At 51.0% G+C, this 46,089-nt stretch carries 39 protein-coding genes; 17 read left to right on the forward strand and 22 right to left on the reverse strand.

The features are described from left to right. From BZG83_RS06105 to BZG83_RS06130, 6 genes are all read right to left on the reverse strand, one after another. Positions 1-2,265 (reverse strand): DEAD/DEAH box helicase family protein (locus BZG83_RS06105; protein WP_077479771.1); only part of this gene is annotated, 2,265 nt, incomplete at its 3' end. Between the two features lie 177 nt (positions 2,266-2,442). Further along, positions 2,443-3,300, reverse strand: coding sequence for an ABC transporter ATP-binding protein (locus tag BZG83_RS06110; protein WP_077455048.1), 858 nt, complete (start codon positions 3,298-3,300; stop codon positions 2,443-2,445). A gap of 15 nt (positions 3,301-3,315) precedes the next feature. Then, positions 3,316-4,182, reverse strand: a complete 867-nt coding sequence (locus BZG83_RS06115) for an ABC transporter ATP-binding protein (RefSeq protein ID WP_069588948.1) — start codon at positions 4,180-4,182, stop codon at positions 3,316-3,318. An 8-nt stretch (positions 4,183-4,190) separates the two neighbouring features. Further along, the gene (locus BZG83_RS06120) at positions 4,191-6,017 is read right to left on the reverse strand and encodes an extracellular solute-binding protein (protein WP_077479772.1); all 1,827 of its coding nucleotides are present in this window, start codon (positions 6,015-6,017) and stop codon (positions 4,191-4,193) included. A 46-nt stretch (positions 6,018-6,063) separates the two neighbouring features. After that, on the reverse strand, positions 6,064-7,107 hold the full coding sequence (locus BZG83_RS06125) for an ABC transporter permease (protein WP_077479773.1): 1,044 nt from the start codon (positions 7,105-7,107) through the stop codon (positions 6,064-6,066). 1 nt (position 7,108) lies between these two features. Beyond that, on the reverse strand, positions 7,109-8,134 hold the full coding sequence (locus tag BZG83_RS06130) for an ABC transporter permease (protein WP_077479774.1): 1,026 nt from the start codon (positions 8,132-8,134) through the stop codon (positions 7,109-7,111). Positions 8,135-8,953: 819 nt separating this feature from the next. On the opposite strand from BZG83_RS06130, the gene BZG83_RS06135 reads away from it, so the two are divergent. The 9 genes from BZG83_RS06135 (at position 8,954) to BZG83_RS06175 (ending at position 20,174) form a co-directional block, all read left to right on the forward strand. Then, positions 8,954-11,539 (forward strand): TonB-dependent receptor plug domain-containing protein, encoded by a 2,586-nt coding sequence (locus BZG83_RS06135; protein ID WP_077479775.1) that lies wholly within the window; start codon positions 8,954-8,956, stop codon positions 11,537-11,539. A 59-nt stretch (positions 11,540-11,598) separates the two neighbouring features. Continuing rightward, positions 11,599-12,360, forward strand: a complete 762-nt coding sequence (locus BZG83_RS06140; protein ID WP_077455043.1) for a DUF3450 domain-containing protein — start codon at positions 11,599-11,601, stop codon at positions 12,358-12,360. Positions 12,361-12,362: 2 nt separating this feature from the next. Continuing rightward, positions 12,363-13,715 carry a MotA/TolQ/ExbB proton channel family protein gene (locus tag BZG83_RS06145; protein ID WP_069589053.1) on the forward strand — a complete coding sequence of 451 codons (1,353 nt, stop codon included), beginning with the start codon at positions 12,363-12,365 and terminating at the stop codon, positions 13,713-13,715. A 9-nt stretch (positions 13,716-13,724) separates the two neighbouring features. Beyond that, on the forward strand, positions 13,725-14,255 hold the full coding sequence (locus tag BZG83_RS06150) for a MotA/TolQ/ExbB proton channel family protein (RefSeq protein ID WP_069588959.1): 531 nt from the start codon (positions 13,725-13,727) through the stop codon (positions 14,253-14,255). A 19-nt stretch (positions 14,256-14,274) separates the two neighbouring features. Next, positions 14,275-14,682, forward strand: coding sequence for an ExbD/TolR family protein (locus BZG83_RS06155; RefSeq protein ID WP_069588961.1), 408 nt, complete (start codon positions 14,275-14,277; stop codon positions 14,680-14,682). A 3-nt stretch (positions 14,683-14,685) separates the two neighbouring features. Then, positions 14,686-15,315, forward strand: coding sequence for an energy transducer TonB (locus BZG83_RS06160; protein WP_077479776.1), 630 nt, complete (start codon positions 14,686-14,688; stop codon positions 15,313-15,315). Between the two features lie 10 nt (positions 15,316-15,325). Beyond that, positions 15,326-16,540 carry a tetratricopeptide repeat protein gene (locus BZG83_RS06165; protein WP_077479777.1) on the forward strand — a complete coding sequence of 405 codons (1,215 nt, stop codon included), beginning with the start codon at positions 15,326-15,328 and terminating at the stop codon, positions 16,538-16,540. Positions 16,541-16,643: 103 nt separating this feature from the next. Then, positions 16,644-18,743 carry a prolyl oligopeptidase family serine peptidase gene (locus tag BZG83_RS06170; protein ID WP_077479778.1) on the forward strand — a complete coding sequence of 700 codons (2,100 nt, stop codon included), beginning with the start codon at positions 16,644-16,646 and terminating at the stop codon, positions 18,741-18,743. A gap of 114 nt (positions 18,744-18,857) precedes the next feature. Next, positions 18,858-20,174, forward strand: a complete 1,317-nt coding sequence (locus tag BZG83_RS06175) for an MATE family efflux transporter (protein WP_077479779.1) — start codon at positions 18,858-18,860, stop codon at positions 20,172-20,174. A 99-nt stretch (positions 20,175-20,273) separates the two neighbouring features. On the opposite strand, the gene BZG83_RS06180 is transcribed toward BZG83_RS06175, so the two are convergent. The 10 genes from BZG83_RS06180 to BZG83_RS06225 all read right to left on the reverse strand — a co-directional run bounded on the left by BZG83_RS06180 (position 20,274) and on the right by BZG83_RS06225 (position 31,697). Continuing rightward, positions 20,274-21,377 (reverse strand): glycerophosphodiester phosphodiesterase, encoded by a 1,104-nt coding sequence (locus tag BZG83_RS06180; protein WP_077479780.1) that lies wholly within the window; start codon positions 21,375-21,377, stop codon positions 20,274-20,276. A gap of 136 nt (positions 21,378-21,513) precedes the next feature. Continuing rightward, positions 21,514-22,431, reverse strand: coding sequence for a phytanoyl-CoA dioxygenase family protein (locus tag BZG83_RS06185; RefSeq protein WP_077479781.1), 918 nt, complete (start codon positions 22,429-22,431; stop codon positions 21,514-21,516). A 207-nt stretch (positions 22,432-22,638) separates the two neighbouring features. Continuing rightward, positions 22,639-23,514 carry an energy transducer TonB gene (locus BZG83_RS06190; RefSeq protein WP_077479782.1) on the reverse strand — a complete coding sequence of 292 codons (876 nt, stop codon included), beginning with the start codon at positions 23,512-23,514 and terminating at the stop codon, positions 22,639-22,641. Continuing rightward, a complete protein-coding gene (locus tag BZG83_RS06195; RefSeq protein WP_077479783.1) occupies positions 23,511-23,942 on the reverse strand; it encodes a biopolymer transporter ExbD in 432 nt (143 codons plus the stop codon). Before BZG83_RS06195 ends, BZG83_RS06190 begins: the two co-directional genes overlap by 4 nt. A 4-nt stretch (positions 23,943-23,946) precedes the next feature. Beyond that, positions 23,947-24,783, reverse strand: a complete 837-nt coding sequence (exbB, locus tag BZG83_RS06200) for a tonB-system energizer ExbB (protein ID WP_077479784.1) — start codon at positions 24,781-24,783, stop codon at positions 23,947-23,949. 87 nt (positions 24,784-24,870) lie between these two features. Further along, the gene (locus BZG83_RS06205; protein ID WP_077479785.1) at positions 24,871-26,325 is read right to left on the reverse strand and encodes a surface lipoprotein assembly modifier; all 1,455 of its coding nucleotides are present in this window, start codon (positions 26,323-26,325) and stop codon (positions 24,871-24,873) included. A gap of 58 nt (positions 26,326-26,383) precedes the next feature. Continuing rightward, the gene (locus BZG83_RS06210; RefSeq protein WP_077479786.1) at positions 26,384-27,112 is read right to left on the reverse strand and encodes a Slam-dependent surface lipoprotein; all 729 of its coding nucleotides are present in this window, start codon (positions 27,110-27,112) and stop codon (positions 26,384-26,386) included. A 93-nt stretch (positions 27,113-27,205) separates the two neighbouring features. Beyond that, on the reverse strand, positions 27,206-30,178 hold the full coding sequence (locus BZG83_RS06215) for a TonB-dependent receptor (RefSeq protein WP_131825058.1): 2,973 nt from the start codon (positions 30,176-30,178) through the stop codon (positions 27,206-27,208). A gap of 79 nt (positions 30,179-30,257) precedes the next feature. Further along, a complete protein-coding gene (locus BZG83_RS06220) occupies positions 30,258-31,184 on the reverse strand; it encodes a DUF4880 domain-containing protein (RefSeq protein WP_077479788.1) in 927 nt (308 codons plus the stop codon). Positions 31,185-31,187: 3 nt separating this feature from the next. Next, complete coding sequence (locus BZG83_RS06225) at positions 31,188-31,697, reverse strand: sigma-70 family RNA polymerase sigma factor (RefSeq protein WP_077479789.1); 510 nt, start codon at positions 31,695-31,697, stop codon at positions 31,188-31,190. 310 nt (positions 31,698-32,007) lie between these two features. Between BZG83_RS06225 and gmk the strand changes: the two genes are divergently transcribed. The 5 genes from gmk to recG all read left to right on the forward strand — a co-directional run bounded on the left by gmk (position 32,008) and on the right by recG (position 38,047). Next, a complete protein-coding gene (gmk, locus tag BZG83_RS06230) occupies positions 32,008-32,631 on the forward strand; it encodes a guanylate kinase (protein WP_077479790.1) in 624 nt (207 codons plus the stop codon). Between the two features lie 118 nt (positions 32,632-32,749). After that, a complete protein-coding gene (gene rpoZ / locus BZG83_RS06235; RefSeq protein WP_069588983.1) occupies positions 32,750-33,022 on the forward strand; it encodes a DNA-directed RNA polymerase subunit omega in 273 nt (90 codons plus the stop codon). A gap of 27 nt (positions 33,023-33,049) precedes the next feature. Further along, on the forward strand, positions 33,050-35,155 hold the full coding sequence (spoT, locus tag BZG83_RS06240; protein ID WP_077479791.1) for a bifunctional GTP diphosphokinase/guanosine-3',5'-bis pyrophosphate 3'-pyrophosphohydrolase: 2,106 nt from the start codon (positions 33,050-33,052) through the stop codon (positions 35,153-35,155). A gap of 93 nt (positions 35,156-35,248) precedes the next feature. Then, the gene (gene trmH, locus BZG83_RS06245) at positions 35,249-35,956 is read left to right on the forward strand and encodes a tRNA (guanosine(18)-2'-O)-methyltransferase TrmH (protein ID WP_077479792.1); all 708 of its coding nucleotides are present in this window, start codon (positions 35,249-35,251) and stop codon (positions 35,954-35,956) included. A gap of 12 nt (positions 35,957-35,968) precedes the next feature. Continuing rightward, a complete protein-coding gene (recG, locus tag BZG83_RS06250) occupies positions 35,969-38,047 on the forward strand; it encodes an ATP-dependent DNA helicase RecG (protein ID WP_077479793.1) in 2,079 nt (692 codons plus the stop codon). Here recG and BZG83_RS06255 read toward each other — a convergent pair. The 3 genes from BZG83_RS06255 to ompR all read right to left on the reverse strand — a co-directional run bounded on the left by BZG83_RS06255 (position 38,032) and on the right by ompR (position 40,575). Beyond that, the gene (locus BZG83_RS06255) at positions 38,032-38,427 is read right to left on the reverse strand and encodes a GntR family transcriptional regulator (protein ID WP_077479794.1); all 396 of its coding nucleotides are present in this window, start codon (positions 38,425-38,427) and stop codon (positions 38,032-38,034) included. The two genes, recG and BZG83_RS06255, sit on opposite strands and share 16 nt — an antisense overlap. A 93-nt stretch (positions 38,428-38,520) precedes the next feature. Continuing rightward, positions 38,521-39,855 carry a two-component system sensor histidine kinase EnvZ gene (envZ, locus tag BZG83_RS06260; protein ID WP_077479795.1) on the reverse strand — a complete coding sequence of 445 codons (1,335 nt, stop codon included), beginning with the start codon at positions 39,853-39,855 and terminating at the stop codon, positions 38,521-38,523. 3 nt (positions 39,856-39,858) lie between these two features. Beyond that, on the reverse strand, positions 39,859-40,575 hold the full coding sequence (gene ompR / locus BZG83_RS06265; protein ID WP_077479796.1) for an osmolarity response regulator transcription factor OmpR: 717 nt from the start codon (positions 40,573-40,575) through the stop codon (positions 39,859-39,861). A gap of 228 nt (positions 40,576-40,803) precedes the next feature. Here ompR and greB point away from each other — a divergent pair, with 228 nt between their 5' ends. Next, a complete protein-coding gene (gene greB, locus BZG83_RS06270; RefSeq protein ID WP_077479797.1) occupies positions 40,804-41,298 on the forward strand; it encodes a transcription elongation factor GreB in 495 nt (164 codons plus the stop codon). A gap of 75 nt (positions 41,299-41,373) precedes the next feature. Continuing rightward, positions 41,374-43,689, forward strand: coding sequence for a Tex family protein (locus BZG83_RS06275; protein ID WP_077479798.1), 2,316 nt, complete (start codon positions 41,374-41,376; stop codon positions 43,687-43,689). Between the two features lie 64 nt (positions 43,690-43,753). Here the strand turns inward: BZG83_RS06275 and BZG83_RS06280 are convergent, their stop codons facing one another. The 3 genes from BZG83_RS06280 to bioH form a co-directional block, all read right to left on the reverse strand. After that, positions 43,754-44,227 (reverse strand): ATP-dependent Lon protease, encoded by a 474-nt coding sequence (locus tag BZG83_RS06280; protein ID WP_077479799.1) that lies wholly within the window; start codon positions 44,225-44,227, stop codon positions 43,754-43,756. 64 nt (positions 44,228-44,291) lie between these two features. Further along, a complete protein-coding gene (locus tag BZG83_RS06285; protein WP_443216369.1) occupies positions 44,292-44,591 on the reverse strand; it encodes a hypothetical protein in 300 nt (99 codons plus the stop codon). 136 nt (positions 44,592-44,727) lie between these two features. Further along, a complete protein-coding gene (gene bioH / locus BZG83_RS06290) occupies positions 44,728-45,516 on the reverse strand; it encodes a pimeloyl-ACP methyl ester esterase BioH (protein WP_077455026.1) in 789 nt (262 codons plus the stop codon). Positions 45,517-45,556: 40 nt separating this feature from the next. Here bioH and BZG83_RS16660 point away from each other — a divergent pair. Beyond that, on the forward strand, positions 45,557-46,089 hold a 533-nt coding region (locus BZG83_RS16660; protein ID WP_131825059.1), incomplete at its 3' end, for a ComF family protein.

Genomic DNA, 46,089 nt, shown 5'->3' on the forward strand with positions numbered 1-46,089 from the left:
ATGCGGATACAAGGTTAGGAAGTTCGCTAGCGTCAGCGGCAGGTGGGTGTGGTGAGGATATTGCCGAACCATTGCCACTAAGCGCCTTAGCGTTAACGACGCTTTGCGGATGTTATCCAAGACCATTTCTTGGGTGCGCTTAGTAAGCTCAATACGACAACCCAAAGGCGCATGTGGGAAGCCTTGTTCAATCTCATGGTTAATCGCTCGAGCGCTCTTGCCCACCAGCGCACGAAACTTGTTTGCAAAGTCATACTCGGGACGCGAATGACCGACAAAGTCCAGGACGGTACAGCACTCTTTGCCTTCGGCTAGCCGTAAACCGCGGCCTAGCTGCTGAAGGAAAATGGTTAAACTCTCGGTGGGACGCAGAAACAATAAGGTATCCACTTCTGGGATATCGACCCCCTCGTTGAAAATATCAACCACACAAAGCACATTCACCTCACCGGCGCGCAGCGATTGCTGCTTTCGCTGGCGTTCATGCCGATTGTCGCTGGTCAACACATCCGCCTTAAGCCCTTGCAGTGAAAACTGTTGAGCCATGTATTGAGCGTGTTCTTTACTCACACAAAAAGCGAGCGCTTTCATACGGCTAAGATCCGTGATGATCTCGTTCATGCTGAGTAATATCTTATCCACCCGCGCTTGGTTGGACGTATAAAGGTTAGTCAGCTGTGCAATATCATAGCGGCCACGTTGCCAAGGAATGGTCCTCAGATCGGTATCATCATCAATACCAAAATATTGGAATGGGCAAAGATGACGACGATTAATCGCCTCTGGCAACCGAACCTCAGCCGCAATAACGCCACCAAAATCCGCGAGAATATCGCCGCCATCGTGACGCTCGGGTGTCGCCGTCAGACCCAGTAGTACTGACGGCGAAAAGTAGTGCAAAATCGCTCGATAACTGCTCGCAGCAATATGATGCACTTCATCAATCACAATGTAGTCATAGTAATCGGCCGTCAAGTTGAGCGTATCGAGCTGGTTGTTCAATGTTTGAATCGAGACAAACAGCTGACGGTAATGATCTGGCGTGTGACCACCGACCCACAGCTCGCCAAAGGTGCTGTTACGTAATACCCCTCGATAGGCCGCACGCGCTTGCTTAAGGATTTCTTCACGATGGGCCACAAATAAAAAGTTGGCATCAGGGTGTTTTTTCAAAAAACGGGCAAAATCAAACGCAGAGATCAGTGTCTTACCAGTGCCTGTTGCCGCCACCACTAAATTGCGAAAACGTTGATGCGTCTGGCGCTCAACCGTCAGCTGCTCCAAAATCTCCTTCTGGTGAGGGAAAGGAGAGAGGTCGAAGAAAAACGTAGCACCATCTTCTTCGCCACCCCGCTGCTGCCGAAGGGCTTGATTCAGTTTTTCGGTACTTTTTACATCTCCGTCAAATCGTTCAAATTCATTCGACGCCCAATACGTTTCAAAGGTGCTGAGTGATTTATTGATAATGTGGGGAATTTCTTGCGAGGTAATTTTTAGGTTCCACTCCAAACCATTCGTCAGAGCAGAATGAGAGAGGTTTGACGATCCGATATAACCGGTGTGATAGCCGGTCTCGCGCAGAAACAAATAGCTTTTTGCGTGAAGACGCTCGCGCTCAGTGTTGTAGCTTAACTTCACCTCGGTATTAGGTAGGCTGGCTAAATACTCCACCGCTTTCGCGTCTGTCGCGCCCATGTATGATGTGGTGATGACCTTTAACTCGCGACCACTGCGGGTAAAGGCTTCCAGCTCTTTACGGAAAATTCTTATCCCCGCCCACTTGATGAATGATACCAACCAATAGATTTTGTCCGCGGATAAAATCTCCCTTTTCAGCTCTGATTCCAATGAAAGACCCGCGTTACTGCCACAAAAAAGCTCACTTTGCGTTAAGCCGGTGAGTGGGAAAACATCTTGCACATAACGCGCTAAATCAGATGCTATCGGGTTTTCAAACTCATAAAGGGCCGTCAGGATTTTCCCCTGACTCGCGAGCAGATTATCGTCGATAATGTCTTTGTCGTGGATCTGGGTTTTCAGCCACAGCAAGAATTGGTTGGATAGCGAAATCTGCTGAGCTAGGCGATCGTCACTGGCGGGCACCGCGTCGAGCACATGATGTAAAACATGCGATAAAAAGCGAGACAACCAAACGGACGCCTCGTTGCTGGTAAGCTCTCGCTCACCAACATAGAATCGTTCTCGATCAATACGGCTCTCAATAAGCTGCGTTACCAGCTGCTCATAAATTCCGACCTGCTGCATTTTCCTTCCACTTGATGAGCCAGTTTCACCTTACAAACCACGGGTTGTAGGCGCTATGAAAGGATCACTTTTCTATACTTTTCAAACAATAGCAACAAAGAGTTAAGCCAGACTCTATCAACGGCTCGATGTGCCGACAGGCCAAACAACCACGCCCCTCATCAGAGGGGCGTGTACTTAACTCACCGCTTCAGGCTTTTTTTCGGCCACCGGTTGCTCGGCGCGGCGCTTGTGTTTGCGATATTTGGGGTGGGTGATTGGGATCGCGGAGAGTAGCTTTTGGGTGTACTCATGCTGGGGATGATGGTAGACGGTTTCAGTCGGCCCCTCTTCTACCACATGACCAAAGTACATCACTGCCACCTTATCGGAGATATGGCGAACCACCGATAAGTCGTGGGAGATAAAAATCATCGCCAAGTTCATCTCTTGCTGGAGTTTCAGCAACAGATTAAGAATCTGCGCCTGCACCGACACATCCAAGGCGGAGACGGATTCGTCACAAATAAGCAGTTTCGGTTTAAGGGCGATCGCTCGTGCAATACCAATTCGCTGGCGCTGACCGCCCGAAAACTCATGCGGATAGCGGTTAACCGCATCATGGGGTAAACCGACTTTGTCTAATAGCTCAAGTACCCACTGACGACGCTCTTTCGCGGTGCCAATATTGTGAATAATAAAGGGCTCTTCTAAGATCCCGCCGATGGTATGGCGCTGGTTTAGCGACTCGAGCGGGTCTTGAAAGACAATCTGCATGTCTTTGCGCAGTGGCCGCATCTGACGTGGCGATAAATGCGTGATGTCTTTACCTTCAAAGAAAATTTTCCCTTCAGTCGGCTCAAACAGCTTAAGCATGGTACGGCCAAGGGTGCTTTTGCCACATCCCGACTCACCGACCAGCCCCAGCGTTTCGCCTTGTGACACCGAGAGCGATACGCCATCGACGGCTTTAATGGTGTAGCCTTGACGAAGCAGGCCTTTGCCCGAGACAAAATACTGCTTCAGATTTTCTACTCTGAGGACTTCCTTGCTCATCTCGTTCTCCTGCAACTACGTGGATGATGGCGCAGCATCAAAGTCTTCCAACGGACGAATATCAATCATCTGCTTGGGTTGATGGTGACGCCCTGGCATTAATCCCAACAAACGCTTGGTATACGGATGGGCTGGGTGATCAAAGAGTGTGAAAATATCGGCCCGTTCGCGAATTTGGCCATCGTACATCACGGCAACATCGTCACATACCTCGGCGACTACCCCCAGATCATGGGTGATAAAAATTACCGCCATGCCGGTTTCTTCTTGCAGCTCGTTAATCAGATCCAAAATCGAGGCCTGCACCGTTACATCCAAGGCGGTGGTTGGCTCATCACAAATCAAGATATCGGGCTTGCAGGCCAGTGCCATCGCGATCATTACCCGCTGACGCATCCCGCCAGACAGGTTATGCGGATACTCGTTCAGCCGCTTTTCTGGCATCGGGATTTTCACCTTAGCCAGCATGTCGAGCGCACACGCCGCGCGGGCTTTTTTGTCGAGCTCTGGGCGGTGTAGCGTCAAGACTTCATTGATTTGTCGGCCAATGGTGTGCACAGGGTTTAACGCTGTCATCGGGTCTTGAAAGATAATCGAGATCCGATTGCCGCGCATTGCATAGCGCTCTTTGGCGGGCAGAGTGACCAAGTCGGTCCCGCGGTACAAGATTTCACCACCCGTTATTTGCCCATAGGGTTTTGGAAGTAATCCCATGATTGACATCGCGGTGACACTTTTGCCGCTACCCGACTCGCCTACCAAGCCGAGCGTGCGCCCGGCTTTGACCTCAAAGCTCACCCCGTGAAGTACCTCACGGGGGCCATCGTCAGTGGTAAAATTAACGGTCAAATCCTTAACCGATAGAATGACATCCTGCGTCATAATCGCCTCTACAGCTTGTATCTGTCATCAATGATGGTTGTAGGTTCAAAGGCTTTACCTTCGTCCATGGCTTCTTCGGTGGCTTCTTTCATCGCTTCATCAATCCAGTATGTGCCAAGACCAATCACCGACCCGTTACTTATCATGGTTTCTGTGCGCTTGGTCATCGCGTTATCTGGGATTTGTACATAACGCCAAAAACCTTGACGTACATACGGCACCATGTAACCCGGGGCAATCACGCTCGCCTCAGAAATCTTAGCGCGGATCTGGTGCGACAACTGATACTTCTTCTCCAGATCAAACTCCGTTTTGTAAGCCATAATTAACGCGTCCAACTCTGGAGCGCTGTAATTGGTATGGTTATTGGTTTGCGCTTTATTGGCATTATCCGAGTGGAAGTATTCCCAATAGGCAGGAACTTCGGAAGTGCCCATATTGAGAAAGGCAATTTGGTGCTTTTTCTCCAACACGTATTTAAACGCCGATGAGCCATCGACCAAGTTAATGGTAAATTCCAGACCCGCTTTTTTAGCTTGTTCTTTTAAGTAAGCAATACGCGGCGTGTGGTGTTGATAACCATAAGTGATGGCAAAGCTTAAACGCTCGCCTTTGTCGTTGATACGAATGCCATCTGGTCCCACCTGATTAAAGCCGGCTTTTTCGAAATAGCTGACCGCTTTTTTAGGATCGAACGCAGGCGGTGTTGCCCCGTCGTTGTCGTATTCACCATGACCAAAGCCCATCGCATGCGGTTTACGCGAGTAGTCACCACGGGTGATTTTTTTGATCATGCCATCAAAGTCAGTGGCATAGATGATGCCTTTGCGCACATTGATGTCATCCAGCAATGGCATGGCGGTATTTAGCCACAAGCCACCCGCGCCAACTGGGATCTCGTTATATCCCCAATACTTAGTGATGTAGCCCTTTCTATAGGGTTCAGATTGGGTTTTGTCGTGCCAGATATCGGGCAGAATCAAATCGAACACATCCAAATTGCCTTTTTCAAAGTGCTTCATGGCAATGTCATTATCTCGGATCACGCGCATTCGAATCTTATCGACGTTGTAGCGATGTTGATAATACGGGTTGGTATAACCCCACCAGTCATCCACATGCTCAAAGGTGACGCTACGGCCTTTTTGCACTCGTCCTAACGCATAAGGCCCCACTGTAGGCTCGGCCTTAAAGTTATAGCGGCGCACATAGTCATCAGCGATACCATCTTGGTTTTCATCTTTGCGTGGGTTGGCATAAAAATGCGCAGGACGTGGAACGAGACTGCCAAGGATATACAGCAAATCGTCATCGTTTTTCTCAATCGCGCTGCGCACGGCAATGGTGTGGGCATCTATTTTTTCGACACCACCAATCGTGTTGGTGTAATAGTCGTTATACCAAGGCGCAACAATATCTTTGGAGCGATAAAACTGCATCATAAAGACAAAGTCATCAGCGGTGACTGGCTTACCATCAGACCAGGTCGCGTCTGGATTAAGCTTAAAGTAGATGGTTTTATGATCATCGCCAAACGCCCACTCGTTGGCCAAATCCGGGATCCATTCCAAGGTGTCAGGGTGACGTTTCACCAATGAGGGCATTTCATCGAGGAAATAGCTACGCAGACCTGAGTTGGAGTCTGGGCCAACGGTGCGCAATGTCTGCGGAAAACTTAATAAATGGGTACGCAGTGTACCACCGCGTTTTGCCTCTGGTGAGCCAATTTTGGGGGCATCCCAGTTGGTTTGCCAATTGAGGTTTTCAGGCAACGAGGCTGCCCAACCGCTCAGGCTAAACATYGAGATTGAGGTCGCAAGGATCAGTTTTTTCATCGTGATKTCCYTATCGTGATTCAMACATTGCWCAYTGTGCTAATAATTARTCGTAACGGGTGAATTTTTTCGGRTCGAARGCAGCGCGYACCGCTTCACCAATRAAGGTCACCATCACCAATACCACCACCAGTGAGGTCACCACGGATGCAACAATCCATGGCGCATCCAAATTCGATTTGCCTTGCTGCAACAGCTCCCCCCAACTTGGCGTCGGTGGCATCAGCCCCAAGCCGAGATAATCCAGCGCCGTTAGTGCGGTAATATTGAGGGCGATGGTGAARGGCGCCAAAGTAACAATCATCACCATAGTGTTGGGTAAAATATGACGGAAAAGGATCCGGCTGGTCGACGCCCCCAGCGCCCTCGCGGCCATCACATAATCGCGCGCTGACTCTTTATAGGTCATGGTGCGCATATACCAAGTGATCGCCATCCAACCAAACAGTACGTTAATCCCTACAAAGAGGGCAAAGGTGGGCTGAAGAATCGAGACCAATATCATGATCACGTACAAAAACGGTACCATCGACCAGATTTCGATAAAGCGCTGGAAAAACAAGTCAAACTTGCCACCCCAAAAGCCCATTGCACAACCTACCGCAGTGCCAATCGCATACGAGGCGGCCATGGTCAGCAATGCAAAACCCATTGCGGTTCGAAAGCCATAGACAAGGCGGGCGAGAATATCGCGTCCGATCTCATCGGTGCCAAGATAGTGCTTGTTTTCGGCGCTTGGCGCAGTCGGTGGAAAATCGCCGCTAAAGTCTTGTTCAAGCGGGTTCCACGGCACTAGTGGCATCACCACATAATTGTCACCGCCCTGCGCGGCAAAGGCTTTGGCAAGTTGACGGTAGTTAGCTTCGCTAGTGCCCACTTGACCAAAATCGCTCGCCAAGTGCACATCACTCAATACGGGGAAATAATACTCGCCGTTGTATTTGACCATTAACGCTTTACTGTTAATAAAAAACTCGGCGAACAGCGATAAGACCAGCATCACGGCAAGGATGATAAACGACCAGTAACCGCGTTTAATTTGTTTAAAGCTGCGGATTTTCTTTTGAGTTAAAGGGCTAAACGTCAACATATCAAGATCCAAACTTCACGCGAGGGTCAACCATAGCAACACAGATATCTGAGATAATGTTGCCGGCCWGTAGTAAAAGCGCATTGATGGCGACAATGCCCATCACCACCGGATAGTCGCGCTCCATAATCGACTCATAGCCAAGTAAGCCAATGCCGTTAATATTGAAAATCACTTCAATCAAAAACGCGCCAGTCATAAAGAACAATAAAGAGTTACCAAAATGGCTGGCTATCGGAATTAAGCTGTTGCGCAGCGCGTGCTTGCGCACCGCCGAACGGAACGGCAACCCTTTGGCGATGGCTGTGCGAATATAATCGGCAGATAAGTTTTCCATCAGGTTGTTTTTCATCGTCATGGTCAGAGTGGCAAAATCACCAATCAGATAACAAATCAGCGGCAGAACCGCATGCCACATCACATCTTTGGCGCGCTCCCAAAAACTGGTCGCGTCGTAGTAAGCATCGCCAACAAAGCCCCCCATTGGGAACCACTCGAGGTGATAACTAAACAAGGTGATCAGCAATACCCCGACCACATAGCCGGGTAAGGCAAACCCGATAAAGATCAGCACAGAGGAAGAGGAGTCAAACACTGAACCGTGTTTGAGGGCTTTGTAATAACCGAGCGGAAGAGAGATAAAATAACTGATAAAGAAGGTCATCCCGCCGTAAAACAACGAGACAGGCAGACGCTCGGCGATCATGTCAGTGACCGGCTCGTAGTAGCGCGTCGACTCGCCCAAGTCGAAATTGGCGAGTTTGCCCAGCCAATCAACATAGGCTTCCAGCACGGGTTTATCGAGCCCATAAAAGGCGCGTAACTCGGCAATTTGGTCTTCCGATAACGCCGAGCTGTCACCAGCACGCTGCAGGCTAGAGCCACCATCGGCTTGTGCTTGCATTTGCGTCATCATCCGCTCGACCGGTCCCCCAGGCACAAGACGGGTGATACCAAAGATCAAAATAGTAATGCCAAGAAAAGTCGGCACCACCAACAACAACCGACGTAAAAAGTACGACAGCATAGTCCACTACTCCCTGTTAACTATGTTTCAGCTAACTGATGCTTGGGCAGGCGACATTGGCCTACCTTCTCACAAATGTTTTTATGCCATCCCGGGCGTAAAAACATTTATCCGTATGACACGCTTCAATTAAGTGGTCTATATTTATCTTGATTTGCCGACACAATCAACGATCTCCACTTGCACGGCGAGACTTTTTTTCTCTTTCGATACCAGCCACTTACAAAATAAAAAAAACAATATTCATTCACATGACAGTAAAATTACAGAATATGACAAAACTATCAATTGAGTGTTTACTCTAGAAATTTACGCAAAAAAATCGCATAAGTTTCCATAGACGCTATAAACACAATTGTCAAATTAATGTCATTTTTTGTTAACTCATGTCAGTTTGAAACTGAACTCACTGCTTTTTCGTTGAACCTGTGAACGCCACTACTACCGATGCACGCATTAGGTAGATTATGCGGCGACAGACCCTAGAATGTTAAATAGTTGTATATTCTTTAAATTCATTCATCTTCAGCATATCCACTCATCGCGCAACCAAGCACGCTCATCCCGCCCATAATGAAACAATTCTCCAACAAAAAACAAAAAGCCAGTCATATAGACATAGTTGATCGCCAAAAATCAAAATAAACCACCAAAATAAGCGGACAAAACCATGAAAGCGCAAATAGAGAGTGTCGCTGTCACTTGTTTGACGCCTAGACGAAACATTCGGTATATCTGGCTGTCATGCGCGCTCAGGGATAAGAGCTGTACTGAAGATACGCGCTGAAGAAGTAGTCAAATGACAGGGAGCAATCAAGGATGAAGACAAGAACAACGGCACTGTCTGTTGCCATTGGTCTCGCAGTGGGATCACTTACATTCGCCTCAACCGCTATCGCGGACGAGTCTCAAGAACAAGCGCAAGAACTACAGAAGCTGAAAGTGACGGGTTCGCGTATATCACGTGCTGAAGTGGAAGGGCCGAGTCCCATTACTGTAGTTAGCAGTGAGGATATCCAAGCCAAAGGCTTCAATAGCGCACAAGATATTCTCAACAGCTTAACTCAAAATACCGGCGGTAATCTGTCGCAAACGAACTCTTTTAGTTTTACCCCAGCCGCACAGTCAGTGAACCTACGTGGCCTTGGGGCATCGCGCACACTTATTTTGATTGACGGTCGTCGCCTACCTCAGTACCCACTGGCACAAAATGGCTCAACAAACTTCCAAGATATTGGTCAGATCCCCGTTGCTGCCATTGAACGTGTTGAGGTACTCACCGATTCGGGGTCAGCCGTTTATGGGTCAGACGCCATTGGTGGGGTAGTCAACTTCATCATGAAAAAAGGCTTTGACGGTGTTTCTGTTAAAGGTCGCCATGGCCAAACGACCAGCGGGGGTTATTCAGCAGATCGTCTCGATGTGGTCGCCGGTAAAGACCTCGATTCAAAACGTGTATTCTTCGTTGGCCAATTTGCTGGCAACGATATTCTCAAGCAAAAAGACAAAAGCTGGGCCGGCGACGATAACTCAGCACGCTCGGCCTTGAGTGCTTACTCGAGCTACGGAGCCAGCTTCGTCGATGCTAGCGACAATATCACCTTACCAAGTGAAAACTGTAAAGATTTTCTTGAAGGAGACGGCGTCGCGCGCGCGGATGGAAAATGTGGTTTTAACCGGGCGTCACGTCGGACCTTAAAACCAGAAAACCAGCAAGCGGATCTAATGCTTCGTGGTGAATTCGATATCACACCTGATTTGATGGCCACTGCGGAAGCACGGTTTAACCACAAAGAAACCAACTCCACGTTTGAGCCCGGCGCATTAAAAGTCGAAACCGATGCGACTCACAGCCGAGGAGAAGGTACCTATACTCGACGCATGGTCGAATTTGGCAACCGTGAAAGTAACACAGAATCACGCTCTTATGGTGTCACCGTCGGGCTCGATGGCTACGTAAGCGACTATAGCTGGGATGCTTACGCAAGCTACTCAGAGCAAAAAGTCGAGACCGATAATCCAGCCATTTTTGCCAGTATCGGCGATGCGGTGAAAAACGACGAAATCGACCTCCTTGCGCGTCTTTCTCCGGAGACCGTAGAAAAATATAAGGGAACGTCGACCAAAAACGCTCGTACTAAGCTGTATTCGGTGAACTCGTCATTGGGTGGCGATTTAATCGAACTTCCTGCGGGCATGTCGAGCTTCTCAGTATACGGCGAGTGGAATCGAACTGATTATCTCGAAACCATCGATGAAAATACCAAAAACAGCCGTTTTGAAGGCTTAGGCGGTTCATCCGGTGGTGGCGATCGCGATCAGATCGGGTTGGGCGTTGAAGCCTTAGTTCCTATCATTGAAAACCTTGAAATGACACTCGCGGGTCGCTATGACCACTATTTTGACGATTCGTCAACCGGCGGAGCTTTTACGCCAAAAGTCTCTCTAGCTTATCGTCCTACCGACACCCTGCTATTGCGTGGTAGTTACGGGCTTGGGTTCCGTGCACCCGACCTGAAACGTCTGTTCGGCGATGATACCAAGGCATTTGGTAGCGGTTTTGACCCTGTGTTATGTGAAAATGCAGGGGGCAATGGCCCACAGGATAAAGACTCTATCCCTGAGTGTGATACCCAATACTTCGATGTCACTTCTGGGCCAAACAAAGAGCTTGAAGAAGAAGAAAGCACCAATATTAACTTGGGCCTCGTATGGGAGCCTGTTGAAGATCTCGGTCTGACTCTAGACTGGTATCGCATCAAGATGGAAAACGTGGTCACAGCACCAAGCTATCAAGATGTAATCAATGAACCAAGTAAATATGCCGGTGCGGAAGTGAAGCGCAACAGTGATGGCGAGATCGATAATGTAATTTATGGGCCGGTCAACCAAGCGTCTGAATTGCGCTCAGGTATCGACCTGTCGGTATCYTATTCTTACGATACTCAAAATTACGGTACCTTCAGCCCTAAACTGTCGGTGACTAAGATCATTGACGCTGAATACCGTGAGAGCGATAGTGAACCACTCATCGATGAAACCGACTTCTTACCTGAGTATACAGCCACATTAAACCTCGGCTGGGTCATGGGCGATTACAGCGTCAATGTCTTTGGTAAATATCGCGATAGTATGTGTACAGGTTATGCCAATCAATACTACTTCGATACCTGCCAAGACGCTAAAGATGCAGGACAGCAAACCAAAGTATCGAGCATGACAACTTGGAACTTAACCGCAACTTACGCCTTCAATGATCAAGGTAAAGTCACTTTGGGTGCGATCAATATGTTTGATAAACAACCACCTGCGGATCCGCTGAGTGATACATCACCATTCTATGCCTATGACTATGACAGCCCTCTGGGACGTCAACTCTACGTTGAAGCCGAATATAACTTCTAACTCAAACCTGGCGCGGTTTCGCCGCGCCTTATTTCTCTGCAATTTAACAGGTAACGGATATGGTACGTAAGGGATTAAATAACGCCATTCTCAGTTCTCTGTTGCTGACCAGCTCGTTTGCGATGGCTACTTCTACTAATGACGTTGTGTCGGCGGTAGAAAGTAAAAATAACGCAGGACAAGCATCGCAACAAAAAATTGATCAATACAGCGAACAAACCGATGGCATGCTCGCGGAATATAAAGCGGTTTTACGCCAGCTTGACAGTATGCGTATTTATAATAACCAGCTTGATCGTATGGTGAGTTCGCAAAATAGTGAAGTGGCGTCACTGGAAAAGCAAATTAACCAGATTGATCAGACCGCGATGGAAATTGTTCCGCTGACACTCAAAATGATTGATTCGCTCGATCAATTCGTGCAACTCGATTTACCGTTTCAGCTCAACGAACGCGAAAAACGCATTGCCAGCCTTCGCGAAATGATGGATCGCGCCGATGTCACCACATCAGAAAAATTCCGTCGCGTGCTTGAAGCCTACCAAATCGAAGAAGGCTTCTCTCGTAACATTGAAGCCTACAAAGCCAGCATGGAACGTGACGGCGATGTCAAAACCTATGACTTTCTTCGTGTAGGGCGGACAGCGCTGTTCTATCAGTCACCTGATGGCGCAGAAACCGGTATGTGGAACAAGCAAACCAACCAATGGGAATCACTTCCTGAAGGTTATCGTGATGCGGTTGAGCAAGGTCTGCGTATCGCGAAGAAACAAGCACCACCTGCACTGATTGAGCTACCTGTCTTTACAGGGGAGAAGTAATGATGAAGGGAATCAAGTATCTTCTAACCGGTATCACTGCCCTATCTTTATCGTTAAGCAGTGTACATGCCAACACTTTGGATGAGCTTCTCAACCAAGTGAAGAACGACCGTGTGACCGAGTCACAGCAAAACCGAGAGCGTGAAGCGGCGTTTTTGGCAGATAAAGAAAACCAAGCGGCACTCCTCGCTGAAGCCAAACAGCAATTGGCTTTCGAGACCCAACGCGGCGAGCAACTTAAAGCCACATTCGATGCGAACGATCAGAAACTGGCGGAATTGGCAGATACCTTACGTCAGCGTTCTGGCTCACTAGGTGAAATGTTTGGCGTGGTTCGTCAATTCTCTGGTGAATTTAAAGGTATCTTCCATGCCTCGCAAAACGCTGTGCAATTCCCGAACCGTGATGCACTGCTGACCAAGCTTGCCGAGAGCAAAGAGCTACCCTCTATCAATGAGCTAGAGCAATTCTGGCAAACGGTGATGGAGCAGATGATCGTATCGGGCGATACCTCGACGGTTCCTGCAACTGTGGTGTATGGCGAGGGCAGCGAAGCGAGCGATGAAGTCACACTCATTGGTGAATTTAACGCGATTGCCAACGGTAAATACCTGACTTACGTCCCTGAGACCGGCAAATTTGAAGAACTTGCCCGCCAGCCAGCTAGCAATATTTTGTCGAACGTGTCTGCCTTTGAGTCAGCATCCAGTGCCTACGCGCCACTTTATCTTGATCCGTCACGTGGTGTGATCCTTTCCCTACTGGTGCAAAGCCCTAACGTACAAGAACGTATCGACCAAGGTGGTTTGGTAGGTTACATCATTCTTGTCATGGGTGCGGTTGGTGTCCTCATCGCGCTGTTGTGCTACCTGCGCCTATCCGTAATTGGCAGCAAGATGCGTAAACAGAAGAAGAGTGACGCAGTCTTGAAAGACAACCCACTGGGTGAAGTCATCCAAGCCTACAAAGAACACCAAGGCTCCAGCTTAGAAGACTTGGAAGCGAAACTGGATGAAATCATCATGCGCAATGCGCCTAAGATTGAACGCTTTATTGGCTCAATCAAGTTATTTGCATCGGTAGCACCGCTACTCGGCCTGCTCGGTACGGTCATGGGGATGATTGGCACCTTCCAGGCGATTACCTTGTTTGGTACCGGTGATCCCAAGCTAATGGCTGGTGGCATTTCAGAAGCCTTGGTTACTACCATGCTTGGCCTGGTCGTCGCGATTCCGTTGCTGTTCCTCTACACCTTCGTACACAGTAAAGGGCGTCGATTGGTACAAACCCTCGAGGAACAAAGCGCTGGCTTTATTGCACGATATCAGGAAAAGCTTCATACAGCGGAAAGCTAAGGAGATGTCATGCAATGGATACTCTCTGAGTTAGCGTCGATTCGACACTTTCTCGGCATGGGTGGCGATGTATTGGTCGCCATCTTTGTGCTCAGTGTCTTTCTGTGGTGTGCGCTGTTAGAGCGTTGGTTTTACTTTATTTTTGTAGCACCTCGTGCGGCAAAATCGGTAGTCAGCCAATGGCAACAGCGCCCAGAGCATCGCAGTTGGGCAGCGCGAATGATACGGCAAGAGCTGGTTTCAATCCGTGACATAGAAAATAAACGCGGGTTACCCATCGTCAAAGTGTTGATCGCAATGTGCCCTTTATTGGGCTTGTTAGGGACGGTTGTGGGTATGATCCATGTGTTCGATACATTAGCGGTGGTAGGCACAGGGAGTCCTCGGGCGATGGCTTCAGGTATTTCTAAAGCCACTATCCCGACGTTAGCGGGAATGGTCGCCTCCTTGTCCGGTTTGTTTTTCAGCACACGCTTGGATCACCTTGCCAAAACATCAACGCGTAAGCTTGAAGACAAGCTTAAGCATGTCACCTCGTAAAAGGATTTAAGGTAGCGACATGAAACGACGTTATAGCAATGAAGGGAATGATGAAGCGGCGATCGACATGACACCCATGTTGGATATCGTCTTCATTATGTTGATCTTTTTTATCGTCACCACTTCGTTCGTCAAAGAAGCGGGTATTGACGTCAATCGACCCAGTGCGAATACCGCACAGACCGTCAGTAAAGGCAACATCATGGTTGCCGTCGGTCCTGCGGGTGATGTCTGGGTTGATAAACGCCGTGTTGAAGTCGGTGCAGTGCGTGCCAATATTGAGCGCTTGCGTGCAGAAAGCCCAGAAGGCGCGGTCGTCATCCAAGCGGATCAAGAAGCAAGCGCGGGTGTTGTTGTTGACGTCATGGACCAAATCAAAATGGCCGGTGTGGATAGCATCTCGATTGCAGCGAAAAGCAAGGACTAGCGTATGCGTTATTTGGCGTCGATTGTGCTCGCATTATTCGTCTCGCTGGGTTTGTTTTGGGGCATGGATAAAATCGTCAACAAAGAGCGCCATGAGTTAACTGGCGACGAGACTCAGCGAATTATCGAGTTTGTGCGCATCAAACCTGATGAAAAGATCAAAGAAAGAAAGCGTGAGCTTCCAAAGCCTAAGCCACCGAAAAAGCCGCCACCACCACCGGAAATGAAGGTGACATCTACGGTGAAGCCACAGATGGATCAAGTGAAGCTTGATATGCCTAACCTGGACTTGCCGGTGAACATTTCGGGCGGTTCGGTGCTGGGTCACTACAGCCAAGGCGGTGGCGGGATGGCCGGTAATCAGGGACCAACTCCTTTGGCGACCTTCTTACCGCAAATGCCTCGCAAAGCGGCACGAGCAGGGTTAGAAAAAGGGATTGTGTTACTTGAGTTTACCGTCAATGAGCAAGGGGGCGTGGAAGACGTTCAAGTCCTTGAGGAAGACCCGCGCCGTATGGGACTCCGACGGGCCGCGCAAAAAACGGTGCAACAATGGCGGTTTAAGCCCAAGGTTGTAGACGGCAAACCCGTCAAAGCTCGGCTTTCTCAAGAAATAGAGTTTTCGATTAACTAGGACGGCCATCATGAAAAACTCATTAACACGGATGTTGGCTTTAGCGCTGTTTGCTTTGAGCCTTTCAAGCGTGTCCTATGGTGCCAATAACCCGGAGCTATCGGACCGGACGTATCGCACCGTCAATAAAGTGCAAAAGTACATCGCTAACGAAGCCTATCAAGATGCAAAGGCAGAGCTTGAGAGTGCACTCGATCGCAGTGGTAATAAGAAATATGACCAAGCCGTGCTGCTTCAGCAGCTTGGTTATATTTACTCAATTGAAGATAACTACCCGAAAGCGACCGAATACTTTGCACAAGCGCTAAAGATTGATGCTTTGCCTGTGGCTGTCGCACAGCAAGTCAGATACAGCCTGGCGCAGCTCTATATGGTACAGGAGAAATTTGCTAACACGATTTCGCTGATGAAGCAGTGGTTTCGTATTCAACTGAGTGAAGGCGAGGACAAGCCAGATGCCATGAGTTACATGACATTGGCAAGTGCCTATGTCCAACAAGAGCAGTTTAAGCAAGCGATCCCCGAGATAAAGCAGGCCATCGCCCTCAGCGATAAGCCGAGTGAGTCTTGGTATATGATGCTCATGTCTGCCTATTACCAAACCAATGATTTAGCAAACACCGCCAACGTCCTGACCACGTTGACCGAGCTATTCCCAGAGAAAAAACAGTATTGGAAGCAACTGTCGGGAATAGAAATGGAGCGCGGAAAGGATGGTAAAGCACTGGCAGCGCTTGAGTCCGCTTATAAGCTCGGCTTGCTCGATGAGGAAAAAGAAATCCTCAGGCTCACTGACTTTTTAGCCTATCAATCTATTCCTTTTCGCGCCGCCACGACATTGGCCAAGGAGATAGAAAAGGGCACGGTAGAAAAAACCAGTGAGCATTTGGACAAGCTCGGCCAGTATTGGCACCAAGCGAAAGAACTCACCAAAGCGATTAACAGTTATCGTGCAGCTTATACGTTGGACGCCGATCCGAAAACCAAACTCAAGATCGCTCGCTTAATGATCCAAGACCAACAGTACAAGAACATTATTGACTTTGCGTCGGATACACAGGGCGTTCCCTTCAATGTTGCTGCTGAACTGGAGTACTTAAAAGGGATGGCCTACTTCGAGTTGGAGAATAACGCTGCTGCACYTAAAGCCATGCAACAAGCGGCGAAGTCGAACGAACTTAAACCCATGGCTTCCCCTTGGATAGCGTTCTTAACGAATAGCTAACCATGGCAACAACACTGCTTTTCTTTTTTGCCGAGCCTCTTTGTTGCTCGGCTTTTTTACCCTCATGGATTGAGCACGACCCCTATTGAAAAGGAAAACAACAATGAAAACTCCCGCACTCAGTGCCGCGGCGTTAGCCATGACTCTAGGCACAGCACACGGCGCCGATCACACCGATCCCTTTTTATGGCTGGAAGAGGTTGAGAGCGAGCAAGCCCTTACTTGGGTAAAAAAACAGAATGCCTCAACAAACGACATTCTTACTCACCACCCAAGCTATCCGACCTTCTACCAAGATAGCCTTGATGTATTAAATGCCAGTGACCGTCTCGCCTATCCGTCTCGTCGTGGCGACTACTATTACAACTTTTGGCAGGATGATACCCATATCAAAGGTATCTATCGACGCACCACGCCCGACAGTTATGCCAAAGCAAAGCCTGAATGGGAAACCGTCATTGATGTCGATGCACTCGCCAAAGCAGAAGGTGAAGACTGGGTACTTAAGGGCGTCGATTGCTATGCACCTGCCTACCAACGCTGCATGGTGGCACTCTCGCGCGGTGGCGCCGACGCCACGGTTAAACGCGAGTTCGACCTCACGACCAAACAATTTATTGCCGATGGCTTTTCACTCAGCGAAGCCAAAAGCGACATTACCTGGTTGGATAATGATCACTTACTCGTGGCAACGGATTTTGGTGAAGGAACACTGACAGATTCAGGCTATCCACGCCTGGTCAAAAAATGGCAACGTGGTACCTCACTCAAAGACGCACCCACAGTTTATGAAGGGAGCCCTCGCTCCGTCTCCGTCGGTATGTTCACATTGCGAGATGCCCACTCAAGGGTGACACTTGTCCGTGAAGGCGAAACCTTTTATCGCCAACAAACATTCTGGCTCGACAAAAACACCCTGCGCCCCCTGACTCTGCCCGCTGACAGTGAGATCCTCGGCTACTTTGAAGGCGCTTTGTTCTTCCAGCTCAAGTCAGACTTGCACCAAGGCGACACCCATTTCCGACAGGGCAGCATCCTCTCCGCTGCGCTGACTGACCTAACGACAGAACAGCCACGCTATCAAGCATTTCTTGTCCCCGACACCAAAACCAGTATCGAGTCCGTTGACTTTACGGCACGCCATATCATTGTCAGCGAGCTAAATGACGTCAGTTCGCGTATTCGCGTGTTGCATAAAGACGCCAAAGGGGATTGGCAACAAAAGCCTGTCGAGCTCGAAAAAAACACCCATATGCGTGTATTCAACACCTCGCCAGAACATGATGACTTTTTCGTTGACGTGGCAAGCTTCTTGACGCCACCTTCTATCTACCGGGTAGACGCTCAGTCGCATGAGACGCGACGTCTAAAGTCAACGCCACCTAAGTTTGACGCTAATGATTTAGTCGTCGAGCAACACTTTGCGACCTCTAAAGATGGCACACAAGTCCCCTACTTTTTGGTGGCCTCTAAAGCCTTGAAACGCGATGGTAAAAATCCAACCTTGTTGTACGGATACGGTGGCTTTGAAGTGAGCTTAACGCCCCACTACAGCGCGTTACTTGGTAAAAACTGGCTAGAAAAAGGTGGGGTTTATGTCCTCGCCAACATTCGTGGTGGCGGAGAGTATGGCCCTGCTTGGCACCTTGCGGCACTCAAACATCAAAGACACAAAGCCTATCAAGATTTTGAGGCCGTCGCAGAAGATGTGATTGGCAAAAAAATCACCACACCTGCCCATCTTGGCATTCAAGGCGGTAGCAATGGTGGCCTGCTGGTCGGCGCTGCCGTAACACGTCGTCCAGAGCTCTATCAAGCCGTGGTTTGCCAGGTGCCATTGTTGGACATGAAACGTTTTAATAAGCTACTGGCAGGCGCCAGTTGGATGGCGGAATATGGCAACCCTGATACCGAAGCAGATTGGGCCTATCTTAAAACGTACTCGCCCTATCACAACCTCAGTCAGGATACCGCTTATCCTCGCGTGCTATTCACCACCTCAACCCGCGATGACAGAGTTCATCCTGCTCACGCACGTAAAATGGTGGCCAAAATGCAGGCGATGGGCCACGACGTACTTTACTATGAAAACATGGAAGGGGGTCATGCGGGCGCCTCAAACAACGCGACCCGTGCTGCCATGTATGCCAGAACCTATACCTATCTCGCAAGCCAGCTGGCTTTACGCACCGATAACGACTAATGCCCTTACGTGAAGAGGGTTGGTAATTTCCAGCAATCCTCTACAATTGGTTGGGTTATGCCGAGCATGCAAATGCTCGGCTTTTTTTCACCCTATTAACCCAAAGAGTGCCTGATGGAGTCTGTCTCTCGCGCGAAGCGCTTGTTTTCTACCACCCTGCCCATGCTATTCGGGGTGCTGTCACTGATGAGTTTTCAGTTAGTCGACAGTGCATTTATCGGCCAACTTGGGGTACTTCCCCTTGCTGCGCAAGGCTTTACCTTGCCCATTCAAATGATCATTATCGGGATTCAGGTCGGGTTAGGTATTGCCACGACCGCGGTCATTTCACGCGCGCTCGGCGCGGATAAATGCGATTACGCCAAGCAACTCGGCGGCTTAATCCTCCTGATAGGGACCCTCGGTGTCGCGGGTTTCGCCCTGCTTTTGTATGCGCTACGTCACCCGATATTAATGCTACTCGATGCCCCTCAGAGCGTGTTTCCGGTGATTGATAGTTATTGGATTATTTGGCTGGTCAGCGCTTGGGCGGGGGCGGTGCTGTATTTCTTTTACAGTATTGCGCGGGCCAACGGAAACACCTTGCTGCCCGGCTCCATGATGGTGGTCACTAGCCTGTTAAACTTGGTCCTCGATCCTGTGTTCATTTTCTGGCTCGATTGGGGCATAAATGGCGCCGCCGTCGCAACCCTGATCGCTTTTGGTAGCGGTGTGGTCATTGTCGCGCCACGGGTTATTCGCAAAGGTTGGATCTCGATGGCGTGGCACGATTTAGACATTGCCAAAAGCGTCAAATCCATCGGCCATATTATGGGGCCAGCAATGATAAGCCAGCTGCTACCGCCCGTTTCGTCCATGCTGGCAACCAAGCTACTCGCCGGCTTTGGTCCTGCGGCAGTTGCGGCATGGGCGGTGGGATCTCGCTTTGAATTTTTTGCGATTGTATCTGTGCTTGCATTAACCATGTCGATGCCACCTATGGTGGGTCGCCTACTGGGTAAAGGTGATCTCACCGAGATCCGTCATTTGGTGAAACTGGCCTGTCAGTTTGTCTTAGGCTTTCAATTGCTGATCGCTGTAGTGACCTGGTTTGCCGCCGATCCACTCGCCCAACTCATGACCAGCGATCAGCAAGTGACTGACATTTTGCATTGGCACCTGACCTTAGTGCCGTTTAGCTTAGGTGCTTTGGGCGTGTGCATGTTGATGGTCTCCATTACTAATGCATTAGGCCGTTCATACACCGCCTTGACCATCTCCGCCCTTCGTCTGTTCGCATTTTTCTTGCCATGCTTATGGTTGGGCGCGCAACTGGCTGAGTTATATGGCTTATTTGTGGGCGCTTTAGTCGGCAATATTCTCGCTGGCGCAGTGGCTTATGGTATGTATCGACGCGCAATGGCTAAGCTTATAACGCGCGAGTCCCTCTAAACTGACTCAACAGTCACCGCTATCATCGACTGGATACCACTAAAAAGCCCGCCACAACAGGGCGGGCTCACAAGCACAATGCGCTTAGCGCATGCGGGACTAATAACCCAGCTTGGCAAGTGTCGCTTGAATATCTTTGCCTTCACCGCCAGAGAGCGTTTTCACCGCAAGGTTAGGACGGTTGGTGAAAAAGCCATCCACACCACGGTCACGATAGCGCTCAAAGTCTACCGCTTGATCCACGGTGTAAACATGCATCAGCAAGTCTTTCTCATGGCTCATCTCTACCATCCAAGGTGCTGCAAGCTCCATGTAGCTAAACTGGCTTGACCATGCATCATCGTGCTGCGTTTGGATAGTGGATGGACCCACACCGATCGCGCCATGCTGTTTGGAATAATCCAACCATTCTGCGTAGCCTTCTTTCGAAGCCACTTCTTGGCGCGCATAGTATTGGGCGTAAGACTCATCGTCTGCTTTCGGCGCACTGTCCTTGGTGGGAATGTAGCCATCACCCGCCCAAAGCAGCAAGATTTTTGGCACGGTTGGCATCACACTTTGCAGCGTTTCAAGGCTCGATTTATTAAAAGTTTGTAGGATCACTTTGCCCTTGGCATCGTCATCTAGCCAGCCATGCTTGGTCAAATCGTCTTTCAAATCTTTCTCAATGCCTGGGAAGAACTCCGGCACCTTGGTCTCGATATACAGACCGGGCTGATGCGCACAGCCTTCAGCGATTTCACGCACTTGGTCTAAAGTAACAAGCTTCAAGCCACGGAAGCTTTCACGCGCGCGCTCTGGGTATGATTCATTAAACCAGCTACCCGCATCCAGTTTTTCCAGCTCTGCCCATGTAAAGGTATTGACCGGATCGTCGGCGCGCTCAGGGTAGACCGTCTCGATATTAGTATTACGCTTGAGGTTATCGTCATGCACAGCAATCAATTTGCCGTCTTTGGTGCGCTGCAGATCAAGCTCGAGGTAATCGGCACCCACTTCACACGCGAGCTGATACGCGGGCAGCGTGGAYTCGGGGGCGTTGTAGGAATCACCACGGTGGGCAATAACGGCGTGATCGGCAATGCCAAGCTTTTCGCTAAGCGCACTGTCACTGGCTTGAACTGAAGAAGAGAAAGATAAGGCACTGGCCACACTCAGTGCGGCAACGGTCAAGCTCAGGGTCGCTTTTGATGTTATATTCAACGGGTACTCCTTAATGTCGTTGAAATTGGCGAGATAATTAAACGCTTGTTCAATTATCGAGACAGCATAGCAAAAGCCTGATTTAAAGAGAAAACAAACTCAAAACGCCCACCGAAAAAGGTGGGCGTTAGCACGATTAAGAGGCCAGCGGCCAAAGTGACTCAACCGCCTGCAATGGGCGTTGGTCTGGGTTAGAGAGATAGTGCGGGCGTGGTGGTAAACCACTAAATGGCGTCACCGTTTTATTCTCCACACTGTTATAGACAAACATTAAAATCGAGCGTGGATCATTGGCGATATTATCAGGTGAACCGTGCATTAAGTTGCAGTCATGGAACACCAAGGTTCCAGCTTTACCCGTGACGGAGGCAACGCCATTATCATCGAGCAACGTCTCCATGGTCTCTGGTTTAGGCACGCCCAGCATTTGTTTTTTCAGCGACTGCTGATAGTTTTTCTCGCCGGTACTGCCTTCACAAGACACATAGTGATAATGCGAGCCAGGGATGACGTACAACGGCCCATTGTGCTCGGTGTTATCCGTGAGCATCAGCCAGACGGTAACCGCTCGCATCCGTGGCATTCCATCCTCAACGTGCCAAGTCTCGAAGTCAGAATGCCAAGGAAACGACTTACCTTTAAACGCTGGTTTAATATTGACGCGTGATTGCATCAAATACGCGTCCGAGCCCAAAATTTGTCGTACTTTATTGAGAATGCGCGGATCGCGCGAGAAGCGATCAATTAAGTCACTGTAGGCAAAAGGTTTAAAAATGGTGCGCAGCTCGTCGCTATCCGGCTCGGTATATAGCTCTTCATGGCCGGTCATATCATCACGTAGGCGGGTAATCTCGCGTTTAAGTGGTGCCACCATTTCCGGCATATAGTCATTCATCACCAAAAAGCCTTGGCGCTCAAACGTATCCAGCTCTTGCTGGCTTAAGCTATGCGGTACCTTGGGTTGCACACGGCCGTAAACAACCGGATCTAAGCGTGGGGAAAGCGTTTCTTTACCATTGACGCGTGAGGGATATACATCGGCTATCGCTGCCATTATTGACACCTCCTTCATGCCATTCTTTTTCTGGTGATATCTTCTCTCTTTTTGGGGCCCCAAACGGGCATTGAGTGGAATACAGTTCCATATCGGGGCGACTCGATAGAAATCAACCCCGAAGCGAATTGCGGGAGMAGCCTAACAGGTTAGCAAGCGAGAGTGAACCTTTGTCATCGTGTTCACGAAAAAGGTATCCCCTTATTTTTACAGTGAAAAACGAATCGGCACTGTGACGGTGATTGTCAGCCCTGGCAAGGCATCTGGCGGCGTCGGCAACGGGGACGCACGCTGTACCAGCGCCTTAGCCTCTTCATCCAAACTCTCAAATTGGCTCGAGGTTTGGAGTTTGACCGATTGCACCTCGCCTTGGCGATTGACGGTAAAGGTTACCCGAGGCGAGCCTTGCTGCTTAAGTCGCCGAGCAAATCGAGGATAGCGCTTATAGTGCGCCAAATGCGCGTGAACCCGTCGCTGCCAATTCAACTTGGCAACCTTCCCCTTTACGGTTAGCTGTCCTTGCGCTGGGCCAGTCACTTTTTCACTGTGTGTTGGCGCGTCAACATGTTTCGGCGCACTCGCCTCTTTCGCGACCGACGACGCACGTGACGTTTTGGGGCTTTCCTTTGGTTTAAGGCGAGGCTCAGTCGTTTGCACCTTGTGTGTCTCAACCGTTTTTTTTGTCTCTACCGCTTTAGGCGGCTTCTTGGCAGGGCGTGAGACAGACTGCGGCTGTTTTTGGACTTGCGCATTTTTTTTATCTTCAACCACAGGCGTCGCGTTTGGCGTCGGCATCACTTTTTCCGCCACCGTCTCAGATGCATCAGCAGGCTGACTGGCGCGTTGCGGTTTGCCCTCTTTCACATCGTGCTTTTCCACCTTTGGGGCAGACACTTCTGGTGCGATGACAGAAATAGCAATCGGCACCGCGGCGGGAGGCGGTGCGAGCGTGCGCGCTGGTGTCCAAAAGTACGCGATCGCCACGCCAAAATGGAGACTGACGCTCACTAGCGCCCCCACCAACCAGCCTTTTCGCGTGCGGTCTAACTCAAAGCCTTGAGGCAACCCAGCCAATACCGTCATGAGGAACTCGATGCTGACTGCGCAATACCCACCAGCCCGACTTGCTGATAACCCGCTTGACTAAGCGTATTAATCACTTCCAACAGTGACTGATAAGGCAAGGTTTTATCGGCCCGCAAATATAAACGGGTTTGTTTGTTCGCCACCCATAGAGGCAACTTCTGACTGGCTTCTTCAAGGGAAAACGCAGGATGCTCGTCAACTTGCAACATTTGTCCAGAGCCTACAGACAAATACACAGGCTGACTGGGCGAGGCATTCGGCTTCGCCGAAGAGGTGGGTAAATCCACCGGCACGCTGACGGTTGCAAGCGGGGCCGCAACCATAAAAATGATCAATAACACCAACATCACATCGATAAATGGTGTCACATTAATCTCATGGTTTTCTTGTAGTTCATGGTCTGACGAGGAAAATTGAAAGCTCATCTTTCTACCCTGCCTGTCGCCACGCAAGTTCAGTTTGCGCATTGCGCTCACTGTCGAGATCACGGCTCACCAGCACCAAAATAGCCACCGCTAAATCCCCCATTTGAGCACGATACGCAGCCAATGCACGGGTAAAATAGTTGTAAACAATCACAGCTGGGATCGCCGCAACCAAGCCAAGAGCCGTTGCCAGCAGGGCTTCAGCAATCCCGGGAGCCACCACGGCTAAATTGGTCGTTTGCGTATGCGCAATGCCAATAAACGCATTCATGATCCCCCACACGGTACCAAACAGCCCCACAAAGGGAGCCACGGACCCGATCGATGCCAGCACCCCTGTGCCACGATTCATCATGCTAGCCTGTGCCACCTGTACCCGCTCCAACCGTGCTTGTACCCGCTCTTTAACGCCTTGACCGACTGCATCTACTTGTTCGGATAGGGCAAGCTCGGTTTGCGCCGCACTGAGAAACGCCAGCCCAGTGCCCTGGTGAGACGATGCCGCCGCTTTGGCCGCCGCAAAGCTTTCAGCGTGAGCGCAAAGTGACACCAGTGGCGCTAAGCGGCGACGCGCACGACCGAGTTGCCACTGCTTAGTGACGAGCACAGCCCATGTCACGCCTGAAGCCGCCAGCAATATCAGCATGACCGCTTTGACGATAGGATCCGCAGCCTGATACATACCGAGCGGAGACAGTGCATCAACGGACAAATGGGTGGCCTGCGAGCCTGAAGCGGTCACCACTGACCCGCTCTCCGCTGGTGCCGTGGATTCACTCGCCTGCACATGCACCGTGATGACCAAGAGCCACAGTCCCAGCCCTATCCAATATCGCTTCATTTTGAGTCCTTATTATCCATGCGTAATACGCCATATCGGTTATCTACCCGCTATACCGAACGAATAACGAAAACCCGTAAAAAATTTTTAAAATTGTTTTTCAAACTGGACTTGGATGCGCGTGTAATCATGGCTGTAGAGCCATTCAACATTGCTTCGTGTTTGATGATACTGGCCGGTGATCACCGGAGAAAAACCCGCCACAGTTAGCGTAGGGAGGCGCAAACTCAATACCAGCGTATGTTGAATATCATGCCGCTTGTTCCCCAACATGGCGTTGTATTCTCGATAGTTACGATCTTGATAAGCATAACTAAATAGACCATCGAGTTCGGGCGTCGGCTGAAAACTCACCCCGACTCGTCCTCCTAGGCTGCGCCAGTCAAAGACAGTATCCTCACTTTGGCTATCCGTGTAGTTTGCACCGATAAAAGCTAACCAGTTGGGATGAAGCTGAGAGAACCATGTTGCAGACAAATAGGTTTCCTGCCCCGACAGCGCCTTCAGCTGTGCGCCTTGATAACGGATATCTYTGCTGACAACCGTTCCCTTAAACGTCGATGCAGGAGTAAGGATACGTAAGTAGTCAAGGTTGACACCAAAGGTATGGGAAATCCACGTGCCTCCTTGCCAAGTGCCTTCCAATAAGGGGCCTATTGAGAGTTGATTCGCCGCATTTTGATACCGATACCCAATCAACCACTGGGTGTCCCACTGGTTATAGCTATCGTTTTTATCGTAATCCGCACCATATGCCATACCACGGATAAAGCCATGATGATGACCAGATACAGCCCATGTTTTTGCTGCCGAGAGCGTGGCTCCCCAGCCATAACTGGCAATCGCGTCCGGCGTTTTTCGTACGTAAGCACACCCTGCAGCCACCGATAGCAAACAGGTTTCACTGTGAGACGTTTTATTGATATTGGTGTGATACTCAGGCCCAATCGCCAACGAGCCTTGCCATGACTGACGCAAAGATAGTGCTTGTAAATAGGCCGAGACGGTTCGCTGAACACCAGCTGCGTGAGGCATACCAGCAATGCTTGTCGCGATAGCCTCAAAGTATTGTTTGGCCTCACGGCTTTGGTAATCTTCAAATAACACGCGCGCTAATGATAACTGCGCCAGTAAAAAATCAGGCTTAAGTTCAAGTAGAGCTTGATAGTCATGCGCAGCTTGGGCGAGGTTTCCTGCCTGTCGGGCTAAGCCCCCCTTGGCATAAAGGATTAACATAGCATCGTGGCCGGGTAATGTTTGATAGTAAGGCAGCCCTTCAGCCACCCTATCCCAAGCGTGTTGTCGTATCGCTTGGTAGAGCGCTCTTCCCAATGCATTCACATCCAATGTTTCCAAAGGAACATGCCATGATGGTGTGCTGGGCAGTGCTAAATCAGCCTCTGCCAGCGCTTTGTCTTCCGATTGTTTTTGTTGTTGTCTCTGACGCTGTTCAATACGAAGGTCTGTTTCGGATTGGCTACTGAATACCAACGTGGGCGTGATCATCAAGCAAATAACGCCGACGAGTAAATAAAACCGCATGCAACACCCGCAAATAAAAAGCAGAGGCACATCGCCTCTGCATCATAAAAAATAAACGCTATTTTTTGGTGCCACCAAAGGCGGTATTTAGATCGCGGTCGGCAAAGGTTGCAATCCCAGCAAGGGCTGCGGCGTCTGCACCAAAGAAATGGCCTTGTGTAGCACCTTTAACCCCTTGACCTCCATGTAAAGCAACCGCTTTACCCTCAAACGCCGCAGTTTTCGCATCAATACCTGCATCAATGCTTAGTTTCATCGCAGCATTACTGATGGTGCCGCGAACGGTTTTAGCGGAAAAGTCTGCGTTAAACTCACCAGTYAATGCATTATTGCCAGTAAAGCGGTTCAAGCCAGTCACTGCATAAGATGCCGTGCCCGATGTGGGCAGACTCGTTTGGGTGTTATCGCCCGCATAATACACACTGCGATCTTGACCATTACCGGCAAAGTCTTGCGACCATTCACCAAACCATACGTCGCCCGCACCGGCCTTCGCAAAGTTAAACACTCCCGCATCCCCGGAATGTGATGTGCCATTGGTGTAAATGTCGCCTTGCTTTTGGGTACTGCTGGCACGGGTCAACCCTTCAAAGTCCACCTTAAATGTTGAGGAAATACGGTTGTCATTACCAATCCCCGCCTTACCCATTGTATGGGGGCCAAAAGGCACATTGGATGTGCCGACTTCAATGTTGGCGTCATCGCTTTGTGTGCCAACAATATCAGCCAAAGCAGATGTGGTAGTTAAAATGGCACTCAGTGCTATCACGACGGTTTTGTACGGCATAATGTGACTCCTAGGTAAATGATTTCAACGTTCAGCAAATAATTTGCTTCATCCTCTTTACCGTTCAGTTCAGGCAAACCCGTAACCGCGTCGTTAAAATTTTGCTTTTAGCATCAATTTAATGGTGCGCCCTGGCGCCGGTACACTGGAACGCACCAGTGGGTCAATGTGGTAGACATCGGTTAAATTGGTCCCTACGACTTCAAGCGCGATGTGGCGTGATAACTGATAATTGGCAAATGCATCAAACGTTAAGGTATCGTCGCGCTGGACCACCTCATCTGACTTGGCTTTGGCAAGGTACGCGCCTTTGACCCCAGCTTCTAACTGACGATTGAAAAAGCGATGGCCCAGTTGCAGCGACGTCGACCACGCTGGGGGGACTTGCGATTCTAAATATCCGCCAGGAAAACCGCCAAACAGACAATTGCGATAATATTCTGGCTCGTCGGGGCGATAACGTGTGACGACGGAGCTCTCATCACAGACTTGATTGGTGAGCATGTAAGCGCCATTTAAATCGGCAAACCAATCACCGTCATCGTAGTTCGCTTGCAGCTCCAATCCTGCCAGCGTCTGCGAATCAATATTGCTAAAGCGCAGCATGTCATCTCGCTCGATCACGTTTTCAGTGAGGTGGTGAAAGTAAGCCAGTTTCAGATCACCGTGAGTAAAATGATGAATGTAGCCTAACTCGTGATTCACCGTTGCTTCGGGTTTGAGGCTGGTATACGCATTATTTAACGCGGAAAAGCTAAGCGTGCTTTCAAAGAGGCTTGGAAAGCGCAACATTTGGCTGTAGCGGTAGTAAATACGGTCTTGCGGCGTAGGAGAAAATGCCACGGAGGCAAACGGTGACCAACCCTGCCCGTGATCGTGTGTTTTGGGACGCATGTTCACTTTGGTATTCAATTGATTGGTCGCACGACACGTCCCTTCAATGTAGTTGTCTGGTAATAGTCCATTAGCGGGGTCACAGGGATTTTGCGCACGGCTATATTTACCGTTTCCATCATGTAACCAAGCTTGTGTGCGCTCTTCAATTTCACCTTCTTCGCGCAGCTTGGCTTCTTCTTCAGCAAGATCAGCCAATATCTGGCTCTCAGGGAACCCAAAATCCTCCAGCATTCTACGATAACTGTCCAGTATCGCCTGAATTTCAGCCTCACTCAGGAACACACGCACTTTATAGCTGGCTTCAAGCCCCGGCGAGACAGCCTGCTGCGTGAACAGGGTATCGTCCCCTTCGGCTTGGCGCGCTGCAAGGAAGTCATCTTTGACATCAAAGCCTTGAAACTTCACACCAGCGTTGAGCGTCCATTGGGTATGTGGCTGCCAAGTGGCTTGTAAGCTGGCATCAAATTCTTGATAGGTCCCTTCTTGTGGAAAGTGCACCCAACCATCGGCTTTGTTCGCATCATAAGTATCATCAGAACGTTGTTCTCGGTATTGGTATCGTCCTGCGGCAGTCATAGATAAGGTGTCACTGAACGCCATGGTATTGCTGATATTCACGCCAATACGGCTATCTTTTGCATTAGACGCAGCAGTATTACGCAACAGGGTGCTGTAGCCCGGTAACAGGTCATGGTTATTGGCATAGTTAGGAAACCCACCTCGGGTATTGGTATCGCTGACGGTGTAGGTGGTCCACAACTTGGCCGTTAAATCAATCCAAGGGTCCTTTGGCGACCAGTGATAATCAAGGTTGTAAGCTTGGGCACGCACGCGGCTAAGTGGCCATTGCGCCATTTTATTGCCATCAATTAAGTCACCAGAGCGACTTGCCATGATTTCACCATACTCGGCATCGGTGTAGCGCGCGCCAAGGCTCAATTGCTGCGCGCCCTCGAAAAGGAATGTACTTTTCAGCAACACAGATTCGGTTTCGCTGGACGTGTTGGGAATTTCCGCGCCCGGCAGATGGCGCAGCGCCAAGGTCTCTGGGTCGACCTTGGTCATATAGGCTTCTTTCGAATCGCCGCTTTTATAAAAACCACTATCATGTTTTCCCCCATAATAATTGCCTTTATAGCGATAAGCATAAGCAGCCAACCATTCCATGCTTTCGTCTCGTTTTGCCAGCGCAAGACGGTAAGCGTAGTCATCCCCCGAGAAAGGATTGTTGTTTTTGTTGTGGCTCATCGGCTGCCACAGCGAAGGATCGGCGTAAGGGTATTGGGGCGTGGACGGAAACCCGTCGACGTCGCGATAATCTTGCCCTGTGTATAAGGTCCCTAACGTGGGCGCAACCGCATTGTTGCTTCCTTCAATCAAGAACTCACCGCCAAAGTCTTTTCCCGGCAGCAAAATATCTTGTGCAGAGAGGGTGTTGACGACCACCGCGCCGCCTGTGGATGTTTTGACGTTCGCCACAGTATTGGGGCCTTTGATGACCTGCACACCACCAATTAAGTTGGGATCAATATAGCTGCGATTCGAGACACCACGGTAGCCACGCCAGACAGTCAGCCCTTGCTCTGTGCCATCAATGAGGACAGGCACACGACCCGGCCCTTGAACACCTCGAATATTTGGGTCAATGCCTCCTCCGTTGCGCGCATCACCACTGTACACATTGGGCATACCTTTAAAGAGATCAGCCGCATCTTTACCTTTATATCGCTCAACCTCTTTTTTGCCCGCGTACACCGTTGACCGGTTGTCATCGTAAACAGCATATTTACCCGCTTCATCGCGACTAATCTCCCCTTCCGAAAACGACACATCTAGGGTATCGAGCGTCAGCGACTCTGTGCTGTCGGTAATTTGATAGCTGCCATCGGCTTGTCGATGTGCCGTCAAACCCGTACTGGTCAGTAGGATGTTGAGGCCTTGCTCTGGGGTAAACTGTCCGTCGAGCCCCGCACTGTAAAAACCTTCGGACAAACGCGCATCCAGATGAAATTCGATACCCGATGCCAGCGCAAAGGCTTTTAATACCGCATCAAGCTCTCCGGCGGGGATCTGGTAGGTATTTACCGTGTCTGTTTGGGCATAAACGGGGGAATAAAAAGGCACACCCAAGGTTAACGATAGACATAATATCGATGATTGCAGTTTCACAATACGGCTCCACTTAAGTGAGTTAACTAACCGATACACCGAACGAAGGCGTGGGATCCGTAAAGGTGAGTGTCATTTTTTATTGGGCTGGAATAATTTGTACCCAGAGCGCAGTACGAAAGCGCAGGGCAATAGGCAGAATGGTTTCTAGATGCGCCAGGGTTTGCTGGATATTGCGGGTGGAAAATACTCCCGTCACGGTTAGATCATCCAATTGCGCATCTAAGCGCAACCAGCCTGAGAAATACCGTGAGAGCTCTTCAACTAGCGTCGAAAGCGGCATGCGTTCAGCCACGAGTTTTTGCTCCAACCAGCTCACCGCGTGAGTTTCTAAAGGCGCAAGATGCTGCACCTTATTGTCCGTGCATTGCACCGAATGCCCGGCGGGAATGTAACGCAGTTGCCCTTGGAATGGCTGAATACGCGCATTGGTCGATAACAATTGTATGGCACTGAAGCGCGCAAACTGGCGCACAGCAAGCTGGCCTTGCTCCTCAACCCACACCTGACCATGGGCGGTGAGAACCGATAAAGGCGATGCCGCTTCGAGCATCACTTCACCGCGCTCAAGGAAAATCTGTTTTTTCCCGCCTTGATAATCGACCCACACCCGCGAGTCTGTGTTTAACGCGACACGACTCTGATCCGGCAAGGTGAACTGCTTGAGTTCCCCGACTCGGCTTGCCAAGGCAACGCCCTGTTCGTAACGCTGCGCATTAGAGCGCCATGCTAATAAGCACCCTGCGCCAATACCAATACCACCGAGCATCAAAAACCGCCGGCGCGACAGGCCACTTTGTCGTAATAAGACCGAATGATGTCCCGAGACATCCTGAAGCTGGGATTGCACACCTTCCAGCGCTTGCCATGCCTTTTCATGATGAGGGTGAGCACGTCGCCACTGTGATAGTGCTTGTTTATCCTGCTCAGACACGTCGTCCGCCCACATACGGGCCATCCATTGTGCCGCTTGCTCAACCACATGAGGCGATAAAGATGACATCATGAATCACTCTTGCGCGGCGAGTACACAGGCAGTCAGTGCCTTGGCAACATATTTCTCTACCGAGGAAACTGAGACAGAAAGCGCCTTTGCGATGTCTTTATAGCTCATTCCCTCGAGCTGGCGCATCAGCAAAGCCTGCCGCACCTTGACCGGCAAATGCCCTAATAAAGCATCAACCGCCACCAAGGCTTCCATGGTTTGTTGGTGTTGCTCGGGCGAGCTGGCCATGCGTTCCGGCTGCGCTTGCAGATAGTCTAAGTAAGCTTGCTCAACGCGACGACGGCGATACCAATCGACGATCAAGCCTTTGGCGATATGGGTAAGGTAAGCACGCGCACTGTCTGTATCAGRCAAACGGCCGGAATTAAGCAAACGCAAATAGGTATCTTGAACTAAGTCGGCCGACGTTGACGGGCATCCCATGCGTCGCTGAATAAAGCCCGAAAGCCAGCGCTGATGTGACACATACAGCGAGGTAACACCCTGATGTAACGCCTGCTGACTCCCTATCATTGAATGTGCTCCCTACACCTAAACCGACCACCCAATACAAACGCTAACAATTATCATTAATAATTGCGTATATGCAAGCATGTTCTAGACAGAGCCATGCTTTATCGACTTAGCGCACAGTTTGTGTCACACCGGCAATCGCGCACGCATGTATCAAGTCAGTAAGTTCACGCTCTAGCGTTCAAATCCCCGCCGGTTCGTGCTAACCTGCGCGCCTCCCATCGGGAGACTACTATCTATTCGTCGATCTCCGTCAATACGATTGCGCTATGCTTTGGTATTGGCATCAGCCGGTTAAAGTGATCAATCCATGAGTCAAGGTACGCTTTATATTGTTTCTGCCCCGAGTGGTGCAGGCAAATCAAGCCTGATTTCAGCACTGCTGAATGACAATCCACGCTATGACATGAAAGTGTCGGTTTCACACACCACACGCGCTATGCGCCCCGGTGAAGAAAACGGCGTGCATTACCATTTTGTCGCAGTAGAAGAATTCAAGGCCTTAATTGATCAAGGCGCCTTTTTGGAACACGCGGAAGTCTTTGGCAACTATTACGGGACATCGCGCGTATGGRTTGAAGAGATGCTTAATAAAGGCATCGACATCTTTTTGGACATTGATTGGCAAGGGGCGCAGCAAATTCGTCAACAGATGCCGAACAGTAAAAGCATCTTTATTTTGCCGCCTAGCCGCGAAGAGTTAGAGCGCCGTCTCACCGCTCGCGGCCAAGATAGCGAAGAGGTGATCGCCAAACGCATGCAAGAAGCACGTTCAGAGATCTCTCACTATGCTGAATATGACTATTTGATCATTAATGATGACTTTGATGTCGCATTAATGGATCTTAAAGCGATCCTCCGTGCAGAGCGGATGCGTCAGCCTAAACAAGCCRGCAAATATCATGCAATGATTGACGACTTGCTGGCCGACTAATCATGAATATTGGCGTTTGTTCGATTGCAGCGCACCCAGTGCTAGCAATGGACGGCCGCCTTTTGTATAATTTTCGGTCATTTTTAAGACCTGTTTATCACTACAGCTGGAGTCCTTCATGGCACGCGTAACTGTTCAAGACGCCGTTGAAAAAATTGGTAACCGTTTCGATCTCGTTCTGGTTGCGGCCCGCCGCGCCCGCCAAATGCAAACGGGTGGTAAAGATCCTCTAGTACCAGAAGAAAATGACAAGTACACCGTGATCTCACTGCGTGAGATCGAAGAAGGACTGATCAACAAAGAAGTGCTAGACGCGCGTGAGCGTCAAGAAAAGCAGGAGCAAGAAGCTGCCGAAATGGCCGCTGTTAGCACCATTTCTGGTCACCGTTAATCGCGTCATCATCAGGGAACAGGCCGTTTGTACCTCTTTGATAGCCTGAAAGAAGTCGCGAACCAATACTTGCCGGAATCGCAGCTTGAAGCGCTCCGGCAAGCGTATCTGGTTGCGCGCGATGCCCATGACGGGCAAACCCGCTCCACCGGTGAGCCCTACATCATCCACCCCATCGCCGTTGCGCGGATCCTCGCAGAAATGCGCTTGGACTGCGAAACCTTAATGGCGGCGTTGCTGCACGATGTGATTGAAGACACAGACGTGACCAAAGAGGATCTGCAACAACGCTTTGGTGATGTGGTTGCGGATCTGGTGGATGGCGTTTCCAAGCTCGACAAGCTCAAGTTTCGCGATCGCAAAGAAGCGCAGGCGGAAAACTTCCGCAAAATGGTCATGGCAATGGCCCAYGACATTCGCGTCATTCTGATTAAGCTCAGTGACCGCACCCATAATATGCGTACCTTGGGTGCCCTGCGCCCCGATAAACGTCGTCGTATTGCCCGCGAAACACTGGAAATTTTTGCCCCACTCGCTCACCGTCTCGGTATTCACAATATTAAAGTGGAGCTCGAAGAGCTCGGCTTTGAAGCGCTCTACCCCAACCGCTATCGCGTCCTCAAAAAAGTGATTGCGCAAGCGCGGGGCAACCGCAAAGAAATGATCCAAAAAATCCATGCGGAAATTGAAGGCCGCTTGGAAGATGCCGGGATCAACGCGCGCGTGCTTGGCCGAGAGAAGAACCTTTATTCCATCTATAACAAGATGAAGAATAAAGAACAGCGCTTTCATACCATTATGGATTTGTATGCCTTTCGCGTGATCGTCGAGGACCTCGACACCTGTTACCGCGTGTTAGGGCAAATGCATAATTTGTACAAACCACGTCCCGGCCGCTTGAAAGATTACATTGCCGTGCCGAAGGCGAACGGTTATCAATCACTGCATACGTCAATGATTGGTCCGCATGGTGTGCCAGTTGAAGTGCAAATTCGCACTGAAGACATGGACCAGATGGCGGACAAAGGGGTCGCTGCGCACTGGGCGTATAAGAGCGGCGCCGAACGTCCATCCGGTACCACGGCACAAAAACGTGCTCAGCGCTGGATGCAAAACTTGATTGAGCTGCAGCAAAGCGCGGGGAACTCCTTCGAGTTTATCGAAAGCGTTAAATCCGATCTTTTCCCCGATGAGCTGTATGTCTTTACCCCGAAAGGGCGTATCGTCGAGCTCCCCGTGGGCGCCACGGCCGTTGACTTTGCCTATGCGGTCCATACCGATGTGGGTAACACCTGTGTCGGCGCGCGAGTCAATCGTCAACCGTATCCGCTAAGCCAACCACTGAAAAACGGCCAAACCATTGAGATCATTACCGCACCGGGCGCTCGCCCGAATGCCGCATGGCTCAATTATGTGGTGACCGCTCGGGCACGGACCAAGATCCGCCAAGTGCTCAAAACCATGCGCCGTGAAGAATCAGTCACATTGGGACGTCGTTTGCTCAACCATGCGCTGGGTGAGAAGAACCTACCCGATGTCGATCCTGACCGCCTCAATGCGATTTTGACCGACCTGAAGCTAGAAAGCAGCGATGATTTGCTCGCCGCGATCGGCTTGGGTGAGTTAATGAGTGTCGTGATCGCTCGCCGCCTGCTGGACGATGAAAACACGGACGCGGAACCTTCGGACGGGAAAATGCCTATCCGTGGCGCAGATGGTATCTTGGTCACTTATGCCAACTGTTGCCGCCCTATTCCGGGCGATCCGATTATCGCGCACGTCAGCCCTGGTAAAGGCTTGGTGATCCACCGTGAAACCTGTTCAAACATTCGCGGCTACCGTCAAGAGCCGGACAAATATATGCCTGTTGAGTGGGCAGACGATTTCGATCAGGAGTTCAGTACTCGTCTACGCGTGGATATGCAGAACCATCAAGGGGCGCTGGCGGATTTAACCAACACCATCGCCGCGACGGGATCGAATATTCAGGGACTGACGACCGAAGAAAAAGATGGTCGCTTGTACACCATCTTTGTTCGCCTCACCACCACAGACAGGGTTCACCTTGCCAATATTATGCGTCGCATTCGTGTGATGCCAAACGTGGTCAAGGTCAGCCGTCAAAAGAACTAGCCATGTTGCCGTTTCGCGCTCAGGCTATCACTCGCCCGCCTTTTGGTGGGCGAGTTTGTTTCTCTCCTATCGTGTAACTAACGGAACCTCACCATGACACCAGAACGGTTTGAACGTATTCATCAAGTGCTTGCTCAGCGCCAGCCTGATCTCACCGTGTGTATGGAACAAGTCCATAAGCCAAATAATATCTCTGCCATTATTCGCACCGCAGATGCCGTCGGCGTGCATCGCCTTCATGCCGTCTGGCCAAAAGGCAGTAAAATGCGCGCTTTAGGTGGCACTTCGGCAGGCTCTCGCAACTGGGTAGATGTACAAACCCATGATTCGACTGCCGAAGCCTTTGATGCGCTTCACGCTCAAGGCATGCAGATCTTAGTCACCAACTTATCCGACACCGCCATCGATTTTCGCGACGTCGATTACACCCGCCCCACCGCTATCGTATTAGGCCAAGAAAAAGAAGGCATCAGTCGCGAAGCGCTCGATAAGGCGGATCAAGATATCCTCATCCCAATGGTGGGTATGGTACAGTCATTAAACGTGTCAGTGGCGAGTGCTCTTATTCTGTATGAGGCCCAGCGACAGCGCCAATTAGCGGGTATGTACCAGCGGGCTCACACCCATATTCCGGACGAAGAAGTCCACAAGATCCTGTTTGAACGGGGCCATCCTGTTTTAGCACGCGTGGCCAAACAAAAAGGGCTGCCCTATCCACCGCTGGATGAACACGGGCAAATCGTTGCTGATGAGGCATGGTGGTCTGCGATGCAGGCAGCYAAACACAAACGTAGTAAATAACGGACTATTTTGATGCGATCATCCATGCTCAATGCTGTCTCAGTCGAAACACTGGCCGGTGTCGGCGCCAAAATGGCGAAAAAGCTGACCAAGCTGGGGTTGTATACGGTTCAAGATGTCTTGTTTCACTTGCCGTACCGTTATGAAGATCGCACACGCGTCTGGCCGATCGCCAGTTTGCTCCCCGGACAAACCGCGACCGTTGAGGGTGAAGTGACGCACAATGACACTGTGTTTGGGCGCCGCCGCATGCTGACCGTGCGGATCCATGACGGCAATGGTGCGCTGACGCTACGCTTTTTTAACTTCAACGCCGCGATGAAAAACAGCCTCGCCATCGGCAAACATGTGAAGGCCTATGGCGAGCTAAAACGCGGTAAGCATGGCCTAGAAATCATTCACCCTGACTATAAAGTCTTTTCTGAGCCTACCGAGCTTGCGCTAGAAGAAACCCTGACACCTGTCTATCCCACCACCGAAGGGCTGCGCCAAGCTACCTTGCGCAGTCTAACCGACCAAGCGTTGGCATTGCTGGACAAAAGTGGTGTACAAGAGTTACTCCCTGAGGGCTTATATGATAGACAGCTTTCATTACGCGATGCCTTACACCTTTTGCATCGTCCGCCACCAGAGGTGTCACTAGAGGCCCTGCAAGCCGGGCAACATCCTGCCCAACGTCGGTTAATTATTGAAGAATTACTCGCCCAACATCTGTCGATGCTGTCCGTTCGTCATCAAGCGCAAGCGGTCAGTGCCACACCGTTGCCACCGAATGGGGCGCTGAGCCAACAATTGCTGGCCAACCTGCCATTCTCCCCCACAGGGGCACAATCGCGCGTAGTCGATGAAATCAGTCGCGATCTGGCTAAGCCCGTCCCCATGATGCGCTTGGTACAAGGCGATGTGGGCGCGGGTAAGACGCTGGTTGCGGTATTGGCGGCGCTGCAAGCTATCGAACACGGTTACCAAGTCGCATTAATGGCCCCCACGGAGCTATTGGCCGAACAGCATGCGGTGAATTTTGCCCAATGGCTGGAGCCGTTGGGAATTCAAGTCGGTTGGCTCGCCGGTAAGCTTAAAGGCAAAGCGCGCGACGCTGAACTTGCACGGATTGCCAGCGGTGAGGCGAAAATGGTGGTCGGCACACATGCGCTGTTTCAAGCCCATGTCGACTTTGACCAGTTAGCCTTGGTGATCATTGATGAGCAACACCGCTTTGGTGTTCACCAACGTCTCGCCCTGTGGGAGAAAGGTGAGCAACAAGGAGCGCATCCGCATCAATTGATCATGACAGCCACTCCGATCCCGCGTACTCTCGCGATGACTGCGTATGCCGATCTCGATACCTCGATTATCGATGAGCTCCCCCCGGGGCGTACTCCGATCCAAACCGTTGCCGTGCCAGATACGCGCCGCGATGACATTATTGCGCGTGTCAGTGCCGCCTGCAGTGAAGGCCGCCAAGCGTATTGGGTATGTACCTTGATTGAGGAATCCGACGCTCTCGAAGCGCAAGCTGCCGAGGATACCGCCACCGCACTCAAAGCGGCGCTCCCTCATCTTGCCGTCGGCCTTGTCCACGGACGCATGAAAGCGGCGGAAAAACAAGCAGTCATGCAAGCCTTTAAGCAAGGGGAGCTGCATTTGTTGGTCGCGACTACCGTGATTGAAGTGGGCGTCGATGTCCCCAATGCCAGTTTGATGATCATTGAAAACCCCGAGCGACTCGGGTTGGCACAGCTCCACCAACTACGGGGGCGTGTCGGTCGAGGCTCCGTCGCCAGCCACTGTGTGCTCTTGTATCATGCCCCTTTGTCTAAAACCGCCAGTCAACGCTTGGGCGTCCTGCGCGAGAGCAATGATGGCTTTGTGATCGCACAGCGCGATCTCGATATTCGCGGGCCCGGCGAGCTTCTCGGTACCCGGCAAACCGGCTTGGCCGAGTTTAAAATTGCCGATCTGGTGCGTGACCAAGCGCTGATCCCTGAGGTACAAAAGTTAGCGCACCACCTGCATCAACACTATCCGCAACACGCCGCCGCAATCATCGCACGTTGGCTTGGCCATAAAACCCATTATTCCAACGCATGATCGCCGATATCGCTCTCCCAGTGGGCCATGACTAACGCCATGGCCTCGGATTTGCTATATCCGGCTTGATTGGCCACCTGAATAAAATGTGCCAATGGCGCTTGTACATATTGCAACCGTTGATGAGGCTCAGCAGGACGCGCTTGCTGGCTGACTTTCATCCCAACGCCTCGCACTCGCTCTAACCATCCTTGCTCGGCAAGTTGCTGATAACTGCGCGAGACCGTCATCGGATTCATCTTTAACTCTCGCGCCAGCACACGTACCGACGGCAAGCGCTCGCCTGAGCGCAGCGCACCACTGGCGATCTGACGCTGGATTTGCTCAATCAATTGCTGAAATTTCGGGGTAGGATCGTTTTTATCTAAACAAAGTCGCATAGGCCATAGTGTGTGTATTAGTTCTATACGACAGTATGGTCGGCCTATCCGCCTTCGCGAATAGGCCATGAAGAAAACGTGGCAACGCGCACACTAGCTTTTGGCACGCCCCTGATTGACCGGAAATGTCATCTGGATCCTCAACCCTCCTTCGGTACGGGAAGACAGGCGAATATCGCCGCGCAGTTGTTCCACAATCCGTTTCACAATAGCGAGTCCCAGTCCGGTTCCCTCGCTACCACGGGCTGAGTCACCCCGCGTGAACGGCTGGAAAAGCGACGCTTCTAGGCTCGCATCAATACCCGGTCCATTGTCCTCAACTTCGACCCATTGATGGGTATGATCGGCGGTACTGCCACAACGAATGCGTACCCAGCCGTTGCCATAGCGGACCGCGTTAACCACCAAGTTAGTCACGGCCCGCTTAAGCGCCACTGAGTTGGCATACAACTCGCCATACAAAGGCAGCAACTCGGTATCCATCTCGATACCCACCAGCTGTTGGCTATTCGCTACATCACGACAAATGCTCGCTAAATCCACCGGATCAGGGTCTTGCTGCTGCACCGCGCGCAGATAGTCCATAAACTGATTGATGATCTCGTTGCACTCTTCAGTGTCTTTAGTGATGCTATCGGCAAGGTATTCATCGTCCGGCGACATCATTTCGGTCGCCAAGCGAATGCGCGTCAGCGGCGTGCGCAAATCATGGCTCACCCCTGCCATCAGCAAGGCGCGATCTTCTTCGAGTTTGCGTATGCCTGCAGACATTTTATTAAACGCCACTGTTACCGCTTGAATTTCAGAGGCGCCTTTTGGGGCCACCGGCTCAGGAAACCGGCCTTCAGCCACATCTAACGCAGCACGCTCTAAGGTCACCAGTGGGCGGTTTTGCATCTTAATAAACAGCCAACCACCTGCAATCACCAGCAACGCAATAATCAGGCTGTATTGGAAAAGGGGCGCAAAGTCATCTTGATGCAGTTCGGAAAGCGGAATACGCATCAAAAAGTCATCAATGGCGTCAAACTTTAACCACAGCACATAGCTGTCTTCACCACTGACAAGGCGCACTTCGGTCGGCGTTCCCAGCTCTTCGCTCATCCGCGCACTGAGATAATCTATCTGCATCGCGTCTTGGTAAGCGCCTGCGGCGTCACTGTTAGGAGCATGTAAGGTCACCCCAATTTGTTCCAGCAGTTGCCGACGCACAGGCTCACCCAAGTGCAGCACTTCCCCGTCTTTTAGCGTCCAATCCTCTTCCAGCATCAAGCGCACTTCAAAGGCCAAGATCTTATTAAACTGCTGCAAGCTGGGGAGCAGGGCATAATTGACGATGGTGAGATAAGAAAAAACTTGGCTGGCAATCAATAGGCCAGCCAAAATCAACAGCGTGCGGGCAAAGTTGGTGCGCGGCGACATCCGCATCGCTTAGACCTCGCCGTCAGGGACAAACACGTAGCCCAGCCCCCACACCGTTTGGATATAGCGTGGCTTGCTCGGATCTTCTTCAAYCATGCGGCGCAATCGCGAGATTTGCACGTCAATGGAGCGCTCCATCGCGGAGTACTCACGTCCGCGCGCCATATTCATCAACTTGTCGCGTGATAACGGCTCGCGCGCATTGGTCACCAATGCTTTAAGGACCGCAAATTCGCCCGAGGTTAACGTCATCGGGTCGTCATTACGGAACATCTCCCGCGTACCGAGATTGAGGCGAAACTCGCCAAATTCGACCACCTTGGTGTCTGCACTCGGTGCGCCCGGCGCTTCAATGGTTTGGCGGCGCAAGACAGCACGGAGGCGCGCCAATAGCTCCCGTGGGTTAAATGGTTTGGGTAAGTAATCGTCCGCACCCACTTCTAATCCGACAATACGGTCAATTTCATCACCCTTTGCGGTGAGCATTAAAATCGGTAATTGGTTGTTCGCCTGACGCAAACGGCGGCAGATAGATAAGCCATCTTCACCCGGCAGCATCAAATCCAAGACCATCAGGTGAAAGGCTTCCCGCGCGAGCAAGCGATCCATCTGTTCGGCATTGGCCACACTGCGCACTTGGAAGCCCTGCTCAGTTAGGTAACGCTCCAGTAGCGAACGCAGACGCATATCATCATCCACCACTAGGATTTTATAGTTTTCTTGCATGGTTAACCCTCATACTCAATGCGGTTATCTGCCGACAAATCAAGCAGTCACTGCTGTAATCATACCGGATTTTGCCACATTTGCGTGGATTGACACTGATGGTTCCGCCACGAAACAACGAAGAAATTGTTACCGAGTGTTGCCTCGACAAGCTTGCTCGGTTCTTGTAATTTGCTCGTTGAAATTGCATCACTTATTGAGGCTTCGCGAGGGTTAAGGAGACGCTGCGTGAAAACCAAACTGGTCACCCGTGAAGGGTTTAACGCACTCAAAGCGGAACATGACCACCTATGGCATGAAAAACGCCCAGAGATCACCAAAATTGTCAGTTGGGCGGCAAGTTTAGGCGACCGCTCAGAGAATGCCGACTACACCTACAACAAGCGCTTGCTGCGACAAATTGACCGCCGCGTCCGTTATCTGCGCAAGCGGCTGAATGAACTCACCATTGTCGACTACTCGCCCCAACAAGAAGGGCGGGTCTTTTTTGGCGCTTGGGTGGAAATTGAAAACGAGGCGGGCGATATCAAACGCTTTCGGATTGTTGGCCCTGATGAGATTTACGATCGTAAAGACTACATCTCGATTGATGCGCCCATGGCGCGCGCCCTGCTCAAAAAAGCGGTCGATGATGAGGTGGTGGTCCGAACCCCTGAAGGTGAGAAGCATTGGTTCGTCAATGCAATCACTTACCCAACAGAGACCGACTCACGGGAACCTTAACGACCACAAGGGTCAAAGAAACAGATTCAATGGCAGTGCTGCGGTGCTGCCGTGCTTGTTTACAAAAGGATATGCATGCACAGTCAACTGACTCAAACCCTGGCTAAAGAGCTCAATGTCTCACCCAACCAGGTCGCAACCGCCGTTGCGCTGCTCGATGACGGAAATACCGTCCCCTTTATTGCTCGCTATCGAAAAGAAGCCACCCAAGGGCTGGATGACAGCCAACTGCGCACGCTGGAAACACGCTTAGTGTACTTGCGCGAAATGGAGGCTCGGCGTGACACCATCCTAAAATCGATTGATGAGCAAGGTAAACTAACCGATAGCTTGCGTCGCGACATTTTAGCGGCGGACAGCAAGAACCGCTTGGAAGATCTCTATCTGCCCTATAAACCCAAGCGTCGTACCAAAGGACAGATTGCCATTGAAGCAGGCCTAGAACCCCTGGCCGAGGCCTTATGGCAAGACGCGTCGCAAGACCCTGACACACTCGCCCAATCCTATCTCAATCCCGAGCAAGGCATCGCCGACACCAAGGCAGCACTCGACGGCGCCCGCGCCATCATGATGGAGCGCCTCGCTGAAGATGCCGCCTTGCTCGATAAAATTCGTCAATATCTCAACCAACACGCGGTGTTACGCGCAAGTGTTGTCACAGGCCAAGAAGAGGCTGGGGCGAAATTTAAAGACTACTTCGATCATCAAGAGCCGATCTCTAAAGTGCCTTCTCACCGTGCCTTAGCCATGCTCCGGGGCCGTAACGAAGGCGTCTTGCAACTGGCCTTAGTCGCTGACCCAGACCAAGAAGCAGACAGCAAAGGCAGTATCTGCGAAACCATGATTGCCGAGCACTACGGTTTATCCTTGGGCAGTGCGCCCGCCGATCGTTGGCGTAAGCAAGTTATCGCGTTCGCGTGGCGAGTCAAAATACTCATGCACCTTGAGACTGAGCTTATGGCCAGTTTGAAAGAGCGGGCCGAAAGCGACGCCATTGATGTCTTTGCTGCCAATCTAAAAGACGTTTTGATGGCCGCTCCCGCGGGCCCACGCTGTACGCTCGGCATCGATCCGGGTTTGCGTACCGGCTGTAAGGTGGCCGTGGTGGACGGTACGGGGAAATTGCTCGATACCGCCACCATTTATCCTACCGCCCCACGTCACGACGTAGATGGCGCGAGCAAGACGGTGCTCAATTTAATTAAACGTCATCAGGTCAACCTCATCGCGATCGGCAACGGCACCGCTTCCCGCGAGACCGAAGCGTTTGCCAAAACCATGCTAAGTCAGGCTGGTTTAGCCATTCAGACCGTCATGGTCAGTGAGGCAGGTGCCTCGGTGTATTCGGCATCGGAATTAGCCGCCAATGAGTTTCCAGACCTTGATGTCTCGCTGCGTGGTGCCGTTTCTATCGCCCGCCGCTTGCAAGACCCACTGGCCGAACTGGTTAAAATTGACCCGAAATCGATTGGCGTAGGCCAATATCAACACGATGTCTCTCAAAGTCAGCTTGCCAAAAAACTCGATGCTGTGGTCGAAGACTGTGTGAACGCGGTCGGGGTGGATCTGAACAGTGCATCGGCGCCACTCCTGACTCGTGTCGCTGGCTTAAGCCAAACCATGGCGCAAAATATTGTCGCTTTTCGTGATGAAAATGGCCGCTTTGGCGATCGTAAAACCCTGCTGAAAGTGCCGCGTCTTGGCCCTAAAGCATTCGAACAATGCGCGGGCTTTTTACGGGTAATGGATGGTGCCAACCCGCTGGATCGCTCTGGCGTTCACCCAGAAACCTATTCTTTGGTCAAACGCATTGCGGAGAAAACCGGCAAAGCCGTCGAGGCGCTGGTCGGTAACAACCGTTTCTTGCAAGGCCTGAACGCGAAAGAGTTTGCAGATGACAACTTTGGGGCAATCACGGTCACCGACGTGCTTAACGAGCTGGCAAAACCCGGCCGCGACCCGCGTCCTGAGTTTAAGACCGCCACCTTTGCGGAAGGCATCAATCAAGTCAGCGATCTGAAGCCCGGAATGCAACTGGAAGGCGTGGTGACCAACGTGACGCACTTTGGCGCCTTTGTCGATGTCGGGGTTCACCAAGACGGTTTGGTGCACATCTCCGCCCTATCGAATCGCTTTGTCAGTGACCCTCGCGAGGTGGTCAAAGCCGGAGATGTGGTTAAAGTCAAAGTGATGGAGGTGGATGTACCACGCAAACGGATTGGCTTATCCATGCGTTTGGACGATACCCCTTCAGGCGACAGTGCGTCCCAAGGACAAGGCGATAACCACAAAGCGGGACAGTATCGCCCATCACGCAAGGCGCCTCGTCAACCCGCCGCACCTATCGGCGGAAGCATGGCTGATGCCTTTGCCCGCGCCAAGCGCTCTTAACGACGCAAAAAAGCCCCGCTCGTCTTGGCGGGGCTTTAACGTCAATAGGCTCGGTGGACCGAGCTTAAATCACAATCAACACTTCTGAAGGCATATTCGCCACGGTCGCTTGCTGGTAGCGCATCGCGACTACCGCACGGGTACGTTCAAATCTTTGCAGCTGCTCAATTTTCTCCAACACCTCTTCGGGCATTTTGAGCCCCAACGGATAGCCGTTTTCTGGTCGCGCCTCGTCTCCGGGCTCGCTACGAGTGATGGCATCAATGCGGTTAGCAACATTGGCGCCGTTGTAGTCTGCGTCTTTAAATGACTCGGGGGTATAGTCGAAAGAATAATTGGGATGCTGTGACGGATCCCAAGAGGGATTACGCAGTTGCTTGTCTTGCTCCGTCGCGGGTCTTTCATGATCCAACGCGGGCGGCTGTTTGGTCGGAACAATTTTTTCGCGCACACGATTTTCCCGCGCAACTTGCTCAGTTGGCKGGTTCACCGATGGCGCGACAGTTGGGATACTGACGCTTGCTGGCGATATATTCATCTGATGCTACCTCCCAACATCAGCTGAAGGCCTTATTGTCAGTCCGGCCTCGTCTCCTTATAGTTTAGACGACAACCGCGAGTATTGTGCCTATTGTTCCCAACGCAGACAAAAATTGTCCTGCGTTATAGGCGGTATCATCGTTTTCCTTCACTTTTTCCGGATGGTCCATGCCCAACGCGCCATAAGTAAAGGATTCGACCGATGATTTCTCTTTAGACTTCTCAACGCCTTCAGCGTTTTTAGCTGCTTTCGCATCCTTGACGTCTTTCACCGCTGGGGTGGCCGCTGTCTCAGCGGGCTTTGTATCTTTGACCTCTTTGTCCGCATTTGGTTGCGTTTGCGGCGGTGATTTTGGCTTCATCGACTGAGGGTGATAGGCCTGAGACTGCCCAACGTTACCTACGTTCATTATGGTCTCTCCTAATGTCAGAGCAAGTGACATAGTTAACTTATCGGCAGAACCATGACAAGATTTAGTCAATTCTGCCAAAAATCGTTCAGCGCGCGCAGTCAGGGCGGCAATTCGTTGCCAGAAAGGCGGTGAGCCTGTCTACCACACCGTCAGGCTCAGTGACAAAAGGGGCATGGGCACTGTGTGCAAACACCTCACTCGGTGAATGCGGTAACCAAGCGTCCATCTGTCCCGCCACGGCGACAGGCACCAACCCATCGAGGCGACCGTACAACCGCAGCCAAGGTAAGCGAATCGACTGGCATGCTTGACGTAAATCCGCCGACGCCAGTATTTGCAAACCATCAGCCAGAGCCTGAGGATCCGGTGCAGGTCGTGAAAACACTGCCTGCTTGAGCGCTTTAATGTCTTTCTTCGCAGTGGGCGACCCCATGGCCTGCAACGCCATAAACCGCTCCACGGTCAGAGAAAAATCCTGCTCAAGCTGTGAGGCAAATGCATTCAGCACCGCGGGTTTAATACCTCGCCATCCCGGTTCCGCGACAAACTTGGGTGAGCTTGCGACCGTCACGAGCCCCGTCAAACGATGGGGCGCGAGCAGGGCCGCTTGCGTGGCCACCAATCCGCCCAGTGACCAGCCCAACCAAGTTGCTTGCGCTGGTGATTCTTTAAGCAACACTTGTGCCAGTTGTTCTAAATCAAGCCCCGGCTGTGCGGGGCTCAACCCAAATCCGGGCAAGTCAACACAATGAACACGGTAGTTTGCAGTGAGATACGGCAAGATAAGCGACCAAACAGCACTGTTCATTCCCCAGCCATGAATGAGAACCAGATCGGGGCCTTGTCCGTAAGATTGCCAATCACATAACGCCATGCTTTACACTGCCTTTGTACTCTTTTTCATCAGGATGGCTATGATACCAGCAATTCATCCCCCTCGCCTTGCTGGCGTTTGGCAAAGCATTAGGGGCAAATCTTTGCCCCATCAGTGCCCCGTGTGTCGCTTATCCCTCCCTGCCGATCACACCTTGTGCTGCGATGCGTGCTGGGATAAACATCATCAGGCCTACGGGTGTCAATGTTGCGGCTTGCCGGTGCTCACCCCTCAAACACATTGTGGTCAGTGCCTCAGCCATCCACCTGCGTGGCATACGCTTACCGCGATCAGTGCCTACCTCGACCCACTCCCTGATTTGGTTCACCGCTTTAAATATCAAGGAGACTTCGAGCTCGCCCTTCCGTTCGCCAAGCTGCTCAGTGAGAAAATCGACACGCCTGCCCCAGTCTTACTGCCTGTTCCCTTACACTGGCGGCGACGGCTACAACGCGGCTTTAACCAAAGCGCACATCTGGCATGGGCGCTACAACAGCGGCTTGGCAGCCGAGTCGTCAATCACTATCTAAGACGTACTCGCCATACCTCACCTCAGCAAGGGCTGGATAGATC

The organism is Salinivibrio sp. PR919, assembly GCF_001995355.1.
GTDB classification, from domain to species: domain Bacteria; phylum Pseudomonadota; class Gammaproteobacteria; order Enterobacterales; family Vibrionaceae; genus Salinivibrio; species Salinivibrio proteolyticus.

Bases quoted from the DNA above. Each gene is read 5' to 3' on its own strand.
- BZG83_RS06110 (WP_077455048.1), bottom strand. From the start codon at position 3,300: ATGAGCAAGGAAGTCCTCAGAGTAGAAAATCTGAAGCAGTATTTTGTC.
- BZG83_RS06115 (WP_069588948.1), bottom strand. From the start codon at position 4,182: ATGACGCAGGATGTCATTCTATCGGTTAAGGATTTGACCGTTAATTTT.
- BZG83_RS06140 (WP_077455043.1), top strand. From the start codon at position 11,599: ATGGTACGTAAGGGATTAAATAACGCCATTCTCAGTTCTCTGTTGCTG.
- BZG83_RS06145 (WP_069589053.1), top strand. From the start codon at position 12,363: ATGAAGGGAATCAAGTATCTTCTAACCGGTATCACTGCCCTATCTTTA.
- BZG83_RS06150 (WP_069588959.1), top strand. From the start codon at position 13,725: ATGCAATGGATACTCTCTGAGTTAGCGTCGATTCGACACTTTCTCGGC.
- BZG83_RS06155 (WP_069588961.1), top strand. From the start codon at position 14,275: ATGAAACGACGTTATAGCAATGAAGGGAATGATGAAGCGGCGATCGAC.
- BZG83_RS06160 (WP_077479776.1), top strand. From the start codon at position 14,686: ATGCGTTATTTGGCGTCGATTGTGCTCGCATTATTCGTCTCGCTGGGT.
- BZG83_RS06170 (WP_077479778.1), top strand. From the start codon at position 16,644: ATGAAAACTCCCGCACTCAGTGCCGCGGCGTTAGCCATGACTCTAGGC.
- BZG83_RS06175 (WP_077479779.1), top strand. From the start codon at position 18,858: ATGGAGTCTGTCTCTCGCGCGAAGCGCTTGTTTTCTACCACCCTGCCC.
- BZG83_RS06185 (WP_077479781.1), bottom strand. From the start codon at position 22,431: ATGGCAGCGATAGCCGATGTATATCCCTCACGCGTCAATGGTAAAGAA.
- BZG83_RS06190 (WP_077479782.1), bottom strand. From the start codon at position 23,514: ATGACGGTATTGGCTGGGTTGCCTCAAGGCTTTGAGTTAGACCGCACG.
- BZG83_RS06195 (WP_077479783.1), bottom strand. From the start codon at position 23,942: ATGAGCTTTCAATTTTCCTCGTCAGACCATGAACTACAAGAAAACCAT.
- exbB (WP_077479784.1), bottom strand. From the start codon at position 24,783: ATGAAGCGATATTGGATAGGGCTGGGACTGTGGCTCTTGGTCATCACG.
- BZG83_RS06220 (WP_077479788.1), bottom strand. From the start codon at position 31,184: ATGATGTCATCTTTATCGCCTCATGTGGTTGAGCAAGCGGCACAATGG.
- rpoZ (WP_069588983.1), top strand. From the start codon at position 32,750: ATGGCACGCGTAACTGTTCAAGACGCCGTTGAAAAAATTGGTAACCGT.
- recG (WP_077479793.1), top strand. From the start codon at position 35,969: ATGCGATCATCCATGCTCAATGCTGTCTCAGTCGAAACACTGGCCGGT.
- BZG83_RS06255 (WP_077479794.1), bottom strand. From the start codon at position 38,427: ATGCGACTTTGTTTAGATAAAAACGATCCTACCCCGAAATTTCAGCAA.
- envZ (WP_077479795.1), bottom strand. From the start codon at position 39,855: ATGCGGATGTCGCCGCGCACCAACTTTGCCCGCACGCTGTTGATTTTG.
- BZG83_RS06275 (WP_077479798.1), top strand. From the start codon at position 41,374: ATGCACAGTCAACTGACTCAAACCCTGGCTAAAGAGCTCAATGTCTCA.
- BZG83_RS06285 (WP_443216369.1), bottom strand. From the start codon at position 44,591: ATGAAGCCAAAATCACCGCCGCAAACGCAACCAAATGCGGACAAAGAG.
- bioH (WP_077455026.1), bottom strand. From the start codon at position 45,516: ATGGCGTTATGTGATTGGCAATCTTACGGACAAGGCCCCGATCTGGTT.